Genomic DNA, 57,671 nt, shown 5'->3' with positions numbered 1-57,671 from the left:
AAAATTCTCTCTTTCTACTCTGAGCACTTAGAGAGTGTATTTAACTCTCTTATGTGCGAATGTACTCATTTTTCCTTAGCGAGGTTCTTTCGAGCTTAGTAAAAATAAGTTTCCTTGTTCATGCACTTAGAGAGTGTATTTTACTCTCTTATGTGCGAATGTACTCTCATTTCTATAACACATCGGCAAAATGCGGCTTTAGTTTTTTAAACAGCTTAAGTCCTATCACAAATACGATTGCTGTAAAGACCCAAAAATATAAGGTATCGCCTGGCTTCTCCCAAAAACCTGTATGATTGATAAAGCTTGACCGATATCCATCTACAATGTAATACATAGGATTTAATTTCAAAATCCATACATAGGAATCCATTCCCTTAAACATACTTGGTGCCCACATAATTGGTGTACCCCAAATACCAAATTGCAATGCTATATTTACAATTTGTACCATATCTCTAAATAATACAGTCACAGATGATGTGATAAATGACAACCCGATCAATAGTACAAATAAGCAAAATGTATAGTAAAGTACTTGTAGCCAATACAACGATGGTGCTCTCCCATAAAACAGATATAAAATAACCATAATTATGATAAAAATCACATGTACAAACATGCATGATATAATCTTTACCATAGGCAAAACACTAACCTTGAATACTACTTTTTTAACCAAATAACTGTACTCACACAGGCAGTTTGTTGCATGATTGAGTGCTTCACTTAAGAAAAACCAAGGTACAATCCCAGGTACGAGCCATACCACATACGGCTCATCTACTGGCGGCCTGGAACCAAAACCCTGCTGAAATATTAAATAATAGATTAAAATAGTTACAATGGGTTGCACGAATATCCATGCAACCCCAAAATACGAACCTACAAATCGTTTGCGAAAGTCTGCGACTGCTAAAGACATGATAAGCTTTCGTTTGCCCAAAACATCTTTTATACTTTCTATAAAACTCATAATCAACCTCTCTATTTCTTAAGCGCCGAAATTCCTTCCCATTTGGTATCCTTATCCGATAAGATTAATTCCATACCCTTTGGTATCGGCCACTCTATTCCAATTTCAGAATCACTCCACAAAATTCCACCTTCATCATTCGGATGATAGAAATCTGTACACTTATATGCAAACTCCGCTGTATCAGAAAGAACTAAAAAGCCATGTGCAAAATTTTTAGGAATAAAAAACTGTTTCTTATTCTCGGCTGATAAGATAATTCCAAACCATTTACCATATGTCTTAGAGCCTTCTCTTAAATCTACTGCAACATCAAATACCTCTCCGCTTACCACTCTCACCAGCTTATCCTGAGGAAAATTCTTTTGAAAATGTAAGCCTCTAAGGACACCTTTTTGCGAGCTAGACTGATTATCTTGTACAAACTGACAATCAATTCCTGCCTCTTTGAAGTCGTTATAATTATAAGTCTCTATAAAATATCCTCTTTCATCACCAAATACTGTAGGTTCTATGACTCTTAAGCCTTCAATTTCACATGTTGTAACTTTAATTTTTCCCATCTCAATAGCCTCTCTTTATTATAATCCATTTGCAATATCCATTAGATACTGTCCGTATGCTGTTTTCAACAATGGCTGTGCCAGATTGATTAGCTGTTCCTTATCGATAAAGCCTCTCTTATAAGCAATTTCCTCAATGCAAGAGATATATAAGCCCTGACGCTTTTGGAAAGCAGCAACAAAATCCGCTGCATCTAGTAAAGAATCATGATTACCCGTATCCAGCCACGCAAATCCTCTTCCTAATGTTTCTACGCTAAGTGTTCCCCTGTTTAAGTATTCATTATTAACACTAGTAATTTCTATTTCGCCTCGGGCTGATGGCTTCACATTTTTAGCTATTTCTACTACGTCATTATCGTAAAAATACAAACCGGGTACCGCATAGTTAGATTTTGGATTCTGCGGTTTTTCTTCTATTGATAGAGCCTTGCCATTTTGATCAAATTCAACAACTCCATATTCTCTTGGATCTCTTACATAATAACCAAATATGGTTGCTCCCTTTTCTCTTGTTGCTGCTCTATTTAAAACATCTGAAAAGCTCTGTCCGTAAAAAATATTATCTCCTAATACCAATGCCACATTATCATTTCCAATAAAATGTTCACCAACTAAAAACGCATCTGCCAGTCCTCTTGGTGATTCCTGAATGGCATAGGACATGCTGAGTCCCAATTGTTCTCCGGTTCCAAACAATTCTTCGAATACCGGCAAATCTCTCGGAGTAGAAATAATGAGTACATCTCTGATACCGGCCAACATTAAAGTTGATAATGGATAATAAATCATTGGTTTATCATAAACCGGCATAATTTGTTTTGAAATTGCTTTCGTAAGTGGATATAGGCGAGTTCCTGAACCGCCTGCTAAGATAATTCCTTTCATGAATCCGTTCCTCCATTGTTTCGCTTAAACGCATGATAGGCAGTACCCAAATTAGACTGGATACTGCCGCTTATATCCTTTATTTATACATCTCCTGATAATATTTCTGGTAATCACCACTTGTTACGTTTTTGAGCCATGCTTCATTATCAAAATACCATTTAATTGTAAGTCTGATTCCATCTTTAAACATAGTTTCTGGATACCAGCCAATCTCTTCCTTTATTTTATCCGGCGCAATTGCATATCGCTTATCATGACCTTTTCGATCCTCAACATAAGTGATTAGCTCCTTACTTACAAGCTTTCTTCTCTCGTCATTTTCAGGTAGCATCTCCTGTAATGTTTCCAGAATTATATTAATAATCTCTATATTTTGTTTTTCATTATGTCCGCCAATATTATATCTCTCACCAATTTTTCCATTTTCCTGAACCAAATCAATGGCTTTCGCATGATCATCTACATACAGCCAGTCTCTTACATTGGTACCTGTTCCGTATACCGGAAGCTTTTTTCCTTGTAATGCATTATTGATAATCAGTGGAATCAACTTCTCTGGGAACTGATAAGGACCATAGTTATTACTGCAATTTGTTATATTTGCAGGGAATTTGTATGTGTCTATATAAGCCTTGACCAGCATATCAGAAGATGCCTTACTTGCAGAGTATGGGCTGTGCGGATCAATCGGAGTCGTTTCATAGAAATAAGAATCCTCTTCCTCTAAGGAACCGTATACTTCATCCGTTGATACATGTAAAAATTTCTTGTCTGCTTTGAAGCTTCCGTCCTCTAATATCCATGCATTTTTTGCTGCATTTAACATAACTAAGGTTCCAAGAACATTGGTTTGAACAAAAACCTCTGGATTCTTAATACTCCTGTCAACATGACTTTCTGCAGCAAAGTGTACCACACGGTCTATGTTATTTTCAGCAAAAATCTTCTCAATTGCCACTTTATCACATATATCTGCCTTGACAAAGGTATAGTTATCTCTATCCTCTAGTGCCTTAAGATTCTCTAGATTTCCTGCATAAGTTAATGCATCTACATTTATAATTCTAATCTGATTGTCATATTTTCTAAACATATAGTGTATATAGTTTGAGCCTATAAAGCCTGCTCCACCTGTAACTAAATATGTTCTCATGTTTTATTCCTCCAAATTTGTGTTTTCTTGCATATCTTGAACAATTATACCATTATAAGCCAGATGCATCAAGAAGTATTTTCATTGGTGCATACTTACAATCTACTATATTATTGGGAAAGCTTTTTTAAATTAGCTAACTCCTTCTTTGCCGCCGGCAGACTAAAGGAGCCGTACCGATAAAGGCTATAACCTGCATAGCCTGCGCTTTTTGCAGATTTGTACTGATTATACAGGTTTGAAGTGCTGTTTCCCCAACCGTAGTCATTTCCCCAGGCCGTTTCGAGAGAAACACCTACCTTATACAGTGCCAGTCCTGCATACAATGCCGTATTGTTTTGATTTATGCCAATCCACTGTTTCATTGTATTCGTAAACATTTTAGTGGAAACTCCGCTCTTGGTTACATAATCATCTGACCAATAGAGCTGAGGACATATATAATCTACATATCCGGATTCCGACAGCCATGTATCAACATCGCATCCTATCGATTGAGCATATTCAATATTTCCGGCAGGACTGATTCCAAATAATACATTGGATTTAATGTATTTGATTTTAGCATATACCTGCCTGATCATATTATTCACATTTTTCATCTTGACTGACTGACTTGTGCTATCTGTAGATAAATAAAAGTAATCATCAAAATGAATGCCATCTATATCATAATTTCTAACAATTTCCTCTACTCCGCCTACTATTTTCTTAACAGCACTGCTGCTTGCAGGATTGACTCTTCCCCCGTCAGAAGTTCGATACGGATTAATCCATGCCTGAAAGGATAAGCCTTTCTTGTGTGCCTCCTCAACCATAATCTTAAGTGGATCATAATCTGGTCCATCAGAATCCGAGGTGATAAAGTTCGCCCATTTATAATAACCGGACGGATAAATTGCATCGCCAAAAGCTCTTACATGAACAATCACTGTATTGATATTCTGAGCCAGAACAGTATCATATATTGCATTTATATTTTTTGTAAATTCACTTTCACTCTTATCCTTAAGTGTGTCATAATCTAAATATGATATCCACACTGCTCGCATATTGTCCGAGGTATCGATACCTCCCGAACCCCCTTGGGGTATGGTTACGCTACATGCAGATTTTGTGCCTTTTGTCCCATTGCTAACCGAATATATTCTATAATAATAAGTCACGTTAGGCGTCAGGTTGCTATCATAATACTTTGCTGACTTTGTTTCACCGATCTTTGTAAAATCTTTGTTCTTATTGGTAGAACGATACACATAATAGCTGGATGCGCCTTTTGCTTTCTTCCATGTTAATTTTACAGTTGTATCATCTACCACTCTTGCCTTTAACTTTGTGATTTTATCAGGCTTTGTATATGCTTTTATTATTTTTTCAGTGCCCATTAGAGAATCCGCATATGGAACTACTTTATAATAGTATATTTTTCCGCACGAGACTTTATTTTTATATGATGTGGAACTAGTCGTCTTTACTTTCTTATAACTGCCGTCTTGAGTTGTGGATCGATATATCACATATTTTGTTGCGCCCTTGCTCGCTTTCCAAGATAGTGTAATTGTTTTGTAATTTTCTGCTTTATATTTTAATGACTTAACAGCCTTAGGTCCTTTCGGTATCCGTAATGCTTTTGAAGATAGTGCCTTTGCTGATTCTGTTTCATTGCTAACGGAATAAATCTTATAATAATAGGTTTTTCCTTGTTTTAAATTTTTATCCGAATATTTTAATTTTTTCGTTTCTGTTATTTTTTCAAAACCAGTGTTTTTCTTTTCCGAGCGGTAAATTGCATAACTTTCTGCTCCCTTTCCTTTTTTCCAGGAAAGTTTTACCGTTGTATTTTTAACGGTTGCACTCAATCGACTTGCTTTTTCTGGCTTCGTATTTACTTTAATAACAGTTTCTGCACCTTGTATTACATCAGCATAGGGTACCACCTTATAATAGTATATTTTCCCGCATGAAACTTTACTCTCATATGAGGTTGATGAAGTAGACGTTACTTTTTCATAGGAACCGGCCTCCTCAAAAGCAACATATATAGCGTACTCTGTTGCACCTTCACTTACATCCCAGGTAAGCTTAATTGTTTTATAATTCAATGACTGGTAATTCAGATTAGTAACTGCTGCCGGTCCTGTTACACCTATCTGCAACCCTGTTTTATCAACTTCTGAATCTGTAGTAACCGTTTGGCTGTCATCACTCGTCTTCTCATTCGATTGGGGTAAGCTGTCTGTCTGATTTTCTGACTGTTGGTTATCCGATTGTTCTGTTGTATCTTCTATCGTTTCCTGTTTATTTTCCGTTATATCTGACGCATTATTATCTACCGTAACTTCACTTGTCGAATCTTCGACAATAGAGGATTCCTCATCTATTGTATAGTTTCCCACTTCCACCTCCTGATTTGTATCTACCAAGGCAGTATTACTGCCTTGTACCTCTAGCTCATTGCTAGAAGCCAAGGCAGTTAATGAAGTGATAGGAAATAGCATTACGGCTGTCAGAATCATTGCAATAATCCTTTTATTCACAGCACTCTTTTCTCCTATTATTTTTTACTTAATCCGTAATATTCAGCTATTGCCGTTGCTGTTGCAACACCAATTGACTTAAGCCCGCTTTCCGTTGAAAGAATGTCTTGGTCGTCTGAGCCTGTGAGAAATGCGCTTTCCACAATAATACCTGGAAATCCTCTTGATACACTATTTCTTATAACAGAATAATAGTCGTTTACTCCATCTGATGAAAGCTTTGTTTTTACACCGCGATTGTTAAGTCCCAGTCCAGTTAACCGATAGAGAATCTGTGTTCCAAGCTTTGTAGAAGCCGTATTATAGTTATCCTTTAACGATACATATACTTCTGATCCATTCGCAGAAGCACTTGCCGAATTCAGATGCTGGCTTACAAATAAATCAGCCCCATAATTCTTTGCTATAATTGTTCTTTCCTCTAATCCCACATAAGTATCTGTTGTTCTTGTCATTTTAACAATAACTCCGCTGTATTTTTCAAGTTCGGCTTTTGTATATTTTGAAATTTTTAAGTTTAAGTCTTTCTCAACGAATGGGCCTGATGTTGCACCTCCATCAGTGCCTCCATGTCCCGGATCCAATACAACAACTACGCCTGTCGCTTCCTGATCTACACTTACTTCGCAGGTTGCTGTTACACCATTGCAGGCAGTTGCCGTGATGATAGTTACTCCTGCCGCAACTGCAGTCACAACACCTTTTTTCGAAACAGTAGCAATCTTACTGTCTGCACTCGACCACGTAATTGAACTATTTGACACTGATGTTGGCTTAAAGGTTACTTTTAGCTTACTGGTTTCACCTGATTCCATTTCCAGCGTACTTGAGCTCATATAAACCTTACTTGGATTGACATAAGATGTTTTCGTATAGCTGCTGTTAACACTACCGGCTCTTGCATATACTCTATAATAATAAGTTTTTCCATTCTTTAAATTCGTATCTGAATAAGTTAATTCAGTAGTATCCGCTATTTTTTTATAGCCTTTATTTTCACTGGTGGACCTATAAATCAAATAAGTTTGTGCACCATTTGCTGCTGACCAGGTTAATGAAATATTTTTGCCACCTGCTGTTGCCGCCTTTAAATTTTTAACAGCAGACGGTTTAATCTTAACATATGCTGCTTTTGACATTTTACCTTCTACTTTATTTGTCACTGCACATATTTTATAATAATATTTTGTACCTGCCGTAACTGTTTTATCTGTATATGTCTTCTTGCTTTTTGATACCGTTTTAATTAAAGTATAACCTGAATTCTTGGAAGTGGAACGATAAATATTATATCCACCTGCACCCTTTGCTTTATCCCATGTTAATTTCACAGATTTATATGACTTACAAACTGCTTTTACATTCGTAGGAGCAGCAGATATTGGAGTTGCAGAAACAATCGAGCTCTCTCCTCCCTTAGCCTTATCGGAATAGGATACTACTTTATAATAATAGGTAACACCTGTTTTACATGTAGAATCGGTATGATTTGTTGTAGTTACCGTTTTCAGTTTTTTATAGCCGCTGTCTTCTTTTGTAGAACGATAGATTATATATTTGGTTGCACCACTTGCCTTTTTCCACGAAAGCTTAATTGCATTATATGCACTTCTTGAAGCTTTCAGCTTCGTTACCGCTGCTGCCGCTGCTTTCAGTGATACTTCATTACTGGCTTCACTTTCATAATCACCATTAACTGCCGTTACCTTGAAAGTGTATTTGGTACCGGTTTTAAGACCGGAGTTCTTGTAATTTGTACTTTCTACCGAAGTAATTAGTTTAAACGCGCCACCTTTTGTTGATCTGTATATATTATATTTTAATGCTCCGTCTACTGCAGTCCAATTTAGCTTAACACTGGTTGCTGAAGACTGTACTGCACTTAATGACTGTGGTGCTGCAAGTGAGGTCTGAGCTGTTACCTGTGAACTTGCCGCACTTTTTAGCATTTCATTTGATTCATTATATACAAATGCATACACTTGATATTTATATTCTTTGCCAACTGCAATGGTGGTATCTGTGTACTCAGTTGATTCAATTCTTGTCAGTTCCGTATACGCTGTCTCTGTACCGGTCTGAATTCTCTCTACTATGTATCCTTTAGCATTTGCTACACTACTCCAAGCGATTTTTACGCTATTATAACTATTAACTGTTGCTGTAACATTAATCGGTATCTCTGGCGCTACGATAGCTGACTGTTGTGCTGTGACAGCTGCTGTATTTGCCTCTACACCTGTATTAGTTGTTGTATTTGTATTGTCAGTTTGTGCTGTTGTATCGTTTGAATCCGTAGTATTTGTATCTGCATTCTCTGTTGTTGTATCATCTGTTTGTGCTGTTTCATTGGTTACTTGAATACTGGTTTCGGATTCATCTACAACAGTCGCACTCTCATCAACACTATAAGAACCCTTTTCTATAGCAGACTCTGTTTCTGTAGAATCTGTGCTTGTAGAGTCTGTGTCTGTAGAATTCGTATCTGCGGCAGCCGTTAAAATACCTGCTACTGCAAAAAAGGCAGCTGGTCGGTTAACCGACGCTTCTGCCTTTGCTGTTTTACCTATAGCAAACCAATCAGCCTTGATTGTACCACTCTTAATTACAAGACCTTTCTCACCAAGTGTGCTGTTATTTAATACTCCAACACTTTTGATTCCTGTTGCTAATAAATCAGCATTATCTAAATTAATGATGCCTTCATTAATAATTACTATTCCATTTTCTGTACTGTTAACCATGCTTCCTTCGCCTTTAATGTTAAGTGTAACATTTTCAGAAACATGCATTAAGGCATTTGCCTTTTCAGATGTTATCTTATAACCATTCAGCTCGATTGTTATCTCAGCTTTTTCTAAGGTATTTGGAAGTGCAAGTTCTAACATTTCATCAATTTGTAAATCCTCTGACAATGTTATTGTACCGTTTTCCAAAAGGGCTTCATTTAACATCTGTTGTTCTTTTATCTCTTTTTTCGTAGTACTTGATTCAGTTGCTGTACTCTCATCTGTTGAAGAACTCGTATCTGTTGAGGTACTCGTATCTGTTGAGGTACTCGTATCTGTTGAGGTACTCGTATCTGTTGAGGTACTCGTATCTGTTGAGGTACTCGCATCTGTTACTGTACTTTCATCTGTTACTGTACTTTCATCTGTTACTGTACTCTCTTCTGTAGTATCCGTCAAAACTTCATTCGCATCGGATGCTGTATCCGTAGATTCGCTTGCTGTCGCTTCTTGCGTGTCTTCTACCCCTGTTTGTGCTTCTGTAACTGCTTCTGTTTGTGTATTTGAGTTCTCAGTCGCATTAACCGGCATTTCAAGTCCTGTAAACGTCAAAGCAGTTGCCATACTGATTGCCAAAACTTTTTTAATTAATCGCATATCTTCTCCTCTTCCTTATTATTAAATAGTAACCATGAGAAACATCATTTGTGATTTTCTCAAGTTATTGCAGCATTTGTCAAATGCTTCTTAAAATCAGAGCATTATCCTCATTACCTATGTAAATAGAATGGAAGCGCTTAGGCTTTTAAATTTGTCCACTTAAGTAAGATTATAAATCACACAAAAACCAATGTCAAAGCCAATTTGTTTACAATTTGCTTAACTTCCTATCATATAACCTTAAGTTTTACATTTTTGTAAATTTTTACTATGTATAACTATTTGGCTTTCATTTTTGCTGACAACTTTTATCAACAATATTGACAAGTATTTTTACCTCTGTTACACTTATTCTGAGTATATATTGCTAATAATTAGGTGATTTTTTATTATTTAGAGAAAGAAGAATTAGAGGTATTAAAATTGTATAATAAAGAACAATTTAAAAGGTTGGTTATTTTCGTCGAAATGGCGGCACTTATCGCTTTGGAGGCTTTGGTTTTTTGGATTGTATGGACAAACTATTATAATCACAAGATACCGCTTCCATACTGGAGACGCGGACATTGGGTCGTAGTGATTTTATATGTTTTGTTAATGTATTTAATTTCAAGAATCTATGGCGGTTTTAAGATTGGGTACCTTAGACTGTCAGATGTCATTTACTCACAGATACTATCTATGATAATTGTGAATTTTATTACTTATCTACAGATTTGTCTGATAGGCCGCTCCATTATGAACATAAACCCCATCCTCTACGTTGTAACGATAGATACAGGAATCATCTGTGTATGGTCAGCAATCAGCAGATATCTCTATATCAGTCTATATCCGCCTCATAAAATGATTATGATTTACGGCGACAGAGATACCACTGCATTAATTAATAAAATGAGCTCACGAAAAGATAAATACGACATAAAGGAAAGTGTCCATATCAGTGAGGGTGAAGATATTATTTTAGAAAAAATACTCGGCTACGAAGCTGTAATAATAAGTGATGTTCCTGCACAGATACGAAATAATATTTTAAAATATTGTTTTAAATATTCGATTCGTGTCTATGTCACCCCAAAGCTGTCTGATATCATTATTCTAGGCTCAGACAACATTCATTTGTTCGATTCACCGCTTCTATTATCAAGAAACAGCGGGCTGAACATGGAGCAGGCATTTGCAAAACGTTTATTAGATCTCGTTTTATCTTTAATTTTGTTGGTAATTGCTTCTCCTTTTATGTTGATCATCGCCTTGCTTGTTAAACTCTATGATGGTGGACCAATCTTGTATAAGCAGGAACGATTAACCATTGGCGGTAAGAAATTTATGATTTTCAAATTCAGAAGTATGAAAATGGATTCAGAAAAACATGGAGCCAGACTCGCTATGAAAAATGATGACAGGGTGACTCCAGTTGGCAGAATCTTAAGAAATATACATTTTGATGAGCTTCCCCAAATATTTAACATTATTAAGGGCGACATGTCCTTAGTTGGTCCAAGACCAGAAAGACCAGTGATTGCAAAACAATACGAGGAAGATATCCCGGAATTTTCGTTCCGCTTAAAGGTGAAAGCAGGTCTTACCGGATATGCGCAGGTTTACGGCAAATACAATACGACTCCTTATGATAAGCTAAAACTGGATTTGATGTATGTCGAAAATTATTCCGTATGGCTTGATCTTAAACTAATGTTAATGACTTTTAAAATATTATTCCAAAAAGAGAATACAGAAGGCGTTGAAAGATGGCAGAAAACTGCATCGAAAACAGAGGGGAAAAAGACGCCTCAATCTAGTAAAAAATAAAGGAAATAAAAGATTTGCCCAAAGTATAATAAGGAGCTTAAAAATGGAAATACCACTTGTGTCGGTAATTATGCCGACTTATAATTCTAGCAAGTATATCGAAACAGCAATTCATTCCGTGCTAATTCAAGAGGTGCCGCTAGAGCTTATCATCATAGATGACTGTTCCACCGATAATACAAGTAATCTACTGATGAAATACAAAAACAATCACAATATTATTTATATAAAAAACGAAGAAAATCTTGGAGTTGCAAGGTCAAGAAACAAAGGTGTAGGGCTTGCCAAAGGAAAGTATATTGCATTTTTAGATGCTGATGATTATTGGTCCCCTCACAAGTTATCCAAACAGCTTGATGCTTTGGAAGCAAAACAGCGTGTTTTATGCAGTACAGCCAGAGAGCTTATGACACCGGATGGTAAGCTGACTGAAAAAATAATTCCGGTTCCCGAAAATATTACTTATCACATGATGCTTGGACAAAATTTAATTAACTGCTCTTCTGTTATTTTACTTAGAAAAGTCGCATTGGAATTTCCAATGGAATACGAGGACAGCCACGAGGATTACATCATGTGGCTGAGAGTATTACAAAAATATAAAAAAGTCTGTGCCGTCAATGAACCTTTACTTAAGTATCGCTTAAGTAATTCGGGTAAATCGGGCAGCAAGCTGCATTCTGCCAAAATGACTTTTAAAGTATATCGTTATATGGGATTCGGCATTATAAAATCCTGTACATGTTTTGTCTCTTATGCACTGCACGGATTTTTGAAGTATCGAAAACATTAGTTATGAGTTACTTCAAAAAGGGTGCCTCATCAGCACCCTTATAGCATATTTTTAAACAATTTATTCTATTTACTACTATTTATAGCTCTACATAACAAACAATTTCTGTAACTCTTTCATTTCGAATATCCTTTACTGCTTCCCCTGTAATTTGTCCCACAAAGTATTCCTCTGTTCCATCCATAAACTTTACGACAATATTTTCTACACTATATTGCGTCGGAATCAAAGCTTTCTTTTTATTGAGCCTATATATCACTTTAATACTTCCAAGAAAGGTTGCCTCAATTGTTTTATCTTCTGCAATCAGATAGATCGGAATCGCAGGTTCCAGAACGCAGATTAGTTTATCATTCACTACCCGAAAAGGCTTCTCTCCAAACATCATGATCTGCCACATCTGTAGAAACTCTGCCGTGGAACCGCTTAATCTTGCAACAAAACCTTTACCATGAATCCTTTCATTCAAATTGGCACTGCTTACTATAAACGAGGAATTTTCGAGAATACTTCTACCATAGGCACCAAAATCCAAAAAAGGAATACACGCATGCCAAAAATCCTCATAAAACTCCGTATATAATCCATTTGATAACAATTGCAATAAATATTTGTATTCCATATGCAGCCATATTGATTCATTTTCAAGCCAACCCGGACTAAAAGCCTTTGCCCGTCCCACTTCAAAAGAAGTTTTTTCTAGTGATTCATTTACCTTATACATACGCAATTTTTTATCATATAAAGTACTCTTTTTAATTTTTTCATAGAGATGTCTTTTCTTTTCTAAAGAAATAGGCAGTTTTAAGTAGCGAACAAAGCCTTCCAAAAATAAAGGCATTTCAATTTGCTGAAAGCATTCCGGTATCACCTGTTCATCTATTATCTTATACTTTGTCATTTCATATGCAAAGTAGGTAGGACAAATTCCATTGCCTGCCTCTATTGCTTTTTGAATTCCTTCTTCAGTATAGCTGATATAGCATTTTAGTAATTTGAGCAATTCATTGTAGGTCAAAATATGTCTCTTTTCGTCTATGCCCCAGACAGTCTGTTCCCTATATTCTTCTTTCAGTTCATTTAGCTTATTCCAAACCCACATATTATCTTTACCTTGAGTAAAATAGGTTTTCATTACTTTGCCTGTGCGAACCATAAAATCAAAAAGCTCCTGAAAGATATCTGCCTCGGCCTGATAGCGTTCAACCACCTTTACCACATACTTTAGTAAGCGAAGCAACTCATAGCTTTCTGCCATAGAAGAACCAAATATACCCGGTAACCCATTCATCGCATCATACCACCCCGGCTTACCTCCCTCCATTTCGACACCCATACCATACATATCCAAAGAAGCAAATCTATTTTGTATAATGACTAAAAGCTTTGTCAGAAGATTAGAAGTATAAACCGCTCCGTTTCCATGCTGTGTTCTGACCCTTTCATGCTTGATGTGTTGTTTCCTTACTTCATCAATGCAATGATATTGGCGTATTCCAATATCAGTTTTTACATATCGTTTTAAGCGCGGTAAAACAACAGCTCTGGCCTCGTAATATGTATAGCTGTTATCCTCCAGAAGTAAATGCTTCTCATAATCTGGATAAATAGCGAGATAGCTTTCAATTAGATCCAGATTATAGGTCCAGTGATCCACCCAATAGCCTTCTTGAAAGGAAGCATTTAACTGCTGTGTAGAAGAATTTATCACCTCAGTCAAAAATTCTTTCTTTTCAAGATATAGATGTATGTCCTCTTTGTCCAGAAATTGCAATAATTCTCCTGGTGAAAAATCCTTAAGGAAAAATTCTGTCACCAAATTTCTTTGTGATTCTTCAATATAATTACAAATACCAGACGATTCATTTAATCGAAAAGCAGCCTTTTCTACCAAAAGAGGATTGTATCCATCAAGCTGAATCAGATTATAAAATACCTTAATATTATAATCCTTAGTAAATGGTGAAAATAAAACATCACTTCTTCTATTTTGATTCACATCTCTATAATTTCCATTTCCTTGCGAGTAATACTCAGGAAGCATTTGAAAAAAATTGTAATCTCGCTCCATATCCCCATGCTTTCTGGAATAGACATAAAAGATGTGATTGTTTCCAAAGTTTATCGGGTATCCTCCTCTTAGTATATTATCAATATAAGTTTGTCTGCAATACCCGTCAAAAATTTTATTTCCTGTTTTTCCTGTTATCCTTTTACTTAATTTTTCTGTCAATTCCACTGTCTGCTCATACTTTTTATTAAAAAAGTCCTTTCTTTTGCAACGACTTGCAAAATCAAGGTATAGATTCTTATTTGCTGCCTGTCCTGTAACAGAAATAATCGTAATTGCTTTGCTTGCTGTAAGCTTTTCTTCTAAAGCAGCAAAGCCTGATGGAACTTGGTTTTGGAGTATTTGTTTTTTATTAAGAACCGCCTTTAACCCATATTTTAAAAAGCCCTCAGGAATCTGACAGGAAGTGTCATATTCGAATATAATATCGGCATCGGCGATTACTGGGAGACGTTCTCCTTGCTTTGTCATTGCGAAAAAATAATTTCCTTCTTCTATTTTAGACACACTTGCGCTATCTTTTGTACTATAGCGGACACGATAATAGGGAAGCTTCATATCTACATCCTCTACCTGCATCCACGCTTTCATTGTCTGTGCCATTTCTTTCATAGAACTTAGTTCAATTCCATAAGGAATGATTGCCGGCATTCCATCTAACATTTCGAGCTGCCTGTCCATTTTTTTGTGATTTTGTATTGTCACCTTACGAACCAAACCACCAAGTCTTTCATTTGGCAGTGTATGGTATAATACGTTGACTTGAATACCCAAACTTTCATTGATTTCTTCAATTTCAAGTTCATTCATTCCTATATACATTTTTGTTTTTCCTTCATTGCTGTAAAAAGGCTCATAATATACTCCATCTATTTTTAAAAAGGTTCGAAACCCCATAGTTTTAGTCATTTGGTAAGCCTGATGAGCAGGATAAAACTCCATTATGGAATGATTCTTATTCTCGATGCCAAAACTTGCGATTGCCTGTCCTCGATTAACATAGAAGCACCAAATAGGAATACCTTCTAAGCCGCTGATTCCGGGCAAAAAACTCGAAAAAGCTGATTGTCTGTTGTAATTTTCTATTATATAACGTCCTTTATCATCAAACATATTTTTCTCCTAACCCTTTACTGCTCCGGCAACTAAGCTTTCCTGCACTTGATTGCTTAGCAGAAAATAAATAATAATGGTCGGTAATGTGGCGATTACCATTCCGGCTCCGATAAGTCCCCAATCCGTAGAATATTGTCCCGCAAAGGACATAATACCAACTGGGAGTGTCCTGTAGTCTGAGCTGTCCACAAGCGTATTAGCAAACATCAATTCATTCCAGGTTCCAAGAAAGGTAAATATGGATGCCGTGGCTATGGCTGGTTTTACCATAGGAAGCATGATCGTGAGAAAACAGCGGAAAATACCGCAGCCATCCATATAAGCCGCCTCTTCCATCTCCTTTGGTATCCCCTTATAAAATCCCACTAAAATCATAACGCTCATTGGTATTCCAAACGCAATATAGGGTATAAGAAGTCCTAAATAACCACCCTTTAGTCCCATTTTATCCATAATCTGAAATAATGGAAGCAAAGCTGCCTGCGAAGGAATCATGATACCAACCGTAAAAATTCCAAAGACAAGCTCCTTTCTTTTCCAATTCATTCTGGCAATTGCATAGGCTGCCATTGCCGCAAGAATTGCAACTGTAAAAACGGTAACCGCAGAATAAAAAACGGAATTCAGGAAATATCTTAAGATTCCTCCATCTGTTAAAGCGGTCTTATAATTCTCAAAGCGCCAGGCTCTTGGTAAACCAATTATATTTTCTCCAAATATTTCGGCATTGCTTTTCAAGGAAAAGGTAATAAGCCAATACAATGGAAACAGTTGTGTAATTGCAATAAATGATAAAACAATAAGTTTAAAGCTATTCAATGCTTTCTTTTGGTTCATGCCGATTCCTCCCTTATATTAAGGCTGCATTTTGCTCTGACTTTTTAAAAATTCTGCTAATGATCAAGGTGAATAAAAGGCATTCTATTACAATAAAAAATGCCTGAGCACTTCCATATCCGTATAAGCCTCTTCGAAACAGATTATTGTACATTAAGGTGGCGGGCACTTCACTGGAGTGATTTGGTCCACCTCCTGTCATTACATAAATTAAATCAAAGGAGCGCAAAGAACCTGTAATTGAAAAGATAACGCAGGTCTTAATGACAGGAACTAGCAAGGGTAATGTAATTCTTAGATTTGTCTGCCATTTTGATGCTCCATCAATTTGCGCTGCCTCATAATATTCTGTAGAGATTGACTTGATACCTGCATAAAAAATCAGTAAATGATATCCTATATATTGCCAGACCGCAGGTATTACCGTACATAAAAATGCCGTTCTAGAATTAGAAAGCCACGAATAATCAAAGACTTCTCCTTTCATACCACTAATTAAAATATTTAACAGTCCATATTCGCTGTGAAAGATTTTCATCCACAATTGACCAATCACCATACTGGAAATGACTACCGGAACAAAATATACAGTTCTAAAAAATTTTTCTCCTTTTACTCCATGAGCCAAAATAAGTGCTAATATAAGTGAAATGGGAAGCTGTATCAATAGGGATGCTGCTACTAATATAAGTGAATTTGCTACCGCTTTTGGGAAATAGCGGTCTGTTGTAAACATGTTGATATAATTGTTAAGGCCTATCAATTTCATCTTTCCTATTCCATCATAATCGAACAGGCTATAGGTGGCACTTATTATAAGTGGTATTAGGACAAAGCTCATAAATATCAAAAGAGCAGGCAATACAAATATCGCAACGTAGCTTTTCTTTCCTAACATTTTATTCATCGAAAAACCCTCCTTTATTTTTAAAAAGAGACTGCCACATTGGTGACAATCTCAAGCAGTAGTCAAAATTGACATAAGCGTATATTGGAACACAAGGTTCTAATTTTTAGGGGTGCCGACTTTTGCCGACACCCAAATCAACTACTGATTAATCGCTGCCTCATGTTCCTCAATAAAGGTATCTACATTTGCGTCCGGTGAAAATAGAGTCTGAACCTGCTCATTATGTATAGTTGCCGGATTTGCATCTAAAGAAGTATCCCAAGCTAATACTCCTGTCTCTCCTTCTGAGACTAATCCCTTAATTTGGATAAATAAAGGATTTAAATTACTTTCATCTAATTCTTCATTCCAACCGCAGAATCCGGTTCCCGTTTCATAAGCTGCCTTTCCCATTTGTTCATTGATAAAAATAGCAAATTTGGCTGCTTCTTCTGCATACTTTGTATTTTTATTTACCCAGAAAGATTCGATAAATCCACCACAATAATCCGATTCGTTACCTTTTCCCGTAACCATAGGTATTTTTAAAGCCACTACCTTGTCTGCATTAATGGTTGCACTGTCATCTGTATAAACCTGATTTGCAAACCAGCTTCCCATAATACGCATTCCTGCCTTACCTGTAATAAAGGCTGAATTCGCATCATCATTTCCTGATTCTAAGGGATTCTTACCAAATGCACCTGCCTGATATAGCTCCAATACTTTGTCTGCTGCTGCCTTGTAACCTTCATCTTCACCAAATGAAACCTCACTATTTAACATTTTATTAATGTTTGCAGCTCCTACTTCCCGCATGGCCAATGCCTGATATATAAAAGCAGCGTTCCAGCCATCCTTTGCTCCTGCCGCAATAGGAGTAATGCCATCCAACTTGCTTAGCTTTTTACTGGCTTCTAAAAGTTCATCGTAGGTGGTTGGAAGTGTTGCACCTGCCTGATCAAACAGCTCTTGGTTGCAAAACAGTGTCATATACCATGAAAATGAGGGAAGTGAATAAGTTTTTCCATCATATTCAAAAGCACTTGTTGAACCTGGTAATAGTTTGGCTTTTACCTCATCTGTAATATAATCATCCAGTGGTAACAATTTGTCTGCATTTACAAGCTTTTTCGCAGTACCTGCACCCCAATAGTAAAAGACATCTATGCCAGAAGCATCCCCTGTAAATTCCGCTGAAATTTTTGTTTTATATGCTTCCGTATCCAGTGTCTGCGTATTAATTTTTACATTTGGGTTTTCTATCATATATTCCCCTACCGCAGTATCATAAAGTTTTTTCAATTCATTGGTATCATTCGACCATTGATGCCATACATTTAAAGTAATTTCCTCAGCATCCGTTGAGGAATTTCCTGTCTGGACAGTTTTAGAATCAGAATTATCACTATTCGACGAAGTCTCTTCCGACTTCTGGCTACTTGCGCACGCTGCTAGACTTGCAGCCATTGCGGCACTAAGTACTACTGACAGTACTCGACTTATAAATTTCTTTTTCATATCGAATCCTCCTAATATAAGTTCATTCTCTACTGCTTGATACCAAGCTAATAATCGCATGCTTTTATGTTAAGCTAAGTATACTTTACTCATTACTGATTCTCAATTTAATATTTTGCGATAAAAGGTAAAAATTTTTACTTTTCTTTCATTTTGCCTTTCACTAATTTTTACTTCTCTTAAATTCTTTCACAGTAACTCCAGTTTGTTTTTTAAAACAGATACTAAAATAGTGTGAATCACGAAAGCCAATTTTTTCAGCTATTTCGTATACCTTTAAATCGGTTGTGTTTAATAAACGGATGCTCTCTTCGATTCGATTCTTTAATATATATTCTATCAGGCTAATCTCTTTTTCTTTTTTAAAGACTCTGCTCAAATAGCTTTCATTGGAATAGATTTTGGATGCAACTAATTTAAGGGACAGCTCCGGATCAAACAAGTTTTTATCAATAAATGCGGTCGCTTCTACTACTACTTTATTTTTCTGTTTTAGCTTTTTACTCTCATGATAATTCATAATGATACGTAAGGTTTGAGAAAGATATTCTGCCATTTCATTTAGTGTATTAATAAGCCGAACCTCCTTGTATAACCTTTCTTCCCCTACTAATTGAGCCAGGCTCATACCGTATTTATTTAACGTGGTACCTGCTCTGGTCAAAATATTCATTATCATCAGCCTGTAATATTCAATGTCTGTAACTCTTGAGCATTGAATCAGCTCTACATATTCTTGTATGTATTCGTTTACTTTATCTGTCAATGAGTTTTGAAGGGCAAACAAAAAGTTCTCCCAATCAATTTCTTCTTTATTTTGATTTTGATTCATTACCTCTTCATATTCCTTATAAGTTACACTACGGTTTCTCCCTAAAAAAATAGAGGCACTCAAGGCTTTTTTAGATTCTTCAAAGGCCTTTGAGATTCCTTGAAACCCTTGATTGCATTCACTAATTCCTATTGTAGCCAATATCTTGGCAGTATTTGTAAACTTATCGTGAAGCACTGCTGCAAGTTCTATAACCGACTCATATTTATGATTGGTAAAATAGAGAATAATGTTTTGCATATAGTGCGTAAAGCATACAAAGTTTTGATAATCCTGCTGCCTGATTAAATTGATGATTTCTTTATGCTCCTTACTAAGCTTTTGTTCATCTGCGTCCTCTCTTAATTGGATATTAAGGCAAATGCATTCTACCATCAAATTTTCGCAATTATACAACATTAGCTTACGTCTTGCCTCATCCTTAGGAATACGGTTTTCAACCAGACGCTGGAAAAAGCTTTCCATCACGATATCCTGATCCGCCAATACACTTGCCTTTAATTCTTCTACTGCCTGTACTTGCTTTTCTTCCTGTTTTATTTTTACTTTGATTTTATTTGCCAATTCCGAAATCTCATTGATGTTTACAGGCTTGAGTAAAAAGTCCTCTACCCCAATTTTTAATGCCCTCCTTGCATAATCAAACTCCCGGTATCCTGTCACAATAATTATATGGCAATCGGGGGAGATTTTAAGTATTTGTTCTGACAGCTCTAAGCCATCCATATGAGGCATACTAATATCGGTAAGCACGAGCTGTGGCTTTTTATGCATCATATATTCAAGTGCCTCTTCACCCGTTCCTGCCTCTCCTACTATTTCAAAACCATTCGACTCCCAATCAAAACCGTTTCGTATTAACACTCTTTCTAATTTCTCATCATCTACCAGTAATACTCTTATACTCAATTTACACACCCTCTTCTATCTGCTTCACTCTGACTGTTATCTCTGTTCCTATTCCTGCCTCACTGTGTATCATAATGGGATTTTCAATTCCATAATATAAGGTTATCCTTTGCTTTAAGCTTTGTATACCAAAGCCTGATTTACCTGTTATTGCTTTGCCCTCAAAAACCTCTTTGGTTCGCTCCTCAGTCATTCCAATACCATCATCCTTTACTTCAAGAATAATTTCATCCTCGTCTTCAAAGATTTTCACAAAAATATGACCGTATCCGTCCTTTCCTTTAATTCCATGATGTACTGCATTTTCAATCAAAGGCTGAAGAAGCAGTTTTAAAATTTTTTTATTCTGCAAGTGCTCTTCTACTTCATAATTCACCTTTATCTTGTCATCATAACGAATATTCAAAATCGTGATATAGCTTTTGATACAATCTAATTCATCTGCTATACTTACAAAATTCATACCGCTGTTTAAACTATTTCGATAAAAGCTTCCCAAAGCCTGTGTCATTTTAAAGCAATTTGCGTTGTCTTTCATTAAGGCAAGTGCAGATACAGCATCTAACGTGTTGTAAAGAAAATGGGGATTGATCTGTGCCTGAATTAAATCCAGTTCTCCCTTGGCTATGATTTGCTCTTCTGTCTTTACCTTTTGTATTAGATTCTGAATGGACTTGGCCATATGATTAAACATCTTTTTCAGGCTATTGATCTCATTATGATTATCATCTAGCTCCATTGGTATAAAATTTCCCTCTTCTACCATTTTCATATGCTTTCCAAGCTTGGACAATGGGGTAAAAATGAATCTGGTTAATGCCATCGAACAAATAAAAACAAATATAATATTTAAGCACATAATAAAAAGAATAACTGTTGTATAATAAGGCGTTAATGCTTTGATGTTGTCCATTTTAAAGGAACCCACCAGTCTCCAGTCGGAAATTCCTATATCTTGACTTACCATAATCATGGTATCCTCTTGTATTTTAATTACTTCATAACCATTGCCACCTGTATTTTTGTCTAAAACATATTCCGCAAATTCCTTTTCATATTGATTTGGTGCAATAATATAGCTTCCATTTGAATCTACAATAAAAAATTGTGAATCATAAGCTGCACTTACCTCTTGGAAATATGATTGAATCGTCGCTTCATCAATCGTCACCATCAAGGTAGCGAGCGGTTCGTAGGTATTTACATCACCAATTTCCTTAATGTAGGAAATGTAATTTTTGTCCCCCCTTGTTGGAAATTCCAAAATCCCTTCACTTTTATGAATAAAAAATCCATTCCCATCTGCATTCTTCATCTCTTGGTACCACTGTGTATTCTGTAATTCTTCTCCATGAACTATGATTGGCCCAACCTTATAAGAATTATAACAGTTGTTGAATTGATCAAAGATAAACACACTGGATATATAATCACCAGACAACAGCATATTCACAAGGCTTTTGGTTATCCTTCTTTGAATGAGAGGATCAATATTTTTTGACTTGACATTATTAAGTGAATCCTGCATGGTTTCATCAAAATAGATTAAATTCGAGAACTGTGTTACATTTTCAAAAATAAATCCTAAATTCCCCTTTAAGGCATTTACCGTCTGTACACCTGCTGCTCCGATTTCACGTCTGATGTAGGCCTCATTCACCTGTGATATAATGGTAAAGGTCATGAGAAAAGAAATAAGAAGTATTGTCAGATACAATACCATTATTTTTGTTTTAATTTTTAAACGGTTCAAAAACTCTCTTATTTTTTTCATTTTGGCACTCCTTTTTCTCATTGTACCATAAACAATTTTACAAACCTACAATGTATGACAAATCATTCTATTTTTAGTATAACGAAATAACCCTAATTGCAAAATTTAATTATTTTACAATTAGGGTTATTATTTTTACTTTTTTATTTCACTCTGACCTTTTTCTCTTTTTCAATGTAGATAGGTCTTTTCTTTATTTCTAAGTAGGCCTTGGATAAATATTGTCCAATAATTCCCATGCAAAACAACTGGATTCCCCCCAACAAAAATATGACACATATCATAGAGGGATAGCCTGCAACTGGATCACCAAGCAGTATTGTCTTAGTTATAATTATAATTATCATGATTAAAGCAATTACACAAAACAAAAGACCTATTACGGTAGCAAACACAAGCGGAGCCGTCGAAAATGCGATAACGCCATCAAGCGCATAGATTAATAGCTTCCAAAACGACCATTTGGTATTTCCTGCTGCCCTTTCTACATTCTTGTAACCAATCCACTTTGTTTCAAATCCTACCCAGCCAAAAATACCTTTCGAAAACCGATTGTACTCCGTCATTTGGAGGATGGCATCCACCATCTGTCTTGTCATCAGCCTGAAATCTCTTGCACCGTCTACGATTTCTGTTTTTGATATTTTGTTAATGCCCTTATAAAACATTCTGGCGAAAAAAGAGCGGATGACAGGCTCACCCTTTCTCGTTTCACGCTTGGCTGCAACGCAATCTGCAGATCCCTTCAAAAGCTCCTGATACATTTGAATTAAAAATTCTGGTGGATCCTGCAAATCAGCATCCATTACCGCAACGTAATCGCCTACGGCATTTTTAAGTCCTGCATACATTGCTGCTTCCTTACCAAAGTTTCTTGAAAAGGACACATACTCAACCTGATCATCTTTCTTTGCCAATTCTCTGATAATCGGCAGGGTATTATCCTTTGAACCATCATTGACGAATAAAAGCTGAAATTTTAAATCGTTATATTGCTTTTTCATTTCCAAAAAAATTTCATTAATTCTTGAATAAAATATTTCTATAACCTGTTCTTCATTATAGCAAGGTACGATTACTGTTAATAATCCCATAGTTTCTCCCTAATCCACCATTTTCATGAGTGCCTCAGTGAATTCTTTTAATTTTTTATCTGCTTTCTCTAATGTATTATCTTTTACTCCAATATAAAATTTTATCTTAGGCTCTGTACCGGACGGTCTGACACAGCACCATGCATCTTCTTCCATTTCAAAATAAAGTACATTTGATTTAGGTAGTCCCGTCTTTGTCACTTGACCAGTTTGTACATTGGTAATTTTATCTAATTGATAATCTCTAAAATTTACTACCTTTATTTGACCAATTTCCTTTGGTGTGTTACTTCTCAGCCAATTAATAATGGCTTCTATTTTCTTGGAACCGTCTGCTCCTTTTAATGTAACAAAACGAAGCGTTTCTCTATAATATCCATATTTTTCGAAAATAACAAGCATCTGGTCCCAAAGTGTAAGACCTTTCGTCTTGTAATAGGCAGCAGCTTCACACAAGCTCATCACTGCTACAATGGCATCCTTATCTCTTGCATGAGTGCCAACCAGACAACCGTAGCTTTCTTCAAAACCAAATTCATAATGATAACTATTGTTTTGTTCAAAGAACTTGATCTGTTCTCCAATATATTTAAATCCCGTCAACGTTTCAATATGCTTTAAGCCATATTCTCTTGCGATTGCCTCTGTCATATTGGTTGTAACAATCGTATCTACAATCGCTCCATTTTCGGATAATAAGCCCTTTTCTTTTCTGGCTGATAATAAATATTCACAAATCAATGCACCTGACATATTACCAGTAAACGCCTTGTATTCACCGCTCTTTGTATCTTTTGCATAAATTCCCAGTCGGTCTGCATCCGGATCGGTAGCCAGAACGATATCTGCATCTACTTCTTTTGCAAGCTCAAGTGCTAAAGCAAAGGCTGCTTTATCTTCCGGATTGGGGTAACTAACCGTTGAAAAATTAGCATCCGGTAGTTCCTGTTGCGGGACTACGTAGACATTTAAGAAACCAATTTCTTTTAGAATTGTTTGAACCGGAATATTTCCAGTGCCATGAAGTGGTGTATAGACAATCCTAATATCCTTTGCAACAGCCTTGATTGCTTCTGGATTGACTACCAATGCTTTCAACGCATTATAATATTTCTTATCGATTTCTTCACCTATTATATGGTAAAGTTCCTTTTGAACCGCTTCTTCTTTCTCCATTGTATTTACGAATGCATAATCTTCAATTGCGTTTACTTCCTTAATGATTTGTTCATCCTTTGGCGCTGTAATCTGCGCGCCATCCTCCCAATATACCTTGTACCCATTGTATTCCGGTGGATTATGGCTTGCGGTTATCACAATTCCAGCCACACAACCCAATTCCCTTACCGTAAAGGATAACTCAGGAGTCGGGCGAAGACTTTCAAACCGATAGGTTTTAATCCCATTTGCATTTAAGCATAAAGCCGCCTCGTCACTAAATTCAGGTGACATATTTCTGGAATCATATGCAATGGCAACTCCTAAATCTGCCTTTCCTTCTTTTATAATAAAGTTTGCAAGTCCTTGTGTCGCCTTTCGAACGGTATAAAGATTCATACGATTGGTGCCTGCTCCGATAATACCTCTTAGTCCACCTGTACCAAATTCCAGGTCTTTATAAAAACGATCCTTTATCTCTTCTTCATCTGAAAGCGCTCTCAGCTCTTTTTGTGTGTTCTCGTCAAAATACGAATTCTCTAACCATTGATTATAACTTTCCAGATATTGCATATGTTTCCCTCTCCTTTAATCAAATTCCTGTTCTATACAAGTTAGCGCCTGTTCAATAACATGATGCATATCATAATATTTATATTCAGCTAATCTGCCACCGAATATAACCGTTTCTTCCTTTTGCGCCAACTCTTTATATTGCTCATACATTTTATTATTTTTCTCATTATTAACCGGATAGTAAGGTTCATCACCCTTTGTCCATGTCTTTGGATATTCTCTTGTAATAACTGTCTTTGGCTGCGTACCGAATTCAAAATGCTTATGCTCAATAATACGGGTATATGGAATCTCATATTCCGTAAAATTGACAACAGCATTTCCCTGATGATTCTCTTCCTCCAGTACTTCGCTTTCAAAACTAAGACTTCTATACTCCAATGTGCCAAACTGATAATTATAAAATTCATCAATCATGCCGGTAAATACAATTTTATCTGCCAACGAATTAAGTTCTTCACGATTTTCAAAATAATCTGTATTCAACCTGATCTCAGAATCTTTCAGCATTTTCTCAATCATCTGCGTATAACCGCCAATTGGAATTCCCTGATACAGGTCATTGAAATAATTATTGTCATACGTGAAACGAACAGGCAGACGTTTAATGATAAAGCTTGGCAGCTCCTTGGCACTTTGCCCCCATTGCTTTTGTGTATATCCTTTTATCAGCTTTTCGTAAATATCTTTTCCAACTAGGGAAATGGCCTGCTCCTCAAGATTCTTTGGATTTGTAATACCACTTTCCTTTATTTGCTTTTGAATCATTTCCTTTGCCTGTGCAGGTGACTTTACTTTCCATAATTGATGAAAGGTATTCATATTAAAAGGCAGGTTGTAAAGCTCTTCTTTATAAACTGCAACAGGTGAATTTGTATAACGATTAAATTTAGCAAATTGCTGAATGTAGCTCCACACCTTTTCATTACTTGTATGAAAAATATGTGCTCCATATTGATGTACATTGATATCTTCTATTTTATTGGTATAGATATTCCCAGCTATATGGGAACGTTTATCAATAACAAGACATTTTTTTCCTCTTTTTCCTGCTTCATATGCAAAAATAGAACCAAACAGCCCTGCTCCTACGATTAGATAATCATACTTCATAGTTTCCTCCAAATATGGTAATGGATATTAGAAAATATTATATCCTATTTAATATTATGTATTTTCTCTAAGATGTATCATAAATGATTTCTTATTATGATTCAAGCTTTTTGGGAAATTCTTATACATTTTACACCTATTTTTACTTCGTTTTACATTGATTGAAATACTGATCATCTTTAATCATTTGTGTTTCTATTCTATTCAAATTGTCATAATAATATTGATATAATTGGCTAATGCCTTCTTGATAAGATGTAAACTGAAAATCACCTATCATTTCAAGCATACGAGTATTGTCTCCTGTATATTGATAATTCATGCCCTCATTCTTAACAATAATCTCACTTTTATATTCACTACATGCATTAATCATCTCTGCTATTGATAATAAATCAATTGATTTAGTCGGAGTCATATTAAATTCATTATATTCGCATTCATTGTCAATGATAAAATCAACAATTTTTAAAAAGTCGACCAGATACAGATAATCAAAAATCACATTCTGGTTTATTACAATCGGCATATGCAATAAATTCTTAAGAATGGCGTTGGATATGAATTTAAATGTATAATCCTCGTGTTCGCCATAAAGTCCAAAAATAATAGGATTATAAATGTTGCTCTTTCCTTGACAATATTTAGATATTATATATTTGCTATAACCGTATGCGTCTTTTGGCACTACTTCATCCATATTGGACTCACTTACTTTAACAAGATCTCTTGCTTTATCATATTGTGCACCGCTTCCAAAGGCAATCAATTTTCTATCGCCTGTTAAGCACCTTTCTTGGTTAAAAAACATCTGAAGATTGTTCTTTACCACATCAAACTCCTGATTTGCTTTTCTGGAACCTCCTTCATTCGCACAATGAACGATAACATCAATGTTATTACTTTCAATAAAGTGTTCTACCATGTTTTCATCCAATAAGCTGAAATTTTCTCTTGTAATCGGAAAAACCAAATATTCCTTTTCCAAATGTTTTGTCAGATTCTTTCCGATAAAGCCTCTGGCACCCATAATAGCAATCTTCTTCATAACTACTCCTTGCCAATTATTTTTCTTCTTTATAAACCACCATATTTTCTTTAAGTTCCTCTTGGGAAAGGTAGGGGAACATATCCTCATAGTTTCTGGAAACCAATGTTCCATCCGGTAATTTATCCGATGCAATTCTTGGAATCAACAGCTGCCATTCAGGAGTCATAACCTCACAAATGACCGGACCATTATGTTCAAACATTTCTTTTAATTTCTCTTCGATTTCACCCACATTTTCGATGCGGATTCCTTTAATACCATATGCTTGTGCTATTTTCATGGAGTCAGCACATTCAACGCCTGAATCTGGTCCTTCTCCAACAAATCTATCTTCCATAAAATTTCTCTGTGTATGCCTAATCAGTAAATATCCATTATTATTAAATATAATTACTTTGATTGGGAGGTTATTATGCTTAATGGTTGCAAATTCCTGAATATTCATTTGCAAGCTACCATCACCTGTAATTACAATCGTTTCCTTTTTATTATTTGCCATACAGGCTCCGATTCCGGCAACCCAATAGCCCATAGAGGACAAACCACCGGTAGTCAGGAATTTCTGTCCTTTTTTTACTTTCCATGTCTGAGATACGACATGAAAACATGAACCCGTATCCAACAAAACAGCCGCATCGCTTGGTGTGACATTTGACAAAATATCAGTAAAATAGTAAGAATTCACTGGTTTTTCTTCCTTATATTCTGGCTGAACAACCGGATATTTTCTCTTCCAGTTATTGCAGATTTGTATCCATTTATCGTATTGCGGCAATGAATATTCTTCTAAATTCTGGAGCATCATTGCAAAAAATTCCTTACAATCTCCCTTAATTTTATAATCGATTTTTACTCCTGGCTTATCTAATTCCTTTTGGTCAATATCAACCACTAGTATTTGGGCATTCTGACCAAACATCTTTGGATTATGTCCAACCAAGGAGGAAGATAAGCGACATCCTACGCAAAGAATGACATCCGCATTCTGAATTCCAAAATTAGCGGAACGCTCTCCGTAATTTCCAGGGCGTCCTACATATAATTCATGTTCACTCTCAATTAAGTCAATTCCTAGTCTTGCTGTAATAACTGGTATTCTTACCTTGTCAATCCATTCTCTAAATTCTGGCCTTGCATCTGCAAGACTGACTCCCTGACCAACCAGCAAAACAGGTCTTTTTGCTTTTTCTAATAGTTGATATGCCTGATGAACTCCTTGCTTAATTGTAATTCTTCCCTCTTTCTTTGGTTCTTCCTCATACTCTTCCAGATATTTCTCGTTTAATTCAGACTTTTGAATATCTAAAGGTACATCAATCCAAACAGGTCCAGGCCTTCCTGTTGTAGCTAATGTATACGCTTTTTCCAAATAATATTTCACCTTTCTTAAGTCATCAATTGTAATAAAATACTTCGTTACACTTTCTACCAAAGGCTTTATATTAATTCCTTGCACTCCATGCTGGCGGATTCTTGTCTGTTCCTGATATTGCACAAAAGCTAAATTAGCCTGGCCAGAAATAACAATCATGGGAGAAGAATCTGTCCATCCTCCTACTACTCCATTCATAGCATTCACGCTTCCAGGTCCGGCAGTCACTAATGTAATGGCCGGCTTATTCATGATTCTGCCATAAGCATCTCCCGCCATAGCTGCCGATTGTTCATGATGTGTGCAAATGATTTCGTAATTCTTATTCTTTCCAACAGCATCATTTAACCACATTGCCTGACCGCCAGTTACCATAAATGCAGTATCAATCCCTTTCTTTGCGAAAAAATCAAAAATATATTCTGAAACGTTCATTTTTACCCTCCTATAATAGTGAACCTATTTGATAGGTTAAATCATCTTCATTGCTGCCCAGCGGATTACTTAATTGCTCCGCAATCTCAATAATCATGTCTTCCTGTCCGCCTACTGCCTTTCTTCTTCCCAACTCATTAAAAATATCCCTTGGATCCACATCAAATTGCTTAGCTGCCTTTAAAACAGGTATCTTAAAAGCTGAAAACACACCAGACATACCACTTACAATACTAAGTGAATCTAAGCCTCCTATACAGTTTGAAATCTGAGGCATAATATTATCGTTTACATCCAACAATTTATATAAGTCCACATTCGTTGCATAGCCATTTTTCTCAAGAACTGCTATTAAAGCCTCTAGCTGACAATTGCCTGCACCTGCACCAAAGCCTTTTACAGTTCCATCAATAATAGTTGCCCCCTCTTGTATTGCTGTATATGCATTTGCAACCGCAAGCCCCAAATTATTGTGTGGGTGAAAACCTATTTCAATATTCACATTTTCAGATAAAGTAGCGACTGTCTTTTTAACCATTTCCATTGTTGAAGCTCCGGCCGAATCCATCAAAATAACGCCTTTCGCACCATAGGATTCCATCTTTTGAACCTCTTCTAATAATTTATTAATCGACGCCATATGATACATCATTAAAACACCATATACTTCTTTATCGGCATTTCTAGCAAATTCGATGTGCTGCCTTGTTGTATCTGCTTCGGTACAGTGACAACCTATTTTTACAACATCAATTCCTGCATTGATTGCAGGTTCCAAATCATCATGAATCGTACCAAAGCCAGGGATCATATAAACTCCTAACTTTGTTCGTTCCAGATATTTTCTTGCGGTATGTATCATTTCATAATCACTTAATAATGACAGACCTACTTGCAGAGAGGAGGCTCCAAGTCCATTCCCATGTCCGACCACGATGGTATCCATCCCAACCGAATCCATTTCAATACAATAATTCTCAATATTACTAACCGTCAACTGATGCTTGATAGCATGAGAACCATCTCGAAGCGTCGCGTCAATAAAGGATAGCTTTTTCATTTAATCCCTCCTTTGATAAATCAGCTTTTTCGCATAGGCTTGTGCAATCTCAATTGCTGCACAGGTAATGATATCTAAATTTCCTGAATACTTAGGAAGATAGTCACCTAAGCCTATGACTTCAATTGCAGTACTTACTCTTCCATTTTCAAAAACCGGTTCATATAACAAATGGTATCCCGGAACATACTTTTGAATTTTATGAACCATTTCATTTACGTTTTTTTTAATTTCGTCCATATTGGGATGATCAATTAATGCATAGACCGTATTTCTCATATTAACAGGTGGATTCGCAGAATTTAGTATAATAATGGCTTTACTTTTCTCAACGCTTGTAAACTCTTGCAGTGCATCTCTTGTTGTTTGTGTAAATTCATCAATGTTATTTCTTGTCCCTGCTCCTGCTGACTTTGAAGATATGCTGGCAGCAATTTCAATATATTTGGTATCTGGATGAACTTGATTGATTGCATAAGCAATCGGTACTGTCGCCTGACCTCCACAAGTAATCAAGTTAACATTATCCTCTGATAAGCATTCCTCCATATTAATAACAGGAACACACATTTTCCCAACTCGAGCCGGTGTTAAATCAATTGTATATTTCTTAAGCTCTTTTAAGATTGGTGCATGTTCTTTATGAATACTTGCTGAGGTTGCATCAAATACAATGTCACAACAATCCGGGTTGTCTATAATAGCCTGTATTGATTTTGTAGAAGTATTGATTCCCAGCCTTTTAGCCAGCTTAATTCCTTCTGAATCCGGATTTCTTCCAGCAAACATTCCACATTCTAAATTTTCAGAACGCTTCAATTTTAATAAAATATCGGTTCCAATATTTCCCGTACCAATAATACCTACTTTGATTTTATTCATGTATTCTATGCCTCTTAATATTAATTGAATTAGATTATCTACAGTTATTTTATAACAGTCTATCGTTTTGTATTAGGTTATAATAATTTTCATTATATTTTATATTGCATTTGGAGTCAATAACGTAAAATGCATAAAAACCGATACGCCCAGTAAACTATGTATCGGTTCAATTGCTTTAAATAGCTAAAATCTAGTTATAAATATTCATATTTCCCTTGCATTTTTATTATATCAACAATTTTTTTTACATCCTGTGCTTTATCTTTAGCACAAACTAATACTACATCATCGGTTTCAACAATAATAGTGTTATTAATTCCTATCGTAGCGATTAAACGATTATCGGAATAAGAAATGCAATTAGAAGTTTCTAAATTTATCTGTTCACCTTTAATTATGTTACCGTTTTCATCTGTATCATATAATGCGCCTAGCATGTCCCAGCTTCCAACATCATTCCATCCAAAATTACCTTCAAGGACAACCACTTCATCTGAACGTTCCATAATACCATAATCAATGGATATACTTGGTATATTAGGATATACCTCATTGATAGTATCTACTTCCATAATTGTATTCATTGCATCACCAATTTTGATAATGTCATTATATACTCTTGGAAGAAATCTCTTGAAATTCTCTATAATAGTTGAGGCTTTCCACACAAACATACCACTATTCCATAAAAAATCTCCACTTTTTAAATATTTTACTGCTGTTTCATGATTTGGCTTTTCAACAAATCTTTCAACATTTCTTATTATACCAGCTTGTGTTTCATCAAATTTGATATAACCATATCCAGTTGAGGGAAAGGTAGGGGTAATGCCTATTGTAACTAATCTGTCACTTTCTTCTGCCACCTTTACTGCTTCTTTTAAAACCCTTGAGAAACTTTCTTCCTCTTTGATATAATGATCCGATGGGAAAATGCACATTACTCCATCGCCATACTTCTTAATTATCTCCATTGCTGCATACCCAATACAAGCAGACGTATTTCTGACTGCCGGCTCTGAAAGAATATGATCCATTCGTATGCCATCCTCAACAAGGGCTTTCATTTTATCTGACTGATCTTTATTTGTAACGATAAAAATATTTTCTTTTTTAATAAACCCATTCATTCTGTCAATCGTTTCATTTATCATAAGTCCATTGCCACTCAAATTAAGCAACTGTTTCGGCGTGGTTTTTCTACTCAGCGGCCAAAAACGAGTTCCACTTCCACCCGCCATAATTACACCATATGTTTTCATCTATTTATCCTCTCGGCTATTTCAAATACTTTTCAATAATGTACCTAGGTCTATCTTTTGTCTCTAAATATATTTTACCAATATACTCTCCAACTATACCAATTGCCAAAATCTGAAGACCGCCTATTGCCCATATTGAAACTATTGTAGATGTCCACCCTTGTATCGTAACTCCTCTAAAGTGCTGTATCACAGACCATATTGCCATTAAGATACTGGCTAGAAATATTAAAAATCCAACGGTTGTAATCATTCTGATTGGCTTAACACTAAAAGATGTAATTCCATCCATTGCAAAAGACAACATTTTCTTCAAAGGATATTTCGATTCTCCTGCAAATCGCTCATTACGTTCATACTCCACTATGGCGCTCTGATATCCAATCTGTGGAACGATTCCTCTTAAGAAAAGATTTACTTCTCTAAAATCTTTCAGATTATCTAAACTTCTCTTACTCATCAAACGATAATCCGCATGATTATATACCAGATCGACACCCATTAAAAGCATTAGCTTATAAAATCCCTGGGCAGTAAATTTCTTAAAGAACGTATCTTTCTTTCTGGCACTTCGAACACCATAAACGATATCATTGCCTTCATAGTATTTTTTTACAAACTCGTCCACTACATTAATATCATCTTGTAAATCCGCGTCCATAGAAATTACCATGTCAGCATATTCTTTGGCTGTCATCAATCCTGCTAATAATGCATTTTGATGTCCTCTGTTTCTGGCAAGATTTACACCTTGAATCAAAGAATTATTTTCATGAAGTTCTTCAATTATCTTCCATGTGCTATCCTTAGAGCCATCATTAACATACAAGATTTTACTTTCTTCTGAAATGAGTTGCTGGCTTATTAATGAATTCATTTTCTCTGTTAATCTCTTTGTTGTTTCATACAATACTTCCTGCTCGTTATAACAAGGTATAACTAAATATAATTTTTCACTATTTGACATATCTATATCCTCTAATTTAGTTTATAATACTTAACTTATATGATAAATTGTAACATATTTGATAAAAGAGTCAATGTATAACATAAAACTTATATAACGAAACCTTCACTTGAATTTTATTCTATGTACTACAATACTTGCTTTATCCATATATTTTTATTTTACGCCACAAATGTTCATAATAAATATCTACATTTATTATTTAATACAATAGAAAAATTGACTTCCCTTATATTCAAATACACTTTTCACTTTAAAATCATTCAATTCAAATTTTTCATATACATCTTTTGTTATAAAAATGGCATTCTTACTTTTTGCTTGATTAAGAATAAATTCTTCCGTCCAAGCATTCATGTCTGAAAAATCTATTACGTAACACTGTGTATTCCATTCTAAAACACTATATAGTTCAGGAATTCCCAATCCAAATGCATATGTATCTTTTGGTACTTCATCTTTAATAGAATTTGCAAATTCAACTAGCATATTATAGTTCTGATAACCATTATCTAACTTTGTATTTAATCTTACAGCTCCACCAATTATTGTTCCCGCTGCCAGAACAACCAAAACACTAAAAGCTACTCCGGCTACTGAGCCTTTTACAACTTCATAGCAATGCAATTCCTGAATTAATGATATATCCAATTTTCTAATAAACATGATACCCCGTTTTATTAATATAACCGATAACAATATTGCTGATGTGTGAGAAATATCCAGATTATAATATGCTGCCCTATTCATAAAATAAGTCATTTGCCCCATTCCAATTATAGTAATAACAACGCTTAGTCTAGCATCATACCTTTCTTCTTCACAATACTTGATACTACTAAACACATATTTTTGCAATATCCAGCCTATTATAATTGCATATAGTACCAATTCAATCATGTATGCACTTAGCGTTTTAGGCAATTCACTTGTTATAAAATCTGTTAATGTAAATATAGGATATAAAAATATCTGCAAACTATTAATTTCTCCACCACAAGAAATATTATATAGGTTAACTAAGCAATAAGCACAAAAAAAACTAATGATTACACTAATAACTTGTTTTATAATAGTTTTTAATATACAAGTAATTTTACCTTTATTTTCACAAATACTATCAAATATTAATAATCCTGCCCAAGCTATTGCGCAAACCAGACCAGTTTCAGTATTCCAAATAATTGCTATAGCTGATACGAAGTAGCCCAGTAATATCTTATTACTGGTCATCTTGTTCTTAATGAAAACACATGATATATAAATTAATATAGCTGGAAATATTACCCTATGAGGCTGAACTTGCCAGTAATTGCCCACTCTCATACCTACCGTCGGTAAGGCTAACGCTAAACATGCCAATATACGAACAGCATTTTTCTTAATAAGATTATGCACTATCAAACATGATAATAGCATAGCCATTATCCCAATAATAAAAATTATCAGAACAATATTTCTCATATTACACCCTATAATTCCTAACGGAACTCTATAAAATATTGCATAATGCCCATATATACTGGTAAAAAATTCGTTATAAGTTGCATTATTCATAATTTGATAAATTGAATTGCAATATGCATGACCATGGTATAAATCAGCATTAAAATAATTAGGTATATAGAGAGAATAACCACTTATTAAAGATATCACAAAATAGATTAAATATATAGTTTTTCCATTTTGTATTTCTTCTGTAGTACGTATAAACTGTAAAGATACTATAATTAATACAATTATCGTCGGAACCAAAATATAATTTGAAATCTTATGCCAAATATATGTTTTGCTATCTCCCCCAAACATGTTTACTTCATTAACATAGACACTTGAAAGAATGGCTATACTACCTAATATAATACTTAATAAAAAAATACTTTTAACTAATCTATTTTCACAAAACTTAACTGTAATAAACTTACTAAAAAAAATAATACCTATTATAAAAATTAAAACAAATAAAACACTTGTTATCAAATATAATAATAAATTTCCATTTCCTATTTTTCTTAATTGATTCATTGCATCAGTGCTTAATAAAACACCCATGAACAAAACTGTATCCAATAAGATTGCTATGACACCAATAATTACACTTCTCATGCATTGATTATTTTGAACATTTTCAACTCTTTTCTCTTTAATACAATTCATTATATCACCTGTTTCTAGCTTTCACTTTAAATATAATTGCCTATCATTCGTACCATTAATCAAAATTGATTCTTTCCTCTTCAATAACTAAAGGTCGTTTCATAATTCTAGTATTTATATTCATTACATATTCACCAAGCAATCCAATAAAAAACAGTTGTAAAGATCCCATCAAAAATACACCTAGTACAACTGGTGTCATACCGGCTACAAATCTATCCCAATTTACTAATTTTAATATTAAATAAATGATTGCAACGCACAAACTAATGGCGGAACATAAAAATCCTCCTATGGTGGCTATTCTCAGACCTATTTTAGTATAAGAAGTAAAGCTTAACATAGCAGCATCATATAACCGATACCAATTATTATGAGTCTTTCCCGCTCTCCTTTTTGCCTGAGTATATTGAACATCTTTTCTCTTATAACCTAATTCAGCTACAATTCCTCTTATAAAAGGTGTTGGATCTTCTAAATCCCGCATTACTTGAATAAAAGATTTGTCGTACAAGCCAAAACCTGTAAAATGTTCAATTTGCTCTACTTCTGACATTTTTTTTATCATCTTATAATAGCAAGTTCTTAAGAACCTCATTATTCTGTTTTCTTTACTAGCCGTCTTTATGGCACTAACTATTTTATATCCCTTTTCCCATTCATGTACCAAAACTGGAATCATTTCAATCGGATCTTGAAAATCAGCACATATACACAGTGTACAATCGCCTGTAGTTTGACACATGCCATAATATGGTGAATTAAACTGTCCAAAATTTTTAGCATTTAATATGGCTTTAATTTTGGGATTTTCTTTGCAAATTAGCTTTAATAATTCTCTTGTTTTATCTTTTGAATCATTATCAATAAATACTAATTCATAATCATATTGTGGCAAACTTCTTCCAATTTCTTCTACGATTGCCTTACTGATTGGCAATATATTTTCTTCTTCATTAAAACACGGTACTAAAACACTAATTTTTTTCATATTATCTCCCGTATACCTAGTCACTAACAATTGTTCATGTAATCTTTAACAGCTTCCCTGTAAAATTTACTAATATAACGTTCTATTCCTCATCTATTCGTTTAGTATCTTTAAATGCCCACAATTTATTAATCATAAAATTTAATGGAATTGTTATAATCAAATTAATGATTGGTCCAAATAATTTGGGAATATGCAAAACGTCCACCCATATAATCAATAATATATTGGCTAAAATTAATCCTGTTATTGCATAAGCCATAAAAGTTTTCACTAAAGTTTTTAGAATTGAACGTTTTTCCCCTGTGCTCTCTCTGAATACATACTTGTTATTCCAATAAAATGAATTTAATACACTGACAATAAAACCTAAAGTATTTCCAGCTAAATAGTGCATTCCCATCAACATACTGAGCAAATAGACAACATATGATATTAAGGTATTTGATAACCCAACAATACCAAATTTCACAAATTGCATTAAACTATCCCACTGATCTTCACTTATGTCTACACCAATCTTTTTTAAAGGAATAAAAATAACAAGCTTAGCTATCTTCTCAATTATTAACCATGTCTTATTCAACATACTATTTAACTGCGTCCTTAATCACCATTGCCATATAATCAATCATTTCATCTGTCATACCAGGATATACTCCAATCCAAAATGTATCATTCATAATTCTATCAGTATTTGTTAATTCACCTATTACTCTGTAACCTACTCCTGTCGCTCTCATTTCATCAAAGCAAGGATGCTTAATTAAATTGCCTGCAAACAGCATTCTTGTTTGCACCCCTTTTTCTTCAATATATTGAACTACAGAATTTCGATTTACGCCATCTTTACAAGTAATCAAGAAACCAAACCAGCTTGGTGTTGAATTTTCACATGCTTTTGGAAGTATTAATTTGTCTGATGTATCAACTAAGGCATCTTTTAATCGGTCAAAGTTATATCTTCTCTTTTCAACAAAAGACGGAAATTTAACTATCTGGGCGCATCCTACTGCTGCTTGCATATCAGTGGCTTTCAAATTATAGCCAAAATGGGAATATACATATTTATGGTCGTAACCTAAGGGTAATTCTCCATACTGCTTGTCAAATCTATGTTTACAAAGATTATCCACTCCTGATGGGCATATACAGTCACGTCCCCAATCTCTAAAAGAACGAATTGCTTTGTGTAACAATGCATTATTTGTATAGACAGCTCCGCCTTCTCCCATAGTCATATGGTGCGGAGGATAAAAGCTAGATGTTCCGATATCTCCTACGGTTCCAGTAAATTTCTCTTCTCCGTTAATCATATATTTAGATCCCAAAGCATCACAGTTATCTTCGATTAGCCAAAGATTATATTTATCACAGAATGCTTTAACTGCTCCCAAATCAAAGGGATTACCTAATGTATGCGCTACCATAACTGCTTTTGTTTTTTTGGAATATGCTTCCTCTAATTTTGTTACATCTATATTATATTGTGGAATTGTCACATCAACAAAAACAGGCGCTGCGCCATATTGTATTATAGGTGCAACAGTTGTTGGAAATCCTGCCGCTACCGTTATTACTTCGTCCCCTCTTTTAACTTGTCTTTCTCCAAGAAGTGGAGAAGTCAACGCCATAAATGCATTCAAATTTGCAGAAGAGCCTGAGTTAACTAAAGAACAATATTTAATTCCAAGGTATTCTGCGAATTTTTGTTCAAATTCATCCGTATATCTACCAGCCGTCAGCCAAAATTCAAGCGAACTATCTACTAAATTAACCATTTCTTCATGCCCATAAACTCTTCTGGCATAAGGTATTCTATCTCCATCTTGAAACTTCTTAGATTGATTATGAAATGTATCACAATACTTTTCCACCATTGCTAATATTTCTTCACGTGCCTCTTGCTCTTTCATATTTTCAAACATCTAAATACTCCTTATTCATTTAATAATTATATTATTGTAATTCAATAAATTCACGAATTTGCTTGTCCATAATACCTGATACATTTTCATTATTAAAATAGATTTTAGTCCACTCGACTGTTTTTTCTATAGCCTCTTCGACTGACCAGCGAGTTTTCCATTCAAATACACTTTTTATCTTTGAACAATCTAGCTTAAGGAAATTAGCTTCATGCGGTCCACCATCATACTGGTTAATCCATTTTAAATTATTTCCCCATTTTTTTACAAATATATCTACCAGAGTACCAGTTGTTACACAATCCTTATCATCTGGTCCTACATTGTAAAACCCTGCAAATGAAATATCCTTATATTGTTTTTCTACAATCATTAAATACGCCATGACTGGTTCTAATACATGTTGATATGGTCTTGTAGAGTAAGGATTTCGGACAACAATATCTTCTTCTTTTTCAACTGCTCTTATACAATCCGGTATAATTCTGTCATTCGCAAAATCACCTCCGCCTATCACATTACCTGCCCTCGCTGTTGAAATGGCAACTTTTCTATCTGCAAAAAAAGAATTGATATAACTATGTGTTACTAGTTCTGAACATGATTTACTATTAGAATATGGATCAAATCCATCTAAGGAATCATTTTCTCTATATCCCCAAATCCACTCATTATTCTTATAAACCTTATCAGTTGTTACATTTAAGAATGATTTTACACAGATATTTAATCTTATACATTCACAAATATTAACCGTACCCATAACATTTGTTTCATAGGTATAAACCGGGTTTTTGTACGAATCTCGTACAATTGGCTGAGCAGCTAAATGAATCACTATTTCCGGTTGTACTTTTTTGAATACTTCCTGTAATTTACCTAAATTGCGGATATCTCCGATTACAGAGTCCATTTTATTTTCTAACTCAGCAAGTTCATACAAACTGGGACTTGTAGGTGCTTCCAAAGAATATCCTGTTACAAGCGCCCCAGCATTTATTAATACTTTACACATCCAAGATCCCTTAAAACCAGTGTGTCCTGTTACCAACACCTTTTTTCCCTGAAAAAAATTCAAATCAGTCATTAGTCCTCCCACACTTTCCATGGTGCCACACCGTCTGCTAATAGCTGCTCTAATTTTTCCATATCACGTTTCGTATCCATGCACTGCCAAAAGCCCTTATGCATAAATGCATTCAGTTCACCATTTTTTGCTACTTCCTCTAATGGTTCTCTTTCAAATATTGTAGAATCGTTCTCTATATATTCAAATATCTCAGGATTCAGTACCATATACCCAGCATTAATAAGACTTCCATCACCTTCACTTTTTTCTCTAAACGTTTCAACAACTCCTTCTTTACCTACTTCCAAAACTCCAAAACGCTGTCCAATATTGACAGCAGTAAGCGTAGCAATTTTACCCTGTTTCTTGTGAAATTCTACTAACGATTTGATATCAACATCACAAACACCATCACCATAGGTAAGCATAAATGGTTCATTCCCAACATATTTCTTTATTCTTTTGATACGTCCACCTGTCATCGTATTAAGACCAGTATCAACAATTGTTACTTTCCAAGGTTCCGCAAAATTCTTATGAACAGTCATCTCATTTTTACTTGTAAAGTCAAATGTAATATCACTATTATGTAAATAATAATCTGCAAACCATTCCTTAATTACATGTTGCTTATATCCCGCACAAATTACAAAGTCATTATAGCCAAATGACGAATAATATTTCATAATGTGCCATAATATTGGCTTCCCAGCAATTTCAATCATCGGCTTTGGCTTTAAATGACTCTCTTCACTTATTCTTGTGCCAAATCCCCCTGCTAATAACACTACTTTCATTATATTTCTCCTTATCAATAATAGCATTTTGCATTTATAATGACTAAAGCTATCAATATTAAAGTTTGATTTTTTAATTTCCAATTAAATTCTTAATTTGTGTGCCAGTGCATATTTTACACTTTCTAATTAATTATTCTTTATGATAAACATATTATTTATAAAATTATTCTTTTACTATTAAACATATTTATAAATAAAATTTCACTAATTTCGTAACATTATTAAATTCGATTTGCTTATAATCAAAATCCAAAATAATTGTATTATCATTATATAATTTACTAATATCACTTAATGAATGTATAATATAAACCTCAAAAGATCCCAAATTGCCGTTTTTCGCTAAAGGTCTAAGTGAATTCATAATAATATCAGCATTTAAGGTCTCATTCTTATCGTATATTACCAATCGTGCATTCCATAATTTATTACCATATATATTAAAAGTTTTTTCATATAGTGATTCTGTAGTTAACATTGTTGACCAATAATATAACCTACTATAGTAACTTCTGTAATAATTCTCCAATGGTATCATGAGTACCCAAAACAAGAATAGTAGGCACAAAATATATTTTTTTAAAATTTTATTAATTGCTGACTCATATATTATTTTAATCATATATGCTACAAGTAGTAACATCGCTGTATAGGTAACATATATCCATCTCATCTCTACACGAATAGTGATACTAGATGATACAATACACAGCACTATAAATAGTAAAAATAGTGATACATTATATAAATTTCTTTTCCTCCTTTCTTTATCTTGTTTTATTAATACAATAGAAGATAAAACTGCTAATCCAAATAAAATTCCAGCTACCATTACACTTATTAATTTGTATCTGATTCTCATTTCATGCCATTGAATTCCACACAAATAACGCTCACCATTATTTATCCCCACAAGATACAAAATTTGTGAAGCAACATATTTAATAATTTGTGTAATATTAAAAGTTTCTATTGCATTTGTACCACCGGTTCCATCTAACATGTGTTCTTTAAATAAACATATACGTAAAACAAAAAACAAAACAAAGCTTATACTAGGTAATATTAATTTTAAAAAATTTTTATATGTAAATAAATTTTTAAATTTTAAATCTTCACCTACAATTAAAGCATATATAAAAATTGGATATAAGATAATAAATCTTTCATGTACATATGGTATAAAAAAATATATATAAAATGCTATAAAATAATACTTTGCATTTTTTTGATTTATATACTTATATATATAATATAGCATCAATATAGACATTAGCAATGCCATGGCTTCCATTATTCCTAATACTTGATTAATATTATAATAAGAAAATCTAGATAATAAAAACAAAATAGCTCCCATTAAACCAATTAGCTCATTATTAATAATTTGATCAATCATATAAAATAAAACTATTGCTATAATCCAAGCAAGTACTAAATTAACTACTCCAATAACTGCTATTTTTGTACCAACTATGGAGAAAACGCCGTAAATCATAATATTAAATACTGGCCTAAATTTATTAGATGATAAAGAAAATACAAATTCTGAAAATGAATCTTTCATATATTCATTCCATAAAAATAAATCATCATTACACAAAGACTTAATCAATATATCTGCGTTTATTACGTAATTAGTTAATGCTATAATAATAATATAAAGTAAAAGTCTATATTCTTTCTTATTATTCCAATCTTTTTCTTTTAACATATTGAATTACCTCAATGAAAATAATTTTCGACTTTTTATTTTTATAGAAAGCAAATTTGTTATACCCCATATCACCAATTATAGTATTTCAAAAACCACTCTATAAAAATATTAATTCCTTCTTCTAATGTAGTCCTTGGTCTAAAATTAAAATCTCTCTCTAATTCTGACACATCTGCATAGGTCTGGTAAACATCCCCTGGCTGCATAGGACAAAACTCTTTTATTGCTTCTTTTCCTAATTCTTTTTCCAATATTTCCACAAAAAGCATCAACTTCTCAGGTTTATTGTTTCCAATATTATAAACTTTATGACCAACCTGATTTCTATCTAAGACAGGAGAATTTGCTAATATTCTAACTATCCCTTCAACTATATCATCTATATATGTAAAGTCTCTATACATATTACCATTATTAAATATTTTAATTGGTTGGTTTCTTATAATTTTTTCGGAAAATGAAAAATATGCCATGTCTGGTCTTCCCATTGGACCGTATACCGTAAAAAATCTAAGTCCCGTAGCTTTTATATTATACAACTTACAATATGAATATGCCATCAATTCATTTGATTTTTTTGTTGCAGCATAAAGACTGACTGGCATGTCCACTTTATCTTCTGTTGAAAACGGTACTTTATCATTACAACCATAAACAGAGCTTGAAGACGCATAAATTAAATGATCTACCGGATAATATCTACAACACTCCAGTATATTAAAAAATCCAACAATATTGGACTGAATATATGCATCCGGATTCTCTATACTATATCTTACCCCTGCTTGAGCCGCCAGATTTACTACAATGTCTATATTAACGCTCTTAAATAATGCTTCCAAAGCCTCTTTATTGGCTAAATCACCCTTTATAAACTGAAACGTCTTATAAGCCTCTAAGATCTTAAGCCTGTCATTCTTTAATTTTACATCATAATATGCATTTAAATTATCAAACCCTATGACTGTTAATCCATCTAAAAGTAATCTTCTGGCCAAATGAAACCCTATAAACCCAGCTGCTCCAGTAATCAAAATTACTTTACTACAATTTAATTCCTTATAATCGCTTCTCATAATAACCTCCGCATTATAAACTCCTGCCAACTGAATAATATTCTACGCCTGCCGACTGCATCTCTTTCAAATCAAATAAATTTCGTCCATCATAAATCAGTGCTGTTCTCATCCATTCCTTAAATTCTTCCGGTCTGATATCCTTAAATTCCTGCCACTCCGTAAATATAAAACACACCTGTGCATTTTTTAATGCTTCTTGTACAGAGTTAGTATAGATAATACCTTCTGAGTATTTCTTCTTAAAATTGTCCATTCCTACCGGATCATAAGCGTAAATATCTGCTCCTTGTTCCAAAAGAAGAGGTACATTATCTAACGATGGAGCTTCTCGAAGGTCATCCGTTCCCGGTTTAAAAGTCAAGCCTAATACAGCCACTTTCAATCCACTAAAGGTAATTAATCTCTTGCAGGCCTTTTTAAACAAGCTAACTTTCTGTGCCTCATTTACATCTATTGCAGCCTTTATTGTTTTTAATTCATAATTATTCTGCTCTGCTAACCATTTTAATGCCTTTGTATCTTTGGGAAAGCAACTTCCACCATAGCCAATTCCTGCATTTAAAAATTTTTCTCCAATTCGGCTATCGAAAGACATTCCCTTTGCAACATCTTGAATATTGGCTCCGACCAATTCACACAAATTAGCAATATCATTCATATATGAAATTTTTAATGCTAAAAAATCATTGCTCGCATATTTTATCATCTCTGCACTTCTTCTACTTACTGAAACAATCGGCAAATTAAAGGGAGCGTATATTTCACGAAGTATTTTTTCAGCTTTTTTACTTTCTGTACCAATAATTATTCTGGCAGCATGAAGAGTATCCCTTACAGCGGTTCCCTGTGCCAAAAATTCCGGATTACTAGCTACCTCTATATTAACATCTTTTAAAAGCGCATCCTTTATGAACTGCTCAACTTTATCATTAGTCCCAACTGGAACCGTTGATTTAACAACAACAAGACAGTCTTTCTCAACTGTCTCTGCAATCTGTCTGGCCACATTTGCAACATATGTCATATTGGCTGAACCATCTGGCTGTTCAGGAGTCCCAACGCCAATAAATATAGCATCTGCATCTCTATATGCTTTTTTATAATCAGTCGAGTAATCCAAACGCCCAGCATTATAGTTTTTTACCATCAGCTCTTCTAAATCCTGTTCATATATTGGTGAAATACCATTCTTCAACATTTCTATTTTCTTATTGTCTACATCTATACATAATACCTGATGACCTACCTCTGCAAAACATACACCTGCCACCAATCCTACATATCCCGTGCCTGCTACTGCTAGTTTCATTTAATTCTTCTCCTTTATATTTTTTATTCCAATAGGTCAACATAACTTAAAGATAACTTGACTGAAAGTTCACGCTTATCACCATTATTCGGAGTAAACGTATTTGATGCCTCTATTTTTATTTCTTCATCTATAGGAACATAAATTTCAAGCTTATTTTCTACTTCATCTTTCACCTCTAACGTATATACTTCATCACCAACTGAACATGTTAATATAACATCAGACATATTTTTCAAACAATATGCTTCAATTAATACATATTGCCCTGTATTATTCCTTGGATAAATCACAGCACTTTTCCCAAACCACCCATCAGAATAGTAATCGCCTTCTAACGTATCAAATTGTGATTCTTCTATTGTATTAATTTGTGATTCACCTTTTGATAAATACCTTATTTTAACATATTCCGGTATTTCAAAATAATTACGTATCCAATATATTATAAACTCTTGATGATAAGGCATTTGTTGTGCATATAAATCATTCTTTAGCTTATAAATGTTTATCGAACCTATATTTTCTCCATTCTTTATTCTTCTACTTGCATTTATTAGCTGCTCATCATTATACTTATTGATATTATAATTATCATAATAACCTTTAAAAATAGTAATAAAATTAACACACGAAAATATTATTATAGTTATTATCACTACTTTAGTAAATAATCTGATTTTTTTACTATTAATAGCTATAACTAAATTTTCCACAATGAATAAGTGTAATATAAATTCAAACATAGTATGTGATCTTGTACAAATTGATGGAGTAATAAGCATTGCTCCTTGTGAGCAACATCCTGCTATAAATAATGCTAAAAGTATGTACTTTTTTTCACAAAAGTATTGAATTAATACATGCAATACAAATATAATTATCCAAATGAACCTAATTCCAAAATCAATATTTTCATTTACTGTAATAACAGCAGCAGCTAATAAATATACTGCAAATAATGCATAGATAACCGATATTGTTTTTTGCAATATTATATTTTTTAATCTTAATGCCATAAAAATTCCAATTATTATAAGAATTAATGTAAATGCTGTATTATACTTACCAATATTAATGTTAATTATTTGGGGAGTATTTTTAATAACTTTCTCTACCAAAGATAAACTATTAAATTCCTCATACATTGTATTATCTGCTCTCAAAAAATTACCGGGTGCCAATATTTCTAACAGTCCACCACATAATGCAGACATGAAATATATAGAATCAATTTTATTAAAATTCTTTATTTTGAAACCGAACTTACCAATATTCACGAATACATAGTTTGCTATTACATATACTATTGCCATTAATGCCATCTGTTCTTGAGAAAATGCCGCAGCAAAATACAATACTGATATAAGCAGCACCTCGTACCATTTTTTATTCTCACTTCTTTCATACAAGTATATTGCACCAAAAAAAGGGAGCAAAGACCATACATATGAAATACTAGCACTATACCAGTATATTCCATCGTTAAGAGTCAGTATATTAAACGTTCCATAAAGGATACATATCATAAAAGCTGTAAAAAGATCTGTGTCTTTTCGAGTAGTAGGTACTAGAATCAAAATCTTGTACATAAAAAAAGAAATCATACATATTACTATTGCTTGTAGTATCTGCATCAATCTTACTCCACCAATCTTAAAAATAAGTATTTCTGCAAAGTAATATAGTATTCTTCCGCCCCAATTATTATAATGCCACTTAAGAAATTCTACAATATCTTGTAACTGATAGTTCATTCCATTTTCGTTGCCTGTCCATCCATATGTTAAACTAGCATAACCATAATCGTCAAAATACATCCACACACAACGATGAATTGCAATAAGTGACAATAAAAATATGCCAAAGACAAAAATTATTTTTTGATTATTAGTACATTTTTTTAACTTAAACATTATTATTTCGTTCCTCTCTATACAAACAAACTCAATTTTGTAAAATACTTTTTATTACCCATGCCAGTCTTCTCTCATCTTCGCCAAGGCCTAATTGTGCCGGAACAACCGCTTTGTCAGTAATAATACAAACATTCAAATTATCCATTAATTTCAATTCATCAGTCTTTTCAATTGTAAACTCAAAAAACTCTTCGGAGTTAAATATTCTTTCGTTCACTAACTCACTGTTTATATAAACGGCCATTTTCAAATTCTCAATACCAGCAGCCTGATAAATTTGAAAAGGCATATATCCGCTTATTACTATCGTATCAGAATTAGTATCATTGGTTAAATCAATTGAAATATTATCCGATACCCATGCTTGTCCATCCTCAATTGTATAGGAACCCCTTAATACATCTTCACTGCTTACCTTACTTACATTCCAATCAGCTTTTGTATTAAAATTGTACATATCTCTACTCTGTGATATATCTACAGTAAATAATCCTACATTACCATCTAAATTTTGAGCCGGTTCTGCCTTATCACCACCACCATACCATACAAATAGTAAATCTTTTTCTTTGTTAAATAGGAAAGTAGTATCACATATTACTTGGCTATCCCACGTATTGTTTTGTGATTCTATTAATCCAGCATAATTATTTTTGTACCAATTAATACCATCAAGCGAATATGCCAGACCAATATTTCTTACTTCTTGTGCATTTCTTCCTGTATATAGCATATAGAAATATGGTGCTTCATAATACACACTTGGCTCACCCAAACCATTCTCATCAAAGCTTCCTCTTACACCAATATCCATGACTGGATTTGCAACACTTTTGATCCAATTTATCCCATCTACTGATACTGCTACTCCAAGCCTTTGAATACCCAAATCATTCATACCTAAATAGTACATATATAACTTTCCATTATGCTCAATTACATATGGATCTGCAGTTGCCTGACCATCCCATTCTCCAGCCACTCCACAAGTAAGAACTGTATTTTCCTGTTTTGTAAAACCAATTCCATCATCTGAAGTTGCCAATCCAATTTGAGAGAAACCTTCTTCATCCGTACCTTGATAATAGTAATATATTTTATTATTAAAATATACCGCAGATCCATTTGCTGCTATATAATTGGAATCCCATCCTTCCTCAGACAGTGTTAGAATTGGATTATTCTCATATTTCTCCCATGAAATTCCATCTTCAGAAGTTGCAAGACCTGTGCTCCACTTCTCACCATTATATCCAGAGTAGTAATTATAATATGTTCCATTAATCTCTATAACTGAAGGATTTAATAGGTCCACGCTATCCCATTCTCCGTCACTACCACGTTCCAAAACAGGACTTTCATATTTTTGAACTATTTCAAAAGGAGCTGACTTCACTAACTTATTCACTGATTCCAGTTTGAAATCTGAAGAAATTGCATTATTATCTCCTGGCTTAGAGTTTTGATCTAGTTTGATTCCTTGTCCTATAACATAGGATAGTATTAAGCTTCCGCAAAATGCCAAAGAAATTACTAATTTTATATTTCGTTTCTTCATTATATTTACTCCTTTTGATAATGTAAAGTATCGCAAATTCCATCATTTTTTTTATTCTTTACTACACAAAAAAGTTTTAACATGATAGCTCTATTAGTTTTTATTCCATTTTAGAGTATATTGCAAATTATGGTAAATGTAAAGTTAAAGCTATTATCCTAATATAACAACTATCATATATTGAGTTTCGACTATTCCTGCTTGATACTATTTATAATATATGATAAGTTGCGTTCATCCTCGGAGATACCCCATTTTTTAGGTATGAAATCATAATCTGTAGACAATTCAATATGCATGGAATCACCCTGTCTCTCTAAGGTATCAATCGGAATTTCTATCTGAAAAACTTCTGATGAATTAAATATCTTTTTATATACCTCTTCTCCATTAATTTTCACATTCAGTGTTACAGCATTTATATTCTTCTGCATATATATATCTAATGGCATATATCCGTTAAGAATGAGCTTTGATGCATCATCATTATAATATAAATCAACAGAAGCTTCCGATTGCATCCATACATTCTTGCTTCCAGCATCTCCTTCTATTCCATATGAGCCTGACAATACCTCTTCACTGCTTACTAATGATGTTGTCCAATCTGCTTCTGTATCAAAATTAAACATATCTCGATTTTGAGATACATTTATATCCGCTTTGACAACATCCAAGCTACCTTTGATATATTCCAGCTTAATAATTCCCGCCTCAACATCATATTCAGCGCTAATATCTTCTACATATTCCTCCTTGAATGTTCCTCTAACATTCTTTTTGGTCCAGATAATTCCGTCGTTTGACACAGCTATTCCAATTTGTCGCTTTAATTCTGAATTCTCTCCAATATAAATCATATAATAATAGGGCGCTACATATACCACATCTGATTTAATAATAGCTGTATCATCAAAAGCTCCTGTCTTTCCAAGTTTTAAAATAGGATCTTTATATATTTTCCACTCATTATCATCTTTCGATGCAGCCAGTGCTACCTGATTACTATCTATATCTTGATAATATACATAATTAATTCCGTTATACATAAAATAATCTGGATTATAGCCTTGTAATTCTTCTGGCATTGTTTCTTCTTCTGATATAAACTGATTACTATCATAAATAGATGTCAACCACAGTGGTACATTTTGTACAGTTTCATTTGATATTTTCTTAAAGTATATGCTATTCTTGGAAATTCTAGATTCCCACCAGTTAACTCCTATATATATAAATTTACCGACATGAAGTACTATTAATAGAATTAGTCCAAGTGTAATGGTATATTTTTCTAGTTTATTACATCCAAGATAATAAACTTCATTATAATTATTAATATTTAAACATTCATCTGCATCTTCCTCATTTTCCATATTCATTAGAAATCCAACTATTAGATAGTATACTAGCCATAACATTTTCCAGAATGGTCTCTCATCCATAGTATCTAACAATGCACACATAATAAATGCTATTACTATGTTTAATGGTAACATAGCATTTTTTTTCTTATAAGAATTATTAATAAAATACTTAATGGCATACCAAAAAGAAAAAAATAACATAATTATATAAGGTATACCAGTAAAGATACCATATTTGTACATCATTCCAATAATAGCGTTGTGAGAAGGTGATGCACTTGATATAGACTCCATATATAAAAAATCTTTGTGTCCAACTAAATTCATATTTCTAATATATGTCATCCAAAAATCAAATCTATTGTTGCTAAATTGCCCTAATGAAGAAGAATTTTTTAATGTTTTTACTATTCTATTACTATCTTCGGCTGCATATACTGGAATCGATACGTTGTCGATTTGTTTGACAACTATCTTTTGATTACTATTTTTTAATGATATATTATTGATTGACCAAATACTAACTTCCCATGTTATTGGTATAATTACCAACATGAAAATAATTATAATTATATTTTTAAGCTTTTCAGAATATTTCTTCCTCATAATATAAATTTTAGCTATTTCTAAAAATATAATTAATAACATTGCCAATAAAGTTGTCCTAGTTTGAGTTAACCATAAAAAACAAGAAGCAAATCCCAATAAAACATTGTTAAACACTAAACCTGATTTTATTTGTTTTAACTCAACATAATAATCTAAATCAGATATCAATACCGCAAAAACAACTATAACATATCCTGCAAACTGATTAGAATTACTATACAGACCTGCATAGCGCAAAATTCCTTGGGACTCATTATAAAAAAACAAACATTTAATTATGCAAGGTATAAAAGTAATTAAAATTGCCGTTCTTAAATAATTCAGAACTTTTTCACGTTTCTCAATTTTCCCTGTAATATAAAAATAAATGCCTAAAACGCCTAAATTAAAATATCCAATCATGCCTTTTGTTTGATCAGTAAATATTTCAGAAATAATCATAAGCACACTTAAAATAATCCAAGACATCGCTAAAGGGTTATTCCATTTTACCCTTATATTGTTTTCTTTAGATAATAATTTTGTAATCAAAAATATGCCTATAGTTATGTATATAATTAATTCAATATATTGTACATCATAAGAAATCGAATACATTTTATAAAATACTAATAATAAAGTCGTAACAATAGTACATGTTACAATATAGTAATATTTACTTATATACTTGATTTCTTTAAATAAAATTCTCTTTAGCATGTCATAAATATATATTAATACATCACTTAAAACATAGTATTTAAATACTATGTTTTTATAACGAAAAAATTTACTCAACCCTATACTCAAGCTTATATAAACTATAAAACAAACACATACATATTTTGCAAATAAAACCCAATTACTAAATGCCAACTCAGAACGAAATTGCATTTTTTGTATCTTAAAACTTATATTAGACATATTTTTAAAATTAACTTTAATATATGAAAATCCATCTTGCGAAATTTTTAAAAGTTCAGTACTTCCAGAAAGTTCAATTTCTTTTTCTTCTAATATATGTCCCATATCGTCATAAAAATATAATTTTGCTTTTTCGTTTATATTATCAGACAAGAAATTAATTAACAAATAATTATAATTATCGGCATTAGTAACATAGAAATTAATTGTTACATCATTATTCAATATATCATATTCATTATTTTCCTTTTTAACATCATCGTTCAAACTAGGGACAGCGTCTAAAACATATTTTTTCTCTACATTATTTTCAGTTACTCCCCATAGGTTTACCATATATGCCGCAAAATAGATTGATATAAATATTCCAATCAGCATAAACACTACTTTGTGTATATTTAATTTAATTCTATGGTAACATCTCATTATTAAAACCTCTAGTTCTATATTTAGCTAATTCTTACATTACATATAATAGAATATAATATTTTTGTCATAAACGAGCCTTTAAGATATTCTATTTGAAAACTCAAAGATTAATTTCTCTATCAGATGTATATAACATTTAAATAATTACTCCTCCCAAAAGATTTACTTCAAGCTCTCTAATTTTATTTAATTCTCTTTCTATCTCTGAATATTTTGAACATCCCAATTTTTCCACTATAATTACATTTTTCATTTGAATCATTTCTTTTAATGAGCTTATATTTTCTAAGATATCAGTACCTAATTTTACTTTAAAACCATATTTTTGTAATTGAGCAACTATATCCTGAACTATTTTATCATTAATATACTCTATATTGCTACTTGTTAAATATATATTTTCCTCATTATATTTATCCCATATTAATTGTATATTACCCGCTAATAATTCTATCTGAAGTTTAACATCAGCTTTTTGTCTTTGTCCATCTTTTAATTTTAAAATCATTTTATCTATATGGCAAAATAATCGTTTCCTGATTTCCTCGTCTTTTTTAATATAGCCCAACAATTTTACGTTAAAAACTTTCAAAATATTTTCAGGCATTGTAAGTTTAGTACTAAAAAGAGTTCTTAATGCCACTAATATACACGCTATAGTAATTCCAAGTACGCCTCCTATTAAAGCGTATTTTTTACTTAAAACTGGTTTGCTAATTTCTAAAGTATTTTCATCAATATACTCTTCTTCTAAAGCTTTCAGTTGTTTTTCATTCAAATTACTTTTTAAAACATTAATTTTTTCATTTAAATTATAAATTGATTCCATCTGATCCTTTTGCATAGTGGCTAAATCAAAATCTGTTTCTTCACAAATGTGTTCTGATAAAAATTTCAAATTGTGACTTCCTATAGACTGGTTAATTTCTATATTTGTTTCCTCAATCTCTGCCTTAATTTTTTCTATCATATCATTAAGATTTAAGATGTCATCATATACAATTTCTACAGTAAATATAGCATCTTCATCTGTATAAATTTTTATAAGTTCTTTCGCAAATACTAAATCCAATTTTTCATTACTACACTCCGATACAATTTTTGCTAAATTTTCACTTTTAAGTTTTTTTACATAAGCGTTCACAAAATTGTTAGTATTGTTCAATGGGGTTTCATAACTAGATTCTGAAGTGTAATCAGAGTCTATATAGTAGTTAATAATTGCTACCTTAGTACAATATGGATCTATATTCATTAGTTTTGAATCCGTGATATAATTAATATTATTTTTTAGAAATTCTTCCGATTTTTTTATAGTAACTATCTCATTTAATTCTTCACTTGTTAAAGTATCCTCTTCATTTTCATCTTGATTTTTAATCATATTCTCATAATTATTTGTATCTTTTATATAAGTTAATCCACTTAATATTAATGCAAATGTTAATGAAAATATAATAACCATTCTCCAATTTTGTATTATCTCCCAAAATAGTTCTTCAATGCTAATATCTTTATTATTTGTATAGTTCATTATTTCTAACTCTCCTTTTCTACAAAATTCTATTGATTATTACTTCCAACTCCATTTTTATCTTTGTATGTCTTTAATTTTATCGCAAATAAATTCAACTTTATCCATAGATAAATCCGTATATAATGGTAGTGCTAATACTCTTTTTGAAATATACAATGCAATAGGAGTATCCTCAACATTATATTTTCCACGAAAGCAATCAAAAGTATTTGTTAATGGGTAAAAATACTTACGTGTATATACACTATGCTCCTTTAATTTATCATAAACATAATTTCTTGTTGTTCCAAATTCTTTTTCGTCTATTACAATCGAAAAATATGCATAATTAGAATCAACATCTCCTTGAATACACGGTAGCTTTATTCCCTTTACATCAGCTAATTTCTTTCTATATTGTCCCACTATTGCCTTTCTGATTTTAATATCTTCCTCAACGTGTCTTAAGTTGCAGATTCCCATTGCAGCTTGAAACTCATTCATTTTTGCATTAGAACCCACTCCATCTACAATCTCTTCATCTCTAATACCAAAATTTTTTAGTTGAGATAAAAGCTTTTCAAATTCTTTATCCCCATAGCAGATAGCACCACCTTCTATCGTATTAAAAACCTTTGTTGCATGAAAACTAAACATGGACGCATCTCCATATGTTCCAATTCCTTTCCCTTTATATTTAATACCAAATGCATGTGCTGCATCGTAGATGACTTTTAGACAATATTTTTTTGCAATAGCTTCAATTTTCTCTATTTCACATACGTTTCCATATACGTGAACTGGAATAATTGCGGCTGTTCTATCTGTAATCAATGCCTCAATTTTTTCTTCATCAATCGTATACGTATCTGGTCTTATATCACAAAAAACTGGTGTTAAATTATTACGTACTATTGCATGCGTAGTAGAAGCAAAAGTAAAAGGTGTAGTAATTACTTCTCCCGATAAGTTCATCGCCTGTATTGCCAACTCTAATGCCATATGTCCATTTACAAATAATGATAATCGTTCAACTTGTAAATACTCTTTTAATTGCTCTTGAAGTCGTTGGTGAAAAACTCCCATATTGGTCAACCAATGAGAATCCCATATTGGTTTAATCTCTTCAATATATTCCTCATAACTAGGCATTGACGATTTTGTAACCTGTATTTTTTCCATTCCTCTTATTCCTTTCTATTCTTTATAAATTCGATCTCTGTTTTTAATAAATCTTGTTTTCTATTTTTTAAAAACCTTACTGGAATACCTACGTATATTTTCCACATATCAGTCGTTTCATTAACAAGACTCATTGCTCCTATTGCGCAACCTTCTGATATAGTCACCCCAGGAAGTATACTTGTTCCAGTTCCAATAATTGTATTTTTTTCTATTATAACTTTCTTTTTCTCCAGTTTCTTATATTGTTCAGGAATTAATGGACTAGTCATAGATTCGCCTGAATAGTCATCACTAATTGCATATATTGTAACTCTTGAAGATATATTAGCAAAATCTTTAATTTCTATTCCTGCATCTTCATCTCCCCCGAATAATCCTGTATATGCAGCAATATGAATATAATTTCCTATAATTATTTTTCCACTTAATATACAAAAGTCATCAATGCGAACATTATTTCCTAGTTCAATATTATAGCATTCATATAGACTAGCCTTTCTACTAATTTTAACATTTTTTCCAAAATTCTTTAATCCCAGACTATTTAACTCTTCAATAGTATAAAAGCTCTCCATACATTATCTCCTTTTCTTGATATATTTTAAAATCAATTTAATATTTTTCTTATCTATATATAAACTTAATAAATACAAAACAAAATAAAATACAAAACTCTTTGTTCCTCCATATAACCAGAAACTTAGCACAAAAAATGCTGATAAAAAGATTTCTGTAAACAATAACTTATAAAATTTTTGGTTTAACATATTGCCTAAATATATTTCAGAAATTATACTTCTAATAGCTATTGATAATGCCATGCCAAAAACTACCATTGTAAAATCTCTAAATATATATGCACTCACAAAGCTTAAAATTGCGCTGAATATAAGCGAAACGACATTGATAGCTAATAACACTTTCTCTTTTCTAAAGACCTTCATATATGTAGAAAATAACATTTGCATTTTACCATCAAAAATGCAAATTATAAGAGTTAATATTAAATATTTAAAACTTTTTTGATATTCCGGTAACCAAATTTGTAATATATTAACAATCGGAAAATATAATAATAAAATTCCAGTCAATAAATGCGATAAAATAATTCTTGCAATTTGATATATCTCTGCTTTCACATTATCATTTGTTATTCTAAGCATCGGAAACATTACCATACTAATCTGATTAATAAATTGCAAAAAAAAGTTGGTTATAGAAAGTGAAAAAGAAATAATAGCAAAAGTTTCAACTCCCCAATGCCAATCTATAATTTGTCTTCCTATTCCCAAAATAAGAACACTGACAACTCCAGATAATAGTAAAATTGCACCAACCTTTATGTTTTCCACTCTGTCAATAAGAATTTCTCTGCTATAATAAATTCCACAGGAAACAATCTCTTTGCAACAATAAATACTATATATAAGGGCTATAATCCTTGACAATATATACCCTATAATTATACTATTATAATTTATATTATTGAGTATAATAACAACTAATATGAACACTATAAAAAATATCTTTTCCAGCATAACACTTAATGAAAACTGGTACGTTCTATTTACCGCTTGTAAAACTGATGATAAAAAACCAGTTGCATTATTAATAATCCAAAAAATGCAAACTGCTAAAAATACAAATTTCCTTTCAAAATTCTCAATACAATTAAATAATACAAATGCTGAAATTGCTGCAAAAACTATTTGTTCAAACATAGATATCCAATATTGTGTACTGATCTTTTTATAATTCAATTTTCTATAATCTTGTCCACCCATTCTTAAGTAAATACCATCATTAACTCCAAGCAATGCATATCCTACATATCCTGCATAAAACAAAAATAACTGCCAAAATCCATATTGCTCCACACCAATAATTTTAGGTATTATAAGTGCCATCATTAAGCTAAGTAACAATGAAATACTTTGAGCACTAAATGCAAATATTATATTTCTTTTAAATCCTGTGTTTTTTCTATCCATTTTTAACTAATCGCCTTTTCTAGTACATACTTTATAAATATTTAAAACAGTCTTATATACTTTAGGAATATAAGCCGCTATGTACACTCTTACTTTTGATTTAAAATTAAGATTATCTATTATCAATTTATATTTACTACTACGTAATTCTTTAAATGTTCTATTTGTCATAATAATATTAAAATTTTCTAATGTTATAGCTTGCTCTATAGAATTTCTATAAATTCCTTTTGTATATTTATCAAATTCTTGATACATTTTTTTCTTATCATTATGGTGATCTAGTCTCTTTTTTTTCTGATGCTTTATAATATTATTCCAACTGCCTGGGTGATTCTTTCGATATACACACATTAATTCATTTATATAAAATCCTTTTCCTTGTGACAAACATAATAATTTAATTGGTTCATCTTCTACAGGTGCCTCTAAATAAAATTTAGGTATGTTTCTAAAACTATCACGCTTTAGAAATAACGACGCTGTTGGGTACATCTTTCCTCTCTCTAAAACTTCGCGCAATTCTATAACATGATCACACTCTCCCGCTCTTAACTCTTTCATTTTTTTCTTTCCATATATATTCATGTATGTTGCATGACATAAATATGTAATTTCCGAATTTTTTTCTATGAAATCATATTGCTTTTTCAATTTGTTTTCATCGCACCAATAATCATCACCTTCACATAATGCAATATATTTTCCTTTTGCAACTGCTATATCTGTATAAAACATTTTTTTCCCATACTTATATTGATTTTCCTCTTCTAATAACAATCTTATCTTATCAGGATATTTCCCTTGATACTCTCTAAGTATCTCTACAGTTCCGTCACTTGAAGCATCATCGTGTATTATAATTTCATATGGTTTGTCAAACTTCTGACACAAAATCCCCTCTAATGTATCTCTAATATATTTTTCATGATTGTAGGTTATGCAACAAATGCTAATTATTATATCCATGTTGTTATCTCCTTATTAAACTCATTGAATATTTTTGTTTCATCCTGACTACCATCCCAAAAATGGCGATTTATCTTTTCACACTGCTAAATTCTATTGATTCCTGATCAAATAAAAACTTTTGTCTACTTAAATTTTCATAATCTTTATTTAAGTACGCTCAAAGTCTTATAATCTATGTAATTCAAAAATAATTCCGAAAAATTAACTCTTTATTGGAAAAAACATTTTTAATATCATAACTAAGTTATTTCCAAAATATATTATTTTCTAATGCCATCCTATGGATATTAATCCATTCTATATTTTTTAATGGATAAAACGCACATGCTGTTACAATTAAATACAATATCCATATCGCTATTTGTCCATATTTTTCATTTTTTTGAGCGTATTTCCACATAACAGAAAAAGCTATTGAATCTAGAGTTAATACATTTCTAGAAATTCTCTGAAAAACCACATCAATAGGATAAAAACAAAATATTATAATCATGCATATATTTATCAATATAGTTAATTCAATAACTTTACTTTCATACTTATTTAAATTATATTTTTTTATAAAATTACTTTTAAAAGTTAACGAATAGTTACTAGTATAAAGGAAAACTAAAATACACCCAACTAATTGCCATACAATAAGTACAATTATAGTACTCATCTTTGTAAAATTACTTAAATATAAGTTTACTACTGCATCTGTGGTGACTAGTCGACCAATAATATCAATCAAAATTGGAAGTAACAAAGAAAAAACTGGTAAGCTAAACAAATATATTATTATAAATTTTTTATTTTTACGCATAAAACGAACTAAAATTAGCAAAAAATATATTATATAGCCACTATGTAACGTACTTGCTAAACATATACATAAAACATATTTAATAATGCTTTTAATGTCATCCTCAATAAGATAATGTAATCCAAAAATTAATACTGTAAAGGCTGCAAAGTTTTTTAATTGTACAATATAATCTATTAAGGAATATATAAATATAAAACTATAAACAATTTGTGGACGATTAGTCAGTTTTACAAGGGACTATCCCAAAGTTTGTGTAAACCTTCAAACTGATGTAAGATAAACTTACACAGTTTGGAGGTTTTTTTATGGCTAGAAAAAATGACAGCCC

41 protein-coding genes are annotated in these 57,671 nt (G+C 32.9%); 2 read left to right on the top strand and 39 right to left on the bottom strand.

Translation table 11 applies throughout. The annotated features are described in order from the left end of the window. Nucleotides 1-172: 172 nt before the first annotated feature. The 6 genes from C8E03_RS16210 to C8E03_RS16185 form a co-directional block, all read right to left on the bottom strand. On the bottom strand, nt 173-976 hold the full coding sequence (locus tag C8E03_RS16210) for an ABC transporter permease (protein ID WP_110291585.1): 804 nt from the start codon (nt 974-976) through the stop codon (nt 173-175). 11 nt (nt 977-987) lie between these two features. After that, nucleotides 988-1,539 carry a dTDP-4-dehydrorhamnose 3,5-epimerase gene (rfbC, locus tag C8E03_RS16205; protein ID WP_110291584.1) on the bottom strand — a complete coding sequence of 184 codons (552 nt, stop codon included), beginning with the start codon at nt 1,537-1,539 and terminating at the stop codon, nt 988-990. 18 nt (nt 1,540-1,557) lie between these two features. Then, nucleotides 1,558-2,427, bottom strand: a complete 870-nt coding sequence (gene rfbA, locus C8E03_RS16200; RefSeq protein WP_110291583.1) for a glucose-1-phosphate thymidylyltransferase RfbA — start codon at nt 2,425-2,427, stop codon at nt 1,558-1,560. Between the two features lie 79 nt (nt 2,428-2,506). Next, nucleotides 2,507-3,583 (bottom strand): dTDP-glucose 4,6-dehydratase, encoded by a 1,077-nt coding sequence (gene rfbB, locus C8E03_RS16195; protein ID WP_110291582.1) that lies wholly within the window; start codon nt 3,581-3,583, stop codon nt 2,507-2,509. A gap of 110 nt (nt 3,584-3,693) precedes the next feature. After that, nucleotides 3,694-6,120 (bottom strand): family 10 glycosylhydrolase, encoded by a 2,427-nt coding sequence (locus C8E03_RS16190; RefSeq protein WP_110291581.1) that lies wholly within the window; start codon nt 6,118-6,120, stop codon nt 3,694-3,696. 17 nt (nt 6,121-6,137) lie between these two features. Beyond that, complete coding sequence (locus C8E03_RS16185; protein WP_110291580.1) at nt 6,138-9,506, bottom strand: N-acetylmuramoyl-L-alanine amidase; 3,369 nt, start codon at nt 9,504-9,506, stop codon at nt 6,138-6,140. A 426-nt stretch (nt 9,507-9,932) separates the two neighbouring features. On the opposite strand from C8E03_RS16185, the gene C8E03_RS16180 reads away from it, so the two are divergent. Further along, nucleotides 9,933-11,321 carry an exopolysaccharide biosynthesis polyprenyl glycosylphosphotransferase gene (locus C8E03_RS16180; RefSeq protein WP_110291579.1) on the top strand — a complete coding sequence of 463 codons (1,389 nt, stop codon included), beginning with the start codon at nt 9,933-9,935 and terminating at the stop codon, nt 11,319-11,321. Nucleotides 11,322-11,364: 43 nt separating this feature from the next. After that, the gene (locus C8E03_RS16175) at nt 11,365-12,114 is read left to right on the top strand and encodes a glycosyltransferase family 2 protein (protein ID WP_094375800.1); all 750 of its coding nucleotides are present in this window, start codon (nt 11,365-11,367) and stop codon (nt 12,112-12,114) included. A 79-nt stretch (nt 12,115-12,193) separates the two neighbouring features. On the opposite strand, the gene C8E03_RS16170 is transcribed toward C8E03_RS16175, so the two are convergent. The 33 genes from C8E03_RS16170 to C8E03_RS16010 all read right to left on the bottom strand — a co-directional run bounded on the left by C8E03_RS16170 (nt 12,194) and on the right by C8E03_RS16010 (nt 57,568). Next, nucleotides 12,194-15,298, bottom strand: a complete 3,105-nt coding sequence (locus C8E03_RS16170) for a hypothetical protein (protein WP_110291578.1) — start codon at nt 15,296-15,298, stop codon at nt 12,194-12,196. 9 nt (nt 15,299-15,307) lie between these two features. Then, nucleotides 15,308-16,138, bottom strand: a complete 831-nt coding sequence (locus C8E03_RS16165; RefSeq protein WP_094375798.1) for a carbohydrate ABC transporter permease — start codon at nt 16,136-16,138, stop codon at nt 15,308-15,310. Nucleotides 16,139-16,151: 13 nt separating this feature from the next. Beyond that, entirely contained in the window at nt 16,152-17,045 is an 894-nt protein-coding gene (locus C8E03_RS16160) for a carbohydrate ABC transporter permease (RefSeq protein ID WP_094375797.1), read from the bottom strand. Nucleotides 17,046-17,186: 141 nt separating this feature from the next. Continuing rightward, entirely contained in the window at nt 17,187-18,548 is a 1,362-nt protein-coding gene (locus tag C8E03_RS16155; RefSeq protein WP_110291577.1) for an ABC transporter substrate-binding protein, read from the bottom strand. A 163-nt stretch (nt 18,549-18,711) separates the two neighbouring features. Next, the gene (locus tag C8E03_RS16150; RefSeq protein WP_170123027.1) at nt 18,712-20,289 is read right to left on the bottom strand and encodes a response regulator; all 1,578 of its coding nucleotides are present in this window, start codon (nt 20,287-20,289) and stop codon (nt 18,712-18,714) included. A gap of 1 nt (nt 20,290) precedes the next feature. After that, nucleotides 20,291-22,063 carry a sensor histidine kinase gene (locus tag C8E03_RS16145; protein WP_170123026.1) on the bottom strand — a complete coding sequence of 591 codons (1,773 nt, stop codon included), beginning with the start codon at nt 22,061-22,063 and terminating at the stop codon, nt 20,291-20,293. 143 nt (nt 22,064-22,206) lie between these two features. Beyond that, the gene (locus C8E03_RS16140) at nt 22,207-23,157 is read right to left on the bottom strand and encodes a glycosyltransferase family 2 protein (protein ID WP_110291574.1); all 951 of its coding nucleotides are present in this window, start codon (nt 23,155-23,157) and stop codon (nt 22,207-22,209) included. 9 nt (nt 23,158-23,166) lie between these two features. Further along, the gene (locus C8E03_RS16135) at nt 23,167-24,888 is read right to left on the bottom strand and encodes a phospho-sugar mutase (RefSeq protein WP_094375792.1); all 1,722 of its coding nucleotides are present in this window, start codon (nt 24,886-24,888) and stop codon (nt 23,167-23,169) included. Nucleotides 24,889-24,903: 15 nt separating this feature from the next. After that, nucleotides 24,904-26,004: a UDP-galactopyranose mutase gene (glf, locus tag C8E03_RS16130; protein WP_110291573.1), complete on the bottom strand. Its 1,101-nt coding sequence runs from the start codon at nt 26,002-26,004 to the stop codon at nt 24,904-24,906. A 142-nt stretch (nt 26,005-26,146) separates the two neighbouring features. Next, a complete protein-coding gene (locus C8E03_RS16125; protein WP_170123025.1) occupies nt 26,147-27,052 on the bottom strand; it encodes an NAD-dependent epimerase/dehydratase family protein in 906 nt (301 codons plus the stop codon). 16 nt (nt 27,053-27,068) lie between these two features. Beyond that, nucleotides 27,069-28,862, bottom strand: coding sequence for a thiamine pyrophosphate-binding protein (locus C8E03_RS16120; RefSeq protein WP_110291571.1), 1,794 nt, complete (start codon nt 28,860-28,862; stop codon nt 27,069-27,071). Between the two features lie 10 nt (nt 28,863-28,872). Then, nucleotides 28,873-29,922, bottom strand: a complete 1,050-nt coding sequence (dmpG, locus tag C8E03_RS16115) for a 4-hydroxy-2-oxovalerate aldolase (protein ID WP_110291570.1) — start codon at nt 29,920-29,922, stop codon at nt 28,873-28,875. Next, nucleotides 29,923-30,804, bottom strand: coding sequence for an acetaldehyde dehydrogenase (acetylating) (locus C8E03_RS16110; protein WP_094375787.1), 882 nt, complete (start codon nt 30,802-30,804; stop codon nt 29,923-29,925). A gap of 197 nt (nt 30,805-31,001) precedes the next feature. After that, nucleotides 31,002-32,069, bottom strand: coding sequence for a mannose-1-phosphate guanylyltransferase (locus tag C8E03_RS16105; protein ID WP_110291569.1), 1,068 nt, complete (start codon nt 32,067-32,069; stop codon nt 31,002-31,004). 16 nt (nt 32,070-32,085) lie between these two features. Then, a complete protein-coding gene (locus C8E03_RS16100) occupies nt 32,086-33,036 on the bottom strand; it encodes a glycosyltransferase family 2 protein (RefSeq protein ID WP_094375785.1) in 951 nt (316 codons plus the stop codon). A gap of 198 nt (nt 33,037-33,234) precedes the next feature. Then, a complete protein-coding gene (locus C8E03_RS16095; RefSeq protein ID WP_094375784.1) occupies nt 33,235-35,193 on the bottom strand; it encodes a hypothetical protein in 1,959 nt (652 codons plus the stop codon). 55 nt (nt 35,194-35,248) lie between these two features. Further along, entirely contained in the window at nt 35,249-36,184 is a 936-nt protein-coding gene (locus C8E03_RS16090; RefSeq protein WP_094375783.1) for a glycosyltransferase family 2 protein, read from the bottom strand. An 82-nt stretch (nt 36,185-36,266) separates the two neighbouring features. Continuing rightward, nucleotides 36,267-36,773 carry a GtrA family protein gene (locus C8E03_RS16085; RefSeq protein ID WP_094375782.1) on the bottom strand — a complete coding sequence of 169 codons (507 nt, stop codon included), beginning with the start codon at nt 36,771-36,773 and terminating at the stop codon, nt 36,267-36,269. A 1-nt stretch (nt 36,774) separates the two neighbouring features. Next, nucleotides 36,775-38,112: a lipopolysaccharide biosynthesis protein RfbH gene (rfbH, locus tag C8E03_RS16080; protein ID WP_110291568.1), complete on the bottom strand. Its 1,338-nt coding sequence runs from the start codon at nt 38,110-38,112 to the stop codon at nt 36,775-36,777. Between the two features lie 31 nt (nt 38,113-38,143). Continuing rightward, nucleotides 38,144-39,199 (bottom strand): CDP-glucose 4,6-dehydratase, encoded by a 1,056-nt coding sequence (rfbG, locus tag C8E03_RS16075; RefSeq protein ID WP_094375780.1) that lies wholly within the window; start codon nt 39,197-39,199, stop codon nt 38,144-38,146. Further along, the gene (rfbF, locus tag C8E03_RS16070; RefSeq protein ID WP_094375779.1) at nt 39,199-39,978 is read right to left on the bottom strand and encodes a glucose-1-phosphate cytidylyltransferase; all 780 of its coding nucleotides are present in this window, start codon (nt 39,976-39,978) and stop codon (nt 39,199-39,201) included. The genes rfbG and rfbF overlap by 1 nt, the downstream gene beginning before the upstream one ends. A 190-nt stretch (nt 39,979-40,168) precedes the next feature. Continuing rightward, complete coding sequence (locus tag C8E03_RS16065; RefSeq protein ID WP_110291567.1) at nt 40,169-41,695, bottom strand: glycosyltransferase family 39 protein; 1,527 nt, start codon at nt 41,693-41,695, stop codon at nt 40,169-40,171. A gap of 71 nt (nt 41,696-41,766) precedes the next feature. Next, nucleotides 41,767-42,774 (bottom strand): SDR family NAD(P)-dependent oxidoreductase, encoded by a 1,008-nt coding sequence (locus C8E03_RS16060; protein ID WP_110291566.1) that lies wholly within the window; start codon nt 42,772-42,774, stop codon nt 41,767-41,769. Between the two features lie 13 nt (nt 42,775-42,787). Beyond that, nucleotides 42,788-44,086 (bottom strand): UDP-glucose dehydrogenase family protein, encoded by a 1,299-nt coding sequence (locus C8E03_RS16055; RefSeq protein WP_110291565.1) that lies wholly within the window; start codon nt 44,084-44,086, stop codon nt 42,788-42,790. A gap of 23 nt (nt 44,087-44,109) precedes the next feature. Then, nucleotides 44,110-46,002 carry a DUF6056 family protein gene (locus C8E03_RS16050; protein ID WP_094375855.1) on the bottom strand — a complete coding sequence of 631 codons (1,893 nt, stop codon included), beginning with the start codon at nt 46,000-46,002 and terminating at the stop codon, nt 44,110-44,112. Between the two features lie 31 nt (nt 46,003-46,033). Continuing rightward, nucleotides 46,034-47,563, bottom strand: a complete 1,530-nt coding sequence (locus C8E03_RS16045; protein ID WP_094375854.1) for a glycoside hydrolase family 130 protein — start codon at nt 47,561-47,563, stop codon at nt 46,034-46,036. A 191-nt stretch (nt 47,564-47,754) separates the two neighbouring features. Further along, entirely contained in the window at nt 47,755-50,868 is a 3,114-nt protein-coding gene (locus C8E03_RS16040; protein ID WP_110291564.1) for a glycoside hydrolase family protein, read from the bottom strand. Between the two features lie 139 nt (nt 50,869-51,007). Continuing rightward, nucleotides 51,008-52,405, bottom strand: a complete 1,398-nt coding sequence (locus C8E03_RS16035) for a hypothetical protein (protein ID WP_110291563.1) — start codon at nt 52,403-52,405, stop codon at nt 51,008-51,010. A 57-nt stretch (nt 52,406-52,462) separates the two neighbouring features. After that, nucleotides 52,463-53,569, bottom strand: a complete 1,107-nt coding sequence (locus tag C8E03_RS16030) for a DegT/DnrJ/EryC1/StrS family aminotransferase (RefSeq protein ID WP_110291562.1) — start codon at nt 53,567-53,569, stop codon at nt 52,463-52,465. A 5-nt stretch (nt 53,570-53,574) separates the two neighbouring features. After that, nucleotides 53,575-54,147 carry an acyltransferase gene (locus tag C8E03_RS16025; RefSeq protein WP_110291561.1) on the bottom strand — a complete coding sequence of 191 codons (573 nt, stop codon included), beginning with the start codon at nt 54,145-54,147 and terminating at the stop codon, nt 53,575-53,577. 3 nt (nt 54,148-54,150) lie between these two features. Then, nucleotides 54,151-55,356 carry a polysaccharide biosynthesis protein gene (locus C8E03_RS16020; protein ID WP_146212338.1) on the bottom strand — a complete coding sequence of 402 codons (1,206 nt, stop codon included), beginning with the start codon at nt 55,354-55,356 and terminating at the stop codon, nt 54,151-54,153. 213 nt (nt 55,357-55,569) lie between these two features. Then, complete coding sequence (locus tag C8E03_RS16015) at nt 55,570-56,532, bottom strand: glycosyltransferase family 2 protein (RefSeq protein ID WP_110291559.1); 963 nt, start codon at nt 56,530-56,532, stop codon at nt 55,570-55,572. 247 nt (nt 56,533-56,779) lie between these two features. Further along, on the bottom strand, nt 56,780-57,568 hold the full coding sequence (locus C8E03_RS16010) for an EpsG family protein (RefSeq protein ID WP_110291558.1): 789 nt from the start codon (nt 57,566-57,568) through the stop codon (nt 56,780-56,782). Nucleotides 57,569-57,671: the final 103 nt, after the last annotated feature.

This window comes from Lachnotalea glycerini (assembly GCF_003201285.1).
Lineage (GTDB): Bacteria > Bacillota > Clostridia > Lachnospirales > Lachnospiraceae > Lachnotalea > Lachnotalea glycerini.
This window is presented reverse-complemented; position numbering and strand designations above follow the sequence as displayed.

Coding starts and splice junctions, on each gene's coding strand:
- C8E03_RS16185 (WP_110291580.1), bottom strand. CDS start 9,506: ATGCGATTAATTAAAAAAGTTTTGGCAATCAGTATGGCAACTGCTTTG.
- C8E03_RS16045 (WP_094375854.1), bottom strand. CDS start 47,563: ATGAAGAAACGAAATATAAAATTAGTAATTTCTTTGGCATTTTGCGGA.
- C8E03_RS16035 (WP_110291563.1), bottom strand. CDS start 52,405: ATGAACTATACAAATAATAAAGATATTAGCATTGAAGAACTATTTTGG.
- C8E03_RS16095 (WP_094375784.1), bottom strand. CDS start 35,193: ATGAATTGTATTAAAGAGAAAAGAGTTGAAAATGTTCAAAATAATCAA.
- rfbG (WP_094375780.1), bottom strand. CDS start 39,199: ATGACTGATTTGAATTTTTTTCAGGGAAAAAAGGTGTTGGTAACAGGA.
- C8E03_RS16165 (WP_094375798.1), bottom strand. CDS start 16,138: ATGAACCAAAAGAAAGCATTGAATAGCTTTAAACTTATTGTTTTATCA.
- rfbB (WP_110291582.1), bottom strand. CDS start 3,583: ATGAGAACATATTTAGTTACAGGTGGAGCAGGCTTTATAGGCTCAAAC.
- C8E03_RS16060 (WP_110291566.1), bottom strand. CDS start 42,774: ATGAGAAGCGATTATAAGGAATTAAATTGTAGTAAAGTAATTTTGATT.
- C8E03_RS16085 (WP_094375782.1), bottom strand. CDS start 36,773: ATGTTGAATAAGACATGGTTAATAATTGAGAAGATAGCTAAGCTTGTT.
- C8E03_RS16125 (WP_170123025.1), bottom strand. CDS start 27,052: ATGAAGAAGATTGCTATTATGGGTGCCAGAGGCTTTATCGGAAAGAAT.
- C8E03_RS16210 (WP_110291585.1), bottom strand. CDS start 976: ATGAGTTTTATAGAAAGTATAAAAGATGTTTTGGGCAAACGAAAGCTT.
- C8E03_RS16040 (WP_110291564.1), bottom strand. CDS start 50,868: ATGAGATGTTACCATAGAATTAAATTAAATATACACAAAGTAGTGTTT.
- C8E03_RS16100 (WP_094375785.1), bottom strand. CDS start 33,036: ATGTCAAATAGTGAAAAATTATATTTAGTTATACCTTGTTATAACGAG.
- dmpG (WP_110291570.1), bottom strand. CDS start 29,922: ATGAAAAAGCTATCCTTTATTGACGCGACGCTTCGAGATGGTTCTCAT.
- rfbF (WP_094375779.1), bottom strand. CDS start 39,978: ATGAAAGTAGTGTTATTAGCAGGGGGATTTGGCACAAGAATAAGTGAA.
- C8E03_RS16135 (WP_094375792.1), bottom strand. CDS start 24,888: ATGCAATATCTGGAAAGTTATAATCAATGGTTAGAGAATTCGTATTTT.
- C8E03_RS16175 (WP_094375800.1), top strand. CDS start 11,365: ATGGAAATACCACTTGTGTCGGTAATTATGCCGACTTATAATTCTAGC.
- rfbA (WP_110291583.1), bottom strand. CDS start 2,427: ATGAAAGGAATTATCTTAGCAGGCGGTTCAGGAACTCGCCTATATCCA.
- C8E03_RS16120 (WP_110291571.1), bottom strand. CDS start 28,862: ATGAACGTTTCAGAATATATTTTTGATTTTTTCGCAAAGAAAGGGATT.
- C8E03_RS16110 (WP_094375787.1), bottom strand. CDS start 30,804: ATGAATAAAATCAAAGTAGGTATTATTGGTACGGGAAATATTGGAACC.
- C8E03_RS16145 (WP_170123026.1), bottom strand. CDS start 22,063: ATGAAAAAAATAAGAGAGTTTTTGAACCGTTTAAAAATTAAAACAAAA.
- C8E03_RS16020 (WP_146212338.1), bottom strand. CDS start 55,356: ATGGGTGGACAAGATTATAGAAAATTGAATTATAAAAAGATCAGTACA.
- C8E03_RS16090 (WP_094375783.1), bottom strand. CDS start 36,184: ATGAAAAAAATTAGTGTTTTAGTACCGTGTTTTAATGAAGAAGAAAAT.
- C8E03_RS16155 (WP_110291577.1), bottom strand. CDS start 18,548: ATGAAAAAGAAATTTATAAGTCGAGTACTGTCAGTAGTACTTAGTGCC.
- C8E03_RS16030 (WP_110291562.1), bottom strand. CDS start 53,569: ATGGAAAAAATACAGGTTACAAAATCGTCAATGCCTAGTTATGAGGAA.
- C8E03_RS16025 (WP_110291561.1), bottom strand. CDS start 54,147: ATGGAGAGCTTTTATACTATTGAAGAGTTAAATAGTCTGGGATTAAAG.
- glf (WP_110291573.1), bottom strand. CDS start 26,004: ATGAAGTATGATTATCTAATCGTAGGAGCAGGGCTGTTTGGTTCTATT.
- C8E03_RS16160 (WP_094375797.1), bottom strand. CDS start 17,045: ATGAATAAAATGTTAGGAAAGAAAAGCTACGTTGCGATATTTGTATTG.
- C8E03_RS16105 (WP_110291569.1), bottom strand. CDS start 32,069: ATGAAAACATATGGTGTAATTATGGCGGGTGGAAGTGGAACTCGTTTT.
- C8E03_RS16050 (WP_094375855.1), bottom strand. CDS start 46,002: ATGTTTAAGTTAAAAAAATGTACTAATAATCAAAAAATAATTTTTGTC.
- C8E03_RS16170 (WP_110291578.1), bottom strand. CDS start 15,298: ATGTTTGATGATAAAGGACGTTATATAATAGAAAATTACAACAGACAA.
- rfbH (WP_110291568.1), bottom strand. CDS start 38,112: ATGTTTGAAAATATGAAAGAGCAAGAGGCACGTGAAGAAATATTAGCA.
- rfbC (WP_110291584.1), bottom strand. CDS start 1,539: ATGGGAAAAATTAAAGTTACAACATGTGAAATTGAAGGCTTAAGAGTC.
- C8E03_RS16055 (WP_110291565.1), bottom strand. CDS start 44,086: ATGAAACTAGCAGTAGCAGGCACGGGATATGTAGGATTGGTGGCAGGT.
- C8E03_RS16140 (WP_110291574.1), bottom strand. CDS start 23,157: ATGGGATTATTAACAGTAATCGTACCTTGCTATAATGAAGAACAGGTT.
- C8E03_RS16015 (WP_110291559.1), bottom strand. CDS start 56,532: ATGGATATAATAATTAGCATTTGTTGCATAACCTACAATCATGAAAAA.
- C8E03_RS16065 (WP_110291567.1), bottom strand. CDS start 41,695: ATGTTAAAAGAAAAAGATTGGAATAATAAGAAAGAATATAGACTTTTA.